51 protein-coding genes (1 of these 51 running past the window's edge) are annotated in these 56975 nt (G+C 65.6%); 32 read left to right on the top strand and 19 right to left on the bottom strand.

The genetic code is table 11. The annotated features are described in order from the left end of the window. From ABT24_RS00255 to ABT24_RS00220, 8 genes are all read left to right on the top strand, one after another. Positions 1-780, top strand: the 3' portion of a protein-coding gene (locus ABT24_RS00255; RefSeq protein ID WP_013104913.1) for a pilus assembly protein PilM. 300 nt of this gene lie to the left of the window's left edge; only the last 780 of its 1080 coding nucleotides appear in the window; the start codon falls outside the window, past its left edge; it ends in the stop codon at positions 778-780. A 19-nt stretch (positions 781-799) separates the two neighbouring features. Further along, positions 800-1432: a PilN domain-containing protein gene (locus ABT24_RS00250; RefSeq protein ID WP_013104914.1), complete on the top strand. Its 633-nt coding sequence runs from the start codon at positions 800-802 to the stop codon at positions 1430-1432. Between the two features lie 10 nt (positions 1433-1442). Continuing rightward, the gene (locus ABT24_RS00245) at positions 1443-2126 is read left to right on the top strand and encodes a type IV pilus inner membrane component PilO (protein ID WP_013104915.1); all 684 of its coding nucleotides are present in this window, start codon (positions 1443-1445) and stop codon (positions 2124-2126) included. Further along, a complete protein-coding gene (locus ABT24_RS00240) occupies positions 2123-2695 on the top strand; it encodes a pilus assembly protein PilP (RefSeq protein WP_276727839.1) in 573 nt (190 codons plus the stop codon). The genes ABT24_RS00245 and ABT24_RS00240 overlap by 4 nt, the downstream gene beginning before the upstream one ends. After that, positions 2692-4932, top strand: a complete 2241-nt coding sequence (locus ABT24_RS00235; RefSeq protein ID WP_276727842.1) for a type IV pilus secretin PilQ — start codon at positions 2692-2694, stop codon at positions 4930-4932. The genes ABT24_RS00240 and ABT24_RS00235 overlap by 4 nt, the downstream gene beginning before the upstream one ends. 71 nt (positions 4933-5003) lie before the next feature. Further along, a complete protein-coding gene (locus tag ABT24_RS00230) occupies positions 5004-5516 on the top strand; it encodes a shikimate kinase (RefSeq protein ID WP_156055297.1) in 513 nt (170 codons plus the stop codon). Between the two features lie 118 nt (positions 5517-5634). Then, positions 5635-6747, top strand: coding sequence for a 3-dehydroquinate synthase (aroB, locus tag ABT24_RS00225; protein WP_286737280.1), 1113 nt, complete (start codon positions 5635-5637; stop codon positions 6745-6747). Next, positions 6744-7883: a deoxyguanosinetriphosphate triphosphohydrolase gene (locus tag ABT24_RS00220; RefSeq protein WP_276727849.1), complete on the top strand. Its 1140-nt coding sequence runs from the start codon at positions 6744-6746 to the stop codon at positions 7881-7883. Before aroB ends, ABT24_RS00220 begins: the two co-directional genes overlap by 4 nt. Positions 7884-7955: 72 nt before the next feature. On the opposite strand, the gene ABT24_RS00215 is transcribed toward ABT24_RS00220, so the two are convergent. The 4 genes from ABT24_RS00215 to ABT24_RS00200 form a co-directional block, all read right to left on the bottom strand. Next, positions 7956-9302, bottom strand: a complete 1347-nt coding sequence (locus ABT24_RS00215) for a TolC family protein (protein ID WP_276727852.1) — start codon at positions 9300-9302, stop codon at positions 7956-7958. Continuing rightward, positions 9302-12433, bottom strand: a complete 3132-nt coding sequence (locus ABT24_RS00210; protein ID WP_276727855.1) for an efflux RND transporter permease subunit — start codon at positions 12431-12433, stop codon at positions 9302-9304. Before ABT24_RS00210 ends, ABT24_RS00215 begins: the two co-directional genes overlap by 1 nt. After that, the gene (locus tag ABT24_RS00205; RefSeq protein ID WP_276727859.1) at positions 12430-13482 is read right to left on the bottom strand and encodes an efflux RND transporter periplasmic adaptor subunit; all 1053 of its coding nucleotides are present in this window, start codon (positions 13480-13482) and stop codon (positions 12430-12432) included. Before ABT24_RS00205 ends, ABT24_RS00210 begins: the two co-directional genes overlap by 4 nt. 142 nt (positions 13483-13624) lie before the next feature. Continuing rightward, complete coding sequence (locus ABT24_RS00200; protein ID WP_013122419.1) at positions 13625-14116, bottom strand: hypothetical protein; 492 nt, start codon at positions 14114-14116, stop codon at positions 13625-13627. A 160-nt stretch (positions 14117-14276) separates the two neighbouring features. Here ABT24_RS00200 and recG point away from each other — a divergent pair, with 160 nt between their 5' ends. Beyond that, positions 14277-16436 (top strand): ATP-dependent DNA helicase RecG, encoded by a 2160-nt coding sequence (gene recG, locus ABT24_RS00195; RefSeq protein WP_276727862.1) that lies wholly within the window; start codon positions 14277-14279, stop codon positions 16434-16436. Between the two features lie 136 nt (positions 16437-16572). Continuing rightward, on the top strand, positions 16573-17520 hold the full coding sequence (locus tag ABT24_RS00190; protein WP_156054493.1) for a hydrogen peroxide-inducible genes activator: 948 nt from the start codon (positions 16573-16575) through the stop codon (positions 17518-17520). 12 nt (positions 17521-17532) lie between these two features. Here the strand turns inward: ABT24_RS00190 and ABT24_RS00185 are convergent, their stop codons facing one another. From ABT24_RS00185 to ABT24_RS00170, 4 genes are all read right to left on the bottom strand, one after another. Next, entirely contained in the window at positions 17533-18684 is a 1152-nt protein-coding gene (locus ABT24_RS00185) for a patatin-like phospholipase family protein (RefSeq protein ID WP_276727865.1), read from the bottom strand. A gap of 156 nt (positions 18685-18840) precedes the next feature. Then, a complete protein-coding gene (locus ABT24_RS00180) occupies positions 18841-19632 on the bottom strand; it encodes a 3-hydroxybutyrate dehydrogenase (protein WP_013122423.1) in 792 nt (263 codons plus the stop codon). Positions 19633-19781: 149 nt separating this feature from the next. After that, positions 19782-21152 (bottom strand): ATP-binding protein, encoded by a 1371-nt coding sequence (locus ABT24_RS00175; RefSeq protein ID WP_276727869.1) that lies wholly within the window; start codon positions 21150-21152, stop codon positions 19782-19784. Further along, positions 21149-21925 carry a response regulator gene (locus ABT24_RS00170; RefSeq protein ID WP_423837798.1) on the bottom strand — a complete coding sequence of 259 codons (777 nt, stop codon included), beginning with the start codon at positions 21923-21925 and terminating at the stop codon, positions 21149-21151. Before ABT24_RS00170 ends, ABT24_RS00175 begins: the two co-directional genes overlap by 4 nt. A 96-nt stretch (positions 21926-22021) precedes the next feature. On the opposite strand from ABT24_RS00170, the gene ABT24_RS00165 reads away from it, so the two are divergent. The 4 genes from ABT24_RS00165 to ABT24_RS00150 all read left to right on the top strand — a co-directional run bounded on the left by ABT24_RS00165 (position 22022) and on the right by ABT24_RS00150 (position 26187). Next, on the top strand, positions 22022-23251 hold the full coding sequence (locus tag ABT24_RS00165) for an MFS transporter (protein ID WP_276727871.1): 1230 nt from the start codon (positions 22022-22024) through the stop codon (positions 23249-23251). After that, on the top strand, positions 23248-24228 hold the full coding sequence (locus ABT24_RS00160) for a quinone oxidoreductase family protein (protein ID WP_276727875.1): 981 nt from the start codon (positions 23248-23250) through the stop codon (positions 24226-24228). Before ABT24_RS00165 ends, ABT24_RS00160 begins: the two co-directional genes overlap by 4 nt. Positions 24229-24310: 82 nt before the next feature. Continuing rightward, positions 24311-25627 (top strand): ATP-binding protein, encoded by a 1317-nt coding sequence (locus ABT24_RS00155; RefSeq protein ID WP_276727878.1) that lies wholly within the window; start codon positions 24311-24313, stop codon positions 25625-25627. Positions 25628-25638: 11 nt separating this feature from the next. Further along, a complete protein-coding gene (locus ABT24_RS00150; protein ID WP_276727881.1) occupies positions 25639-26187 on the top strand; it encodes a response regulator transcription factor in 549 nt (182 codons plus the stop codon). A 21-nt stretch (positions 26188-26208) separates the two neighbouring features. On the opposite strand, the gene egtD is transcribed toward ABT24_RS00150, so the two are convergent. From egtD to ABT24_RS00120, 6 genes are all read right to left on the bottom strand, one after another. Then, positions 26209-27186, bottom strand: coding sequence for an L-histidine N(alpha)-methyltransferase (gene egtD / locus ABT24_RS00145; RefSeq protein WP_276727883.1), 978 nt, complete (start codon positions 27184-27186; stop codon positions 26209-26211). A gap of 191 nt (positions 27187-27377) precedes the next feature. Then, positions 27378-28688, bottom strand: a complete 1311-nt coding sequence (gene egtB / locus ABT24_RS00140; protein WP_276727885.1) for an ergothioneine biosynthesis protein EgtB — start codon at positions 28686-28688, stop codon at positions 27378-27380. A gap of 97 nt (positions 28689-28785) precedes the next feature. Then, positions 28786-29637, bottom strand: coding sequence for a fumarylacetoacetate hydrolase family protein (locus tag ABT24_RS00135; RefSeq protein WP_276727887.1), 852 nt, complete (start codon positions 29635-29637; stop codon positions 28786-28788). A gap of 11 nt (positions 29638-29648) precedes the next feature. Then, a complete protein-coding gene (locus tag ABT24_RS00130; RefSeq protein ID WP_276728216.1) occupies positions 29649-30341 on the bottom strand; it encodes a glutathione S-transferase N-terminal domain-containing protein in 693 nt (230 codons plus the stop codon). Between the two features lie 80 nt (positions 30342-30421). Then, complete coding sequence (locus tag ABT24_RS00125; protein WP_276727890.1) at positions 30422-31639, bottom strand: acyl-CoA dehydrogenase family protein; 1218 nt, start codon at positions 31637-31639, stop codon at positions 30422-30424. An 18-nt stretch (positions 31640-31657) separates the two neighbouring features. Next, positions 31658-32320, bottom strand: coding sequence for an enoyl-CoA hydratase-related protein (locus ABT24_RS00120; RefSeq protein WP_276727893.1), 663 nt, complete (start codon positions 32318-32320; stop codon positions 31658-31660). Between the two features lie 291 nt (positions 32321-32611). Here ABT24_RS00120 and ABT24_RS00115 point away from each other — a divergent pair, with 291 nt between their 5' ends. Beyond that, positions 32612-34567, top strand: coding sequence for a hypothetical protein (locus ABT24_RS00115; RefSeq protein WP_276727896.1), 1956 nt, complete (start codon positions 32612-32614; stop codon positions 34565-34567). A 24-nt stretch (positions 34568-34591) separates the two neighbouring features. Here ABT24_RS00115 and ABT24_RS00110 read toward each other — a convergent pair whose 3' ends face one another. Beyond that, the gene (locus ABT24_RS00110) at positions 34592-36058 is read right to left on the bottom strand and encodes a DEAD/DEAH box helicase (RefSeq protein WP_276727899.1); all 1467 of its coding nucleotides are present in this window, start codon (positions 36056-36058) and stop codon (positions 34592-34594) included. 290 nt (positions 36059-36348) lie between these two features. Here ABT24_RS00110 and ABT24_RS00105 point away from each other — a divergent pair, with 290 nt between their 5' ends. The 15 genes from ABT24_RS00105 (at position 36349) to ABT24_RS00035 (ending at position 52863) form a co-directional block, all read left to right on the top strand. Then, complete coding sequence (locus tag ABT24_RS00105; RefSeq protein ID WP_276727901.1) at positions 36349-37326, top strand: DnaJ C-terminal domain-containing protein; 978 nt, start codon at positions 36349-36351, stop codon at positions 37324-37326. Further along, on the top strand, positions 37323-37643 hold the full coding sequence (locus tag ABT24_RS00100) for a chaperone modulator CbpM (protein WP_013104944.1): 321 nt from the start codon (positions 37323-37325) through the stop codon (positions 37641-37643). The genes ABT24_RS00105 and ABT24_RS00100 overlap by 4 nt, the downstream gene beginning before the upstream one ends. A 44-nt stretch (positions 37644-37687) precedes the next feature. Continuing rightward, the gene (locus ABT24_RS00095; RefSeq protein WP_286737279.1) at positions 37688-38380 is read left to right on the top strand and encodes a hypothetical protein; all 693 of its coding nucleotides are present in this window, start codon (positions 37688-37690) and stop codon (positions 38378-38380) included. 150 nt (positions 38381-38530) lie between these two features. Then, complete coding sequence (locus ABT24_RS00090) at positions 38531-43282, top strand: glutamate synthase-related protein (RefSeq protein ID WP_276727907.1); 4752 nt, start codon at positions 38531-38533, stop codon at positions 43280-43282. A 40-nt stretch (positions 43283-43322) separates the two neighbouring features. Next, positions 43323-44810, top strand: a complete 1488-nt coding sequence (locus ABT24_RS00085) for a glutamate synthase subunit beta (RefSeq protein WP_013104947.1) — start codon at positions 43323-43325, stop codon at positions 44808-44810. A 93-nt stretch (positions 44811-44903) separates the two neighbouring features. Further along, positions 44904-45536, top strand: coding sequence for a gamma-glutamylcyclotransferase (locus ABT24_RS00080; RefSeq protein WP_276727911.1), 633 nt, complete (start codon positions 44904-44906; stop codon positions 45534-45536). Between the two features lie 108 nt (positions 45537-45644). Next, positions 45645-45833 (top strand): hypothetical protein, encoded by a 189-nt coding sequence (locus ABT24_RS00075; RefSeq protein ID WP_276727915.1) that lies wholly within the window; start codon positions 45645-45647, stop codon positions 45831-45833. A 69-nt stretch (positions 45834-45902) separates the two neighbouring features. Further along, positions 45903-47789: a 30S ribosomal protein S12 methylthiotransferase accessory factor YcaO gene (gene ycaO / locus ABT24_RS00070; RefSeq protein WP_276727919.1), complete on the top strand. Its 1887-nt coding sequence runs from the start codon at positions 45903-45905 to the stop codon at positions 47787-47789. 35 nt (positions 47790-47824) lie between these two features. Next, a complete protein-coding gene (locus tag ABT24_RS00065; protein WP_276727922.1) occupies positions 47825-48451 on the top strand; it encodes a thioredoxin fold domain-containing protein in 627 nt (208 codons plus the stop codon). Between the two features lie 204 nt (positions 48452-48655). Beyond that, on the top strand, positions 48656-49138 hold the full coding sequence (locus tag ABT24_RS00060; protein ID WP_276727925.1) for a hypothetical protein: 483 nt from the start codon (positions 48656-48658) through the stop codon (positions 49136-49138). Continuing rightward, positions 49135-49554, top strand: coding sequence for a hypothetical protein (locus tag ABT24_RS00055; RefSeq protein WP_276727928.1), 420 nt, complete (start codon positions 49135-49137; stop codon positions 49552-49554). Before ABT24_RS00060 ends, ABT24_RS00055 begins: the two co-directional genes overlap by 4 nt. A gap of 9 nt (positions 49555-49563) precedes the next feature. Beyond that, the gene (locus ABT24_RS00050; protein ID WP_276727931.1) at positions 49564-50574 is read left to right on the top strand and encodes a YbjQ family protein; all 1011 of its coding nucleotides are present in this window, start codon (positions 49564-49566) and stop codon (positions 50572-50574) included. Positions 50575-50583: 9 nt separating this feature from the next. Beyond that, positions 50584-51447 (top strand): heavy metal-binding domain-containing protein, encoded by an 864-nt coding sequence (locus tag ABT24_RS00045; protein WP_013104955.1) that lies wholly within the window; start codon positions 50584-50586, stop codon positions 51445-51447. Positions 51448-51475: 28 nt separating this feature from the next. Next, positions 51476-52180, top strand: coding sequence for a PspA/IM30 family protein (locus tag ABT24_RS00040; protein WP_013122448.1), 705 nt, complete (start codon positions 51476-51478; stop codon positions 52178-52180). Positions 52181-52269: 89 nt separating this feature from the next. Then, positions 52270-52863 (top strand): thioredoxin fold domain-containing protein, encoded by a 594-nt coding sequence (locus ABT24_RS00035; RefSeq protein ID WP_276727935.1) that lies wholly within the window; start codon positions 52270-52272, stop codon positions 52861-52863. A gap of 14 nt (positions 52864-52877) precedes the next feature. Here ABT24_RS00035 and ABT24_RS00030 read toward each other — a convergent pair whose 3' ends face one another. Together ABT24_RS00030 and ABT24_RS00025 are read right to left on the bottom strand one after the other, a co-directional pair. Then, a complete protein-coding gene (locus ABT24_RS00030; protein WP_276727937.1) occupies positions 52878-53543 on the bottom strand; it encodes a thioredoxin fold domain-containing protein in 666 nt (221 codons plus the stop codon). Between the two features lie 107 nt (positions 53544-53650). Then, entirely contained in the window at positions 53651-54646 is a 996-nt protein-coding gene (locus tag ABT24_RS00025) for an SLAC1 anion channel family protein (RefSeq protein WP_276727940.1), read from the bottom strand. Between the two features lie 159 nt (positions 54647-54805). Here ABT24_RS00025 and pdxH point away from each other — a divergent pair, with 159 nt between their 5' ends. Further along, positions 54806-55444 (top strand): pyridoxamine 5'-phosphate oxidase, encoded by a 639-nt coding sequence (pdxH, locus tag ABT24_RS00020; RefSeq protein WP_013122456.1) that lies wholly within the window; start codon positions 54806-54808, stop codon positions 55442-55444. A 190-nt stretch (positions 55445-55634) separates the two neighbouring features. Here pdxH and ABT24_RS00015 read toward each other — a convergent pair whose 3' ends face one another. Further along, the gene (locus ABT24_RS00015; RefSeq protein ID WP_041608558.1) at positions 55635-55979 is read right to left on the bottom strand and encodes a hypothetical protein; all 345 of its coding nucleotides are present in this window, start codon (positions 55977-55979) and stop codon (positions 55635-55637) included. Between the two features lie 80 nt (positions 55980-56059). Between ABT24_RS00015 and ABT24_RS00010 the strand changes: the two genes are divergently transcribed. Then, a complete protein-coding gene (locus tag ABT24_RS00010) occupies positions 56060-56425 on the top strand; it encodes a diguanylate cyclase domain-containing protein (RefSeq protein ID WP_286737278.1) in 366 nt (121 codons plus the stop codon). Between the two features lie 33 nt (positions 56426-56458). On the opposite strand, the gene ABT24_RS00005 is transcribed toward ABT24_RS00010, so the two are convergent. Then, a partial coding sequence (locus tag ABT24_RS00005; RefSeq protein WP_286737277.1) for a helix-turn-helix transcriptional regulator occupies positions 56459-56975 on the bottom strand: 517 nt, incomplete at its 5' end.

Genomic DNA, 56975 nt, shown 5'->3' with positions numbered 1-56975 from the left:
GAGTTGCGCGAAGAAGAAATCGAAGTGCAGGTCGAAAGCGAAGCCAACCAGTACATTCCGTTCGCTATCGATGAGGTGGCGCTCGATTTCAGCGTCCTCGGCCCCAGCAGCACCTCTCCTGGCGACCAGGAGGTGCTCATCGCCGCCTCACGGCGCGAAAAGGTGGATGATCGCCGCGGTATTGCCGAGGCGGCCGGTCTCAAGCCCGTGGTGATGGATATCGAAGCCTTCGCCTCGCGTCTGGCCGCTCAACGTCTGATTGAGCGTCTGCCCCGCGCCGGGCTCGACTTGCTCGTGGCGCTGTTCGAGGTGGGGGCAAGTTCCACCAGCCTGCAGATTCTGCGCAACGGTGAAACCCTCTACGACCGCGATCAGGCCTTCGGTGGTGCGCAGCTCACCCAGATGATCGCCCGCACCTACGGTTTTTCGCTCGAGGAGGCCGAGGCCAAGAAACGCGCCGCCGACCTGCCGGACGACTACGCCACGCAGGTGCTGGCGCCCTATATGGACAGTCTCACGCAGGAAATCGCGCGGGCGCTGCAGTTCTTCTATCGCGCCACGCCGTTTGGCCGGGTCGACTACATCCTGCTGGCCGGCGGCTCGTCGGCCTTGCCCGGTCTGGCGGAAAAAATTACCGCAACGGCTTCGGTGGCCTGCATGGTCATCAACCCGTTCGAGGGCATGGCGGTTGCCGAATCCGTGCGCGAAAAGAAGCTGCGAAGTCAGGCGCCGTCCTATCTGACCTGCTGCGGCTTGGCGATGCGGCGTTTCCTGCAATGACGCAGCAACGGGATCTGTCATGAATATCGTGTTGATCAATCTGCTCCCCCACCGGGATGCCAAGCGCAAAAAACGGCGCGAGGCCTTCTATGCGGGAGTTTTTGCCTCCATTGTGCTGGGCGGGCTGGTGCTGGCGCTCGGCTACACCGTGCTGAGTGAAATGATCACCCAGCAACAAAGCCGCAACGACTTCCTGAAGGCGGAAAACGCCAAACTCGACAGCCAGATCAAGGACATCGCCTCGCTCAAGGCCGAGATCGAAGCGCTGCGGGCGCGCCAAGATGCGGTTGAGGGTCTGCAGGCCGACCGCAACCTGCCGGTGCACCTGTTCGACGATCTGACCAAAGACACGCCGACCGGGGTTCAGCTCTCGCAGATTCGCCAGGACGGGGCGACTGTGCTCATTCAGGGCGTCGCGCTCAGCCAGGAGCGCGTGGCCGATTTTCTGCGCAATCTGAGCCGCCCTGACGGCTGGCTCGAAAAGCCTGAACTGATCGAGATCCGCTCGCAGATTGCTCCCGCTGCGGCTGGCAATGCGGCGCGCGTCGTGGCGCAGTTCCAGTTGCGCGCCACCCTCAAGCGGCCCACGCCGGCGGGCGCCGCCTCGGGTGCCACTTCAGGTGCGGCGCCAATGGCCAAGAATCCTTCGTGAGGCGACACTGATGGCGACCTCCAAACTCTCAAAAATCGACCTGAACGGCGCGTTTCAGGACATTTCGGCACAGTTCCGCGGGCTCAACCCCAACGATCCGGGCGCCTGGCCGGCCTGGCCGCGCAACACCGTCTATGTCGCTGCCTTTTTGCTGACCCTGGGGTTGGGCTGGTATGCCTGGCTGTCGGGCACGCGTGACGAACTCACCTCGGCCCAGCAGCAGGAAGTCACCTTGCGTCAGGAATACAAGAACAAACTCGAACAGGCCGTCAGCCTCGATCTGCTCAAGGCGCAGAAAGCCCAGGTGCAGCAATACGTGGCCCTGCTGGAAAAACAATTGCCGAGCAAGGCCGAAATGGACGCCCTGCTCTCCGACATCAACCAGGCGGGCATTGGCCGCGGTTTGCAATTCCAGCTGTTCAAACCGGGTCAGGTGGATGTGAAACCCTATTACGCCGAACTGCCGATTTCGATCAAGCTCGACGGCGGCTATACCGATCTGGCGGGCTTCGCCACCGATATCGCCAAGCTCTCGCGCATCGTGACCCTCAACAACATCAGCCTGACGGCCAATACGGGCAAGACCGGCGCCCCGATGGTCATGGACGCCACGGCCAAGACCTTCCGCTATCTGGACGCCGATGAAATCGCCGCCCAGGCCAAGCAGGCGAAAAAACCGGGAGGGGCGAAATGAGTTTGCACCGCGTTAGCCCATATCAGCACTTTCAGCGCTTTCGTTTGCCGCTGATTTCTGCGGCTCTGTTGTCAGCGGCCCTCCTGTCGGGCTGCGGCCAGCAGCATGAAGACCTGCGCGAGTGGATGGCGCAACAGCGCGCCAGCATGCACCCGCGCATCAAGCCCATCGAGCCACCCAAGCCTTTCATTCCTGCCGTTTACGACCCGACGATCGGCACCGATCCGTTCTCCTCGACCAAACTCGAAGTGGGCGTGCGGCAGGAGGTGCAGCAGCTCAACCCGCTGCTGCAGGCCGAGCTGGCCCGTCCCAAGCAGCCGCTTGAGGCGTATTCACTCGACCAGATTCAAATGGTGGGCAGCGTGAAGATCAAAGGGCAGCAATACGCCCTGCTCAAGGCGGGCAACCTGTTGTACCGGGCGCATGTCGGCGAGTATGCCGGCCAGCACTTCGGAAAGATCATCAAAATCACTGATAGCCAAGTCGATTTGAGGGAACTGGTGCAAGACGCCACAGGCGATTGGGTCGAGCACCCGGCAACCCTTCAATTGCAGGAGAGCACACAATGAAGACGCCTTTCAAACGGCCGCTTTTTAACGGATTTCTGGGGGCTGCACTGTTGACCGTAGCGGTCGTATTGGGGCTTGGGGCCGTTCCGGCTTACGCCGCCAGCAACGCGATCCAGAACGTCACCGCCAGTCGGCAGGGCACGGAAACCGTGGTGCAGGTCAATCTGGCGCAGCCTCTGAGCGCCGCGCCCAATGGCTTCGTGATCGACCAGCCGGCTCGCATCGTGCTCGATTTTCCCGGCGTTGATTCGGCGCTCGATCGCCAGACCGTCAACTTCGAGCAGGGCAATCTGCGTTCGGTCAACGTGGTGCAGGCCCAGGGCCGCACCCGCATGGTGCTCAACCTGCGCCAGTCTGCCACCTATAAAACCCAGTTGGATGGCAATCGCCTGCTCGTGCTGCTCAATACCACGCACGAACAAGCAGCCGCGACTTCTGCCGCCACGGGGGCTCCGCAAGCCCAGACCGTGCACTTCGCCGACAACCTCAATACCCATCAAGTTGCGCTTCGGGCCATCAACTTCAAGCGCAGCACCGACGGCGCGGGCCGCGTGATCGTCAACCTGCCCAACAATCAGGTGGGCGTGGACATTCACCAACAGGGCCAGAATATCGTTGTCGATTTCCTCAAAACCTCGCTGCCCGCCGACCTGCGCCGTCGCCTCGACGTCACCGATTTCGCCACCCCTGTCACCTCCATCACCACCTTCCAGATGGGCGACAACGTGCGCATGGTCATTCAGCCCAATGGCGACTACGAGCAAAGCGCCTACCAGGCTGACGACCAGTTCGTCGTCGAATTGCGTCGCACCCAGCCCAACCCGAATGCCTTGGTGCAAGGCAACGGCCCCGGCTTCCACGGCCAAAAGCTCTCTCTCAATTTCCAGAACATCGACGTGCGCTCGCTGCTGCAAGTGTTCGCCGACTTCACGCACCTGAACGTGGTGGTCAGTGATTCCGTCACCGGCAACCTCACCCTGCGACTGAAAGACGTGCCTTGGGATCAGGCGCTGCAAGTCATCCTCCGCGCCAAGGGCTTGGGCGAACGCAAGGAAGGCAATGTGCTGTGGATCGCACCGCGAGACGAAATCCTCGCCCGTGAAAAGGCCGATCTCGAGGCGAAAAAATCGCTCAGCGCCCTTGAGCCGGTGAAGTCAGAGACCTTCCAGCTCAACTACCAGAAAGCCGCTACCGTGGTCGCCATGCTGACGGGCGCCGCTGGGGGCGCGCAGTCTGGCGCGACGGCAACGCCTTCTCCGGTTCTGTTGCCCGGCCTGTCCAGTTCCGCAGCGCCCACCTCGCGCATCCTCTCCCCGCGTGGCACAGTGCTGGCTGACCCCCGCACCAACCAGATTTTTGTCACCGACATTCCCTCCAAGCTCGAAGAAGTCGCCCAACTCATCGCCAAGATCGACAAGCCTGTGCGCCAGGTCATGATCGAAGCGCGGATTGTGGAAGCCAGCGATCAGTTTGGACGCAGCCTTGGGGTGAAGCTGGGTTTTCTGAACAACAATCTTCCGGGTACGGGAGGCAATACACCTGGAGTCTCTGTTTCGGGTGATTATCTCGGTGTCTCCCAGCAGACTGGTCAAAATAATGCAACCGGAGCAACGGTAACAGACTCTCAGTTTGTCAATCTTCCCGCGTTTGGTTTAGCTGGTAGTTTGTTGGCGGGCGCAACGCCAAGTTCGTTAGGCATCAGCCTTTTCAACGCAGCGGCCAACCGTTTCATCAACCTTGAGCTTTCGGCCATGGAAGCGGATGGCAAAGGCAAAATCATTTCTTCACCGCGCGTCATCACGGCCGATTTGAGTAAGGCCACCATTGAACAGGGGACTGAAATTCCTTATCAGCAGGCCACTTCCAGCGGCGCGACCGCAGTGACTTTCAAGAAGGCAGTTTTGAGCTTGGATGTCACTCCGCAAATCACGCCGGACGGGAATGTAATTATGAACGTGGAGATTCACAAAGACAGCCCGGGTGCCTCAACGGCGGGTGTGCCCTCCATCAATACCAATACCGTGGCTACCCAGGTCCAGGTGGAAAACGGCGGTACCGTGGTGCTGGGTGGTATATATACTTCGCAAGAGCAGAATCAAACGGATAAAGTGCCGCTGCTGGGGGATATTCCGGTTCTTGGTAATCTATTCAAGAATAATAGTAAAATGTATAACAAAAATGAATTGATGGTGTTTCTGACTCCAAAAATTGTTACCTCCGCGGATCTAACGCACTGATTTTTGCTGATAAAAAATTCTCTACCGTTATCAAAAGGTATTTTATTAAAAGTATTTATTTGATTGGCCTCATGGGCGCCGGAAAAACCACCGTCGGTCGCACGCTCGCGCAACGAGTCGGCCTTCGGTTCATCGACAGCGACCATGAGATCGAGCGCGAGCAGGGTTGCACGATTTCCACGCTGTTTTCTCGGCTGGGTGAGGCGGGGTTTCGCGACATCGAGGCGCGTGCCATTGACGCGCTGACGCAGCTTGAGGGCATCGTGCTCGCTACCGGGGGCGGTGCGGTGCTGAGGCCGGAAAACCGCAAGGCGCTGCACGAACGGGGTACGGTGGTCTATCTGCGCGCCAGCCCAGACGATCTTGCGCATCGCTTGCGCAACGACCGCAATCGGCCTTTGCTGCAACAAGGCGATGCGCGGGCCAAGCTGCATGAATTGTTTCGTGTGCGCGATCCTCTGTATCGGGAGACGGCGCATTTCGTGATGGACACGGGACGGCCTTCTCCGGCCCTGCTGACCAATATGGTGCAGATGCAGCTTGAACTCGCTGGGGTGTTGTCGGCGGCAGATCGACGAGATTGAGTGCACGGGCGCGAGGACGCTGGCCCGGCAGGGAGATTCCTTGGCGCTTGGCCGCACTTGGATGCGGCCTTGACGCGGCTTTCTACAATCGGGTCCTGCTTCAGAACAGGATGCTCACATGACCACGGTTCGCATCGCGCTCGACACCCGCGCGTATGACATTCGCATCGCCAGCGGCTTGCTCGGTGCGCCCGACACTTTCGCTGCGGTTGCCTCGCCCAAGGGCACGGCACTGATCGTGACCAACACCACGGTGGCCCCGCTTTATGCAGCGCGGCTGGAGCAAAGTCTGCAACCGCATTTCGCGCGGGTGCTGCGCTGCACTCTGCCCGATGGCGAGCAGTACAAGACCTGGGAGACGCTCGACCAGATCTTCACCGATCTGCTGCGCCACCAGTGCGACCGCAAGACTACGCTGTTCGCGCTGGGCGGCGGGGTGATTGGTGATATGACGGGCTTTGCCGCCGCCAGTTATATGCGGGGCGTGCCTTTCGTGCAGGTGCCCACCACGCTGCTGGCGCAGGTGGATTCTTCGGTAGGCGGGAAGACCGCGATCAACCATCCGCTGGGCAAGAACATGATCGGGGCCTTCTATCAACCCCGGCTGGTGGTGGCCGACCTGTCCACCTTGCACACCCTGCCGCCGCGCGAACTGTCGGCCGGTTTGGCGGAGGTCATCAAGCACGCGGCGATTGCCGATGTCGATTTCCTCGCCTGGCTCGAAGCGCATATCGACGCGCTCAGGGCGCAGGACGCCGCCGCCCTGGCCGAGGCCGTGGCGCGCTGCTGCCGCATCAAGGCGAAGGTGGTGGCGCAGGACGAAACCGAGACCGGGCTGCGCGCCATCCTCAACTTCGGCCACACCTTCGGTCACGCCATCGAGGCCGGTATGGGCTATGGCAACTGGCTGCACGGTGAAGCGGTGGGCGCGGGCATGGTGCTGGCGGCCGATCTGTCGGTGCGTCTGGGCCTGCTCGCCCCCGCAGAGGCCGAGCGGCTGGCGCGGCTGATCGCCCGCGCCGGTCTGCCCGTGCGCGCGCCCGACCTGGGCGCCGAGCGCTGGGCCGAGTGGATGCAGGTGGACAAGAAGACCGAGGGCGGCGAAGTGCGTTTTGTGCTGCTCAACGGGCTAGGGCGCCCGGTGCTGCGCGCTGCGCCCATGGCGGAAGCGCAGGCCAGCATAGCCGCGCATCTGCAGCCGTCGCAGCCGCAAGCCGTGCCCTCGGCATGACGCTTGCCGCCTACGCCTGTGTTGAGGCCACCTCTCGCGGGCGTGAACATGCCGAACCGCCGCCGCTGGATCGCACTGGCTACCAGCGCGACCGCGACCGCATCATCCACAGCTCGGCCTTTCGGCGGCTGGAATATAAAACCCAGGTGTTTCTCAACCACGAGGGCGATCTGTTTCGCACCCGCCTGACGCACAGCCTGGAAGTCGCGCAAATCGCTCGCGCTCTCGCCCGGGCACTGCGCTTGAACGAAGACCTCACCGAGGCGCTGGCCCTGGCGCACGATCTGGGACACACGCCTTTCGGCCATGCCGGGCAAGATGCGCTGGGCGCCTGCATGCGAAAACATGCCCCCCAGGGCGGCGGTTTCGAGCACAACCTGCAATCGCTGCGCGTGGTCACCACACTGGAAGAGCGCTACGCCGCCTTCAACGGCCTGAACCTCAGCTTCGAAACCCGCGAGGGTGTGCTCAAACATTGCTCACGCCGCAACGCCGAACATCTGGGCGAAATCGGCGCGCGCTTTCTGCAGGGCGGCCAACCCAGTCTGGAAGCGCAGATCACCAACCTGGCCGACGCCATCGCCTACAACAATCACGACATCGACGACGGCCTGCGCGCGGGCCTGATCGACCTGGAGGAGTTGCAGACGGTGCCGTTCTTCGCCGGGCACCTCGACGCCGTGCAACGCGCCTACCCGGCCGTGCAGGGGCGGCGGCGCGTGGCCGAAACCATCCGCCGCATGATCTCGGCGCTCATTGCCGACCTGGTGGCCGAAACGGCGCAGCGCATCCGTCAGTCAGGCGTCGATTCGCCCGACGCCGTGCGCGCCGCGCCGCCACTGGCGGCCTTCAGCCCGCCGGTGCAAGAGCAGTTGCAGCAGCTCCAGCAGCTTCTGCTGCATCGCCTCTACCGACACCCCGACGTGCTGCGCAACACTACCAAGGCGCAGCGATTGCTCACCGAATTATTTGAGGCCTATCACGCCGATACGCGCCTGCTGCCGCGCGCCTATCAGCGGGAGGACGCTGCCCGCCAGCCCCGCGCCATCGCCGACTATCTGGCCGGCATGACCGACCGCTACGCCATCCGCGAGCACCAGCGCCTGTTTTCCATGCGCGACTGGCCGGTGTATTGAACCCAGACGGCCCATCAGGGGGGCTCTGTCCTCGCGGGTTCGACGGCGGGCGGTTAGGGGCAAATGCATTGCCTACGGCGTCAGTTCGTAAAGCAATCCGGTTTGCAGCTTGAGTTGAGCGCTGGAGGTCGCCGCGTCGAAACGCGCTTGCAGAACCAGCTTGGTGGACTCCAGCGCGCTGCGACGGGCGAGCAGCCAGTCCGAAAGACCAGCTTCGCCCAACTGATAGGCGCGCAACATGCGGTTGCTGGCCTGGGTCTGCACCTGCGCGGCCTGTTCGGTGGCTTTGACCGCAGCCCCCTGCGCCTGTGCATCGGCGTAAAGCCGCTGGAAGTCCGCTTCGACCTGCGCCTGCAGATCGCGCAGACGCCACTGCGCGGCATCCGCTTCTGCCAGCGCGGCACGCTCTTGCGACACGCGCGCCGAGCCGCCAAACGGCATGGCGAACTGCAGGCCGACGATGCGCTCGCTACCCCCGCGGTCCGACCCGATGTAGGCGCCCACCGTAGGTTGCGGCGTGCGCGCGGCGTGGGCTTGCGCTGCCATCGCCTGCGCCTTTCGCAGCATGGCGCCCTGTTGGATCAGCAACGGGCTGGCTTGCACCGCCCGCGCGCTCAGTTGCTCGGCGTTCAGGGTAGGCAGTGCGAGCGCGCCGGGATCGTTCTGACCTTGCAGACTGCCGCCGCGCGACAGCGCCGGATAGCGCGCAAACAAGGCGGCGCGGCTGCTGGCCGCCATGCCTTGCGCGAGCAGTAGAGTCGATTGCGCCCGGGCCTGTTCGGCCTGCATCTGCTCCAGCTCCAGCACGCTGGCGTCCCCCAGAGACTGGCGACGCTGCAGCGCCTTGACCTGGGCATTGATCAAGTCGAGATCCTGCTGCGCCAGCACGGCCTCGGCCTGCGCGCGCTGGGCCGCGAACCAGGCGGTCAGCAAGGCGCCGAGAAACTGCTGGCGCGTCGCGACCAGTGCGGCCTGCGCCGAAGTCTGCAACGCTTCGGCCATGCGGCCATCGGCCTGCGCCTGCGACGGCAGACGCAACTGGCGGTTGATGAGCAACTGCCATTCGTTGTAGCGCCCGCTGTCGGGCAGTGACTCGATGCGGCGCTGCTGCACCTGCGCCTGACCGGTGAATTCGTTGGTTCCGGCGCGCAGCACGGCGCCGTTTTGTGCGGCAGCCTGTTGCAGGGCTTGCGCCTCTTGCAGCGCGGGTGTTTCGGTCAGGATCTGGTCAACTGCGGCGATTTGCGGCAGTGTCGGGCTCGGCAGTTCGCTCAAGGCGGGCAGGGCGGCTTGCAACGAAGGCGTATCCGCCGACTTGGCCCATGCCTTCTCGGCGCTCCAGGTGGGAGCCGCGGTCAGCGTAAGGGCAAGCGCGGCACTCAATGCACTCAAGGAAAAATGTTTGGATAGCGGTTTCATCAGACGTTCTCCGTCTTTTGGGTTGCGGCTTCGGTCTCGCGCGCAATGCGCGGCAGACCGAAGCGGGCAAACATCAGGGGCAGCAGCACCAGGGTCAGGGCGGTGGACGTGATCAATCCGCCGATGACCACGATGGCCAGCGGCTTCTGGATTTCCGAGCCCGGCCCGGTGGCCGAGAGCAGGGGGATGAGGCTGAACGCGGTGATGGTGGCGGTCATCATCACCGGCCGCAGTCGGCGCATGGCGCCATCGCGCACGGCCTGCGCCAACGGAAGCCCGCGCTGCAGCAGCTCGTTGAAATGGCTGACCAGCACCACGCCGTTGAGCACGGCAATGCCCAGCAACGCGATGAAGCCCACCGAGGCCGGCACCGACATGTATTGCCCGCTGGCCCACAACGCAATCACCCCGCCGACGAGAGCGAAGGGAATGTTGGCGAACACCAGCACCGACTGCCGCACCGAGCCGAAGGTGGTCATCAGCAGCACGAAAATCAGCGCCAGCGCCACTGGCACCACCAGCCCCAGGCGCGCTGCGGCGCGTTGCTGGTTCTCGAACTGGCCGCCCCACTCCAGCCGGAAGCCTTCTGGCAGCTTCACCTTGGTGGCCACGGCCTGCTTGGCGTCGGCCACATAGCTCACCAGATCGCGCCCGCTGACATTGGCCTGCACCGCGGCAAAACGGCTGCCGTCTTCATGCGCCACCAGCACCGGACCTTGCGTGGGGGTGAGGCGGGCGAGTTGCGACAGCGGGTAGGCGGTGCCGTCCGGCGCGGTGATCGATACCTGGGCAAACGCCTGCGGATTGCTGCGCAGATCGGCGCCCCCGCGTAGCAGCAGCGGGGTGCGGCGCACGCCTTCGAGCACCATGCCCTGCGGTTGGCCTTCGACCAGGGCGCGCAGGTCTTGCTGCAGGCTGTCCACATCGAACCCGGCGCGGCCCGCGGCAAGACGATCGACTTGCACGGTGAGGTATTGCACGCCTTCCGGTCGGGCGGCGAGCACTTCCTGCGCGCCGGGCACGGCTTTAAGGGTCTCGGCCACCTGTTGCGACAGATCGCCCAGCTGGGCGATGTCGGGGCCGAAGATTTTCACCACCAGATCGCCGCGGCTACCCGTGAGCATTTCGGACACGCGCATCTCGATCGGCTGGGTGAAGCCGAAGTCCACGCCGGGGAAGCGTTCCAGCACCTTGCGCATGGCCTCGATCACCTCGTCTTTGCTGCCGCGCCACTGCGACATGGGTTTGAGTACCAGGAAGGTGTCGGTCTCGTTCAGTCCCATGGGGTCGAGGCCCAGATCGTCCGAGCCGCTGCGGGCGACGATGGACTTGATCTCGGGCACCTCTTTGAGCAGCGCCTGCTGCACCCGCAGATCGAGCGCGGCGGTGGCGCCCAGGCTGACCGAGGGCAGCTTTTGCAGTTGCACGATCACATCGCCTTCATCGAGCGTGGGCATGAAAGTCTTGCCCACCCGGGTGTAGGCCCAGCCTGCGGCCACGAGCGACAGCAGCGCCACGGTCACGACGATGCGGGTGTGATTGAAGCTCCAGTCCAGCACGCGCCGATAACCCGCAGAGAGCTTGCGCACCAGCCAGGGGTCGGTGTGCGACGCGGTCTTGAGCAGCAGCGACGCCATCACGGGCACGATGGTCAGGGCGATGAGCAGCGACGCGCCCAGCGCGAACACGATGGTCAGCGCCACGGGGCGGAACAGCTTGCCCTCCAGCCCTTCGAGGGTGAGCAGCGGCAAAAAGACGATGGCGATGATGGCCACGCCCGACAGCACCGGACCCGCCACTTCCGACACCCCGCGCAGGATGCGTCCCAGACGGTCGGTGGTGGCGCCGCCCGGGCTGCGATCCGGCGCGTGCTCAGGGTCGTGGCTCATGTGGTTCACCAGGTTTTCCACCACCACCACGGCGGCATCGACCAGCATGCCCAGCGCAATGGCCAGACCGCCCAGACTCATGAGGTTGGCGCTCAGTCCAAACCAGCGCATGAGAATGAAGGTCGCCAGGGCCGATAGCGGCAGGGTGATGGCCACGACGAGCGCTGCGCGCCAGTTGCCGAGGAACAGCAGCAGCATGACGATCACCAGCACTACGGCCTCGCCCAGCGCTTCGAGCACGGTGCCCACGGCGCGCTCGACCAGCTGGCTGCGGTCGTAGAACACCTTGATGGTCATGCCTTGGGGCAGACGCGGCTCCAGCTCGGCCAGGCGTGCTTTCACCCCGTGGATCACCTGCTGCGCATTGGCGCCGCGCAGGCCGAGCACAATGCCCTCGACCGCCTCGCCCTTGCCGTTTGCGGTGACGATGCCGTAGCGCGTGCTGCTGTCCACGCTGACCTGTGCCACATCGCTGATGCGCACCGGCGTGCCGCGCACATTGGCGACGACGGTGTTGCGAATGTCGTCGGCATTGGCGAATGCGCCCTGCACCCGCACGATGCGGGTTTCTTCGCCTTCGTCCAGGCGGCCGGCGCCGTCATTGCTGTTGTTGACCTGCAGCGCGGTGCGCAACTGATTGAGCGACAGTCCCCAGGCCGCCAGCCGCGCCGGATCGGGCTGCACAGCGAAGGCGCGTACATCGCCGCCGAGCATGTTCACATCGGCCACGCCGGGCACGGTGCGCAGCACCGGGCGGATGAGCCATTGCAGCGCGCTGCGCTTCTCTTCCAGGCTGGCCGGTCCCTCGATGGTGAACATGTACAGGTCGGACAAAGGCGTGGTGATGGGGGCGAGCCCGCCCATCGCCGAAGCCGGCAGGTCGCCGCGCACATTCGCCAGAGCCTCTCCCACCTGTTGACGCGCCCAATACACATCGGTGCCCTCGACGAAATCCACCGTGATGTCGGCAATGCCGTACTTCGACACCGAACGCACGATGCGCTTGTTGGCAATGCCCAGCACCTCTTGCTCGATGGGCAGGACAACCCGCGTCTCCACCTCCTCCGGGGTCATGCCCGGCACTTTCATGATGACTTTCACCTGCGGCGAAGACACGTCGGGAAAGGCGTCGATGGGCAGCGCGCGCCAGGCAAAAATGCCGCCCGCCACCAGCGCCAGCATCGCGCCGAGGGTCAGCAGGCGTTGGCGCAAAGCGCCATGCGTGAGAAACATCAAATTCATGGCGCCACCTCGCCAGCGGCCGCCTTGATCGCCACGACGCCAGTGGCTGCCACCTTGTCGCCAGCCTTCAGCGGGCCGCTGACCATCACCGCGTCATTCAGACGACCGGCCACGGTGACCGGCACGATGCGAAAGCCCTGTTTCGTCACCGTGAGCACGACATCGCGGCCATTGATCTTCGTCACCGCGGCGGGCGGCACACGCCACACCCCGGCTTGCGCCGGCAGGTTCAAGCGCGCCTGCACCACGGCGCCCGCTTGCAGACCGCCGGATTGGGTGACGCGCACGCGAATCAGCACGCTCTGCCCCGCGTTCAGCGCGGTGGACTTGGCCTGCACCACCCCTCGCGCCTGCAGTGCGGGCACCTCCACTTCGGCGCCCACCTGAATGCCGCTCGCCTGCTGTGGGCTGGCTTCCATTTCCAGCCACAACTGGCCTTGCTGCGCAATGCGGAACAGCGGCGCGGCCATATCGACCCGCTGGCCTGGCAAGGCTGTGGTTTCGGTGATGACCCCGGCGATGGGGGCGCGCAAGATGGCCACGCCGTTGAGCGCAGCGCCGCCTGCGGCCAGCTTGAGCGCCAGATTGCGTTCGGCCAGCATGGCTTGCGCCTCGCGGCTTTGCGCGCGGGCCGCCTCGAGTCGGGCGCCGGGCACGATGCCCTCGTTCACCAGCGTGGTGTCGCGCTGCAACTGGCGCTGCGCCAGGTCGTATCGGCTTTGCGCCTCGCTGCGCTCGCGCTGCAACTGGGCGATTTGCGGGCTGCTGAGCTCGGCCAGCGGCTGGCCGCTTTTCACCGTATCGCCCGGGTTGACCAGCAGGCGGGTGATCATTCCGGCGGCAGGAGCAGAAACAACCGCCTGCTGCGACAGCGGCACGGCCACGCGGGCGGGCAGGTCGATCTGCGCGGCCGCGGCGGCCTGCACCGTGGCAAGCCGCACGCCGAGCGCGGTCTGCTGGTCGGCCGTCATGGCGATGACGCCGGGCGAGGCGGGTTGTGCGGCGGCAGGCAGGGAAACGAGCGCCAGGCTCAACAGGCTGGCGGACACGGCGCACGCCAACGGGCTGCGCGACAAAAAGAATTGGGGCATCTTGCATCCCGGCCATGCGCCGGGCTCCATCTGGGACTGAGTGGCATCTTGCGCGTGACAGGTTGCACCTGTGTTTCACGCGTGTTGCGGCAGAAAAAAATCAGACCAGAGTGGAGGGCGGAGCCTGACCGGGAGGCGGCAGGCCGTGGTGGACGCGCGGAAGCGCATCGTCAGAGAGTTGCGGCCAAGAAATGAGCGCGGTGACGGCCAAGGAGTGCTGTGACGCGAAAGCAAACGTCGGCAGCACGACTTCGGTGTCGATCAAAACGCTGGCCAGGCGGATCTGGGAAAGCCGGGATTGGGCGATGCCCGAGGCCAGTTCCACATCGCTGGGCTCGGGGGTCTGCAGCGCAAAGCCCGACTGCTGCGCCGTGTGCTGAGGGTGGCTGGCAAGGCAGGCCAAGCCGTCGGGACTTGATTGCAAACTGAATTGCGGACTGGCCTGCACTTCCGCCGCGGCCGTCAGCGCATGGATGTGCCAGCCGCTTTGCACCGGCTGGCCCAGATGCCCATGAATGAATGGCGCCAACCCAAGCAGCAGCACCAGCATGGAGAACCAGGCTGTGCGCAGAGTGGAGAGGGCTTTGGACATGGGCAAAATAAGTGAATTTGTAACAACTATAACCAGACCCACAAAAACCCGTGCGAATGGGGGGATTGAATGGGGGGATTATTGGGGGCTCGGCATCCAGCGGGTGCGCCATGCCGGGCTCAGGCGCAGACGACGATGCTGTCATTTTTAGAATGCCCCGATGACCGCCGCGCGCAAGTCCTCTGAGCAAGACCCCACTGCCGATCCGCCGCAGCGGGCAAGCGCGCCTCGCAAAGACCCGGCGGGCAAGGCCAAACCGGCACGGCCCACGCCGCTCGCCCGTCTGGGTCTGCACACCGACTGGGACCTTGCGCTGCATCTGCCGCTGCGCTATGAGGATGAAACGCGGCTCACGCCGCTGGATGCGCTGCGCGACGGTGAGCTTGTCGCCACGGATGCTGTGGTGACCCAGGCGCAGGTGCAGGGCCGCGCGCCGCGTCGGCAGTTGCTGGTGCGGCTGCAAGACCCGGAAGCGGGCGACGCCATCCTCACCCTGCGGCTGTTCCACTTCTACCCCAATCAGCTCAAAACCTTGCAGCCTGGGGTGCGGCTGCGGGTGCATGGGCAGGTGCGGCAGGGCTTGTTTGGCTGGGAGATGGTGCACCCGACTTGGAAGCTGGTGGACGCCAACGCGCCCCTGCCGAACACGCTCACGCCGGTCTATCCCACCACGGCCGGTGTGCCGCAAAGTTATTTGCGCAAGGCCGTGGCTGGGGCGCTCAAGCGGCTGGTCTGGCGCGACACCGTGCCGCAGGAGGAGCTGACGCGCCATCATCTGCCCGATCTGCCTTCGAGTCTGCGCACCCTGCATGCTCCGCCGGCCGCAGCCTTGCCCGCGCTGGAAGCGGGCGCGCATCCGGCGCAGCGACGGCTGAAGTTTGACGAATTGCTGGCGCAGCAACTGGCCCAGCAGCAGGCCCGAGCACAGCGACAACGGTGGAAGGCGCCGATGCTGCCCGCCGCGCCCGAGGTGCACAGCCTCCCGGCGCTGCTGCGGGCGGCCATCCCCTTCACCCTCACGGCAGCTCAGGAGCGCTGCGTGGCCGAAATCGCCGCCGATCTGGCGCAGACCGCGCCGATGCACCGGCTGCTGCAGGGCGACGTGGGCAGCGGCAAGACCGTCGTGGCCGCGCTGGCGGCGGCGCAGGCCGTGGCGTCCGGCTGGCAGTGCGCACTCATGGCGCCCACCGAAATTCTCGCGGCGCAACACGCGCGCAAGCTCGCCGATTGGCTGGAGCCGTTGGGCGTGGGCGTCGCCTGGCTATCTGGCAGTCAGACGAAAAAAGAGCGTGAGGCGGCGCTGCAGCGCGTGGCCAGCGGGCAGGCGCAGCTCGTGCTGGGCACGCACGCCGTCATTCAGGCGCAGGTGCGTTTTGCCCGGCTGGGGCTGGCGATCGTGGACGAGCAGCATCGCTTCGGCGTGGCGCAGCGCCTGGCCCTGCGCGACAGCCTGCGCGCGGGCACGCAGGGCAGCGGCCTGCAGCCGCATCTGCTGATGATGAGCGCCACGCCCATTCCGCGCACCCTGGCGATGGCGCTGTTCGGCGATCTGGACGTTTCCACCATCGATGTTCTGCCGCCGGGCAGAACGCCGGTGCGCACCAGCGTGGTCAGCGCGGATCGGCGCGACGAACTCGTCGCCCGGGTCGGCGCGTTGACCGCGCAGGGGCGGCAGGCCTATTGGGTTTGCCCGCTCGTTGAGGAAAGCGAGACGCTCGATTTGCAAAACGCCGTGGCCACCCACGCCGAACTCAGCGCCGCGCTGGCGACGAGGCCCGGTCAGGGGGCGGTGCAAGTCGGCCTGCTGCACGGGCGCATGAAGGCGCAGGAAAAGCGCGCCACCATGCGGGCGTTCAGCGCGGGCGAAATCGGCCTGCTCGTCGCCACCACCGTCATCGAGGTGGGCGTGGACGTGCCCAACGCCAGCCTGATGGTGATCGAACATGCCGAGCGCTTCGGGCTGTCGCAGTTGCACCAGCTGCGCGGGCGGGTGGGGCGGGGTGCGGCGCAGTCGGATTGCGTGCTGCTGTTCACCTCGCCGCTGTCGCCCACGGCGCGCGAGCGCTTGGGGGCGATGCGCGAACTCACCGACGGCTTCGCCCTGGCGCAGAAAGACCTGGAACTGCGCGGGCCGGGTGAACTGCTGGGCCTGCGGCAGTCGGGCGTGCCCGGCCTGCGCTACGCCGATCTGGCGCAAGACATCGATCTGCTCGAAGCCGCCCGCGACACCGCGCAACGTCTGCTGGTCGCCGCGCCCGAAGCCGCCCGGCAACACGCCGCGCGCTGGCTGGGCGAAGGGTTCGACTGGTTGAGCGCTTGAGGGTGCCCCCAGACCTGCCGCGTTCGCGTCAGGCCCCCCGAGGGGGATGAGAAAACTTGGGGCGGCCCGGCGTTTTCTCATGGCCCAATTGCATTGATTAACACAATCTGGCGGCGTTTCTGTTTTAATTCTTTCTATGACTCTGACAGAATTACGCTATATCGTCGCCGTCGCTCGCGAGCGGCATTTTGGCCGGGCTGCCGAGGCCTGTTTCGTCAGCCAGCCCACTCTGTCGGTCGCCATCAAAAAGCTCGAGGAAGAACTTGATGTGCGTTTGTTCGAGCGCGGCGGCAATGAGGTGAGCATCACGCCCATCGGCGCGGAAATCGTCGAGCAGGCGCAGCGCGTCATCGAGCAGGCGGCGGCGATCAAAGAGATCGCCAAACGCGGCAAAGATCCGCTGGCCGGGCCGCTGCGGCTGGGGGTGATCTACACCATTGCGCCCTATCTGCTGCCCGAGCTGGTGCGCAACGTCATCAAGCGCAGCCCGCAAATGCCGCTGATGCTGCAGGAAAACTTCACCACCCGCCTGCTGGAAATGTTGCGCACCGGCGAGTTGGATGCGGCTATTCTGGCCGAGCCGTTCCCCGATCAGGGGCTGGCGGTCACGCCGCTGTATGACGAGCCCTTCCTCGTGGCCGTGCCGCGCACCCATGCGATGGCGACCTGCAAGGAGCTGAGCGCCGAGGCGATCAAGGACGAGACCATGCTGCTGCTCGGCACCGGCCACTGCTTTCGCGACCATGTGCTCGAAGTCTGCCCGGAGTTCGCCCGGTTTTCGCCCAGCTCAGAAGGCATCCGCAAGAGTTTCGAGGGCTCGTCGCTGGAGACCATCAAGCAGATGGTGGCCTCGGGCATGGGCATCACCGTGGTGCCCAAGCTGTCGGTGCCGCGGCAGGACGTGCCGCATGCGGCCGATCCGAGCACCGATCACGTCTGTTATGTGCCGTTTTCCGATCCGCCGCCCACGCGCCGCGTGGTGCTGGTGTGGCGCAAGAGCTTCACCCGGCATGAAGCCATTGCCGCGCTGCGGCAGGCCGTCATGGCCTGCGATCTGCAGGGCGTCACTTTGCTGATGCCCTGAAGGAGCAACGACTCAGGCCTGCGTGTGCACGTCGTGGGTGACGAAGCCCTGCTCGGCGCTGGGCAGAGCAAACCAGTCCGGGTGGTCGAGGGTGCGGTGCATGTCGTCGAGGCCGCTTTGCCAGTGCGAGCGCATTTCGGCGCGGCCGAAGGCGTAGTCCTTGCCCTGACCGTCGAAGGCTTTGTCGCGGTAGATCAGGTGGATGACGTTGTAGCGTTTGTCCTGCGCCATTTCCTGCACTTGCTCGCACAACGCATCGCGTTTGTCGAGCGGAATGCGCTGCAGCAAATCGCGCAGAATGCGACGCTGCTGCTGCGCCCGCTGAAGGGTGGAGGTGATGATGCGCGTGCGGCTGGAAAACTGGATGTCTTTTTGCCGCTCGGCCACGTCGAGCAGGGTTTTGGGCACCTCGCCCGCCGCGCTCCACAGATCGACCTGGAACACCAGGGTGTGGTGGCTAGGGTGGCCGCCCAGCACCTGCGACAAGGGCGTGTTCGACACCAGCCCGCCGTCCCAGTAGAACTCGCCGTCGATCTCCACCGCCGGAAAACCCGGCGGCAGCGCGCCCGAGGCCATGATGTGCTCGGGGCCGAGCCGCATCTCGGCGCTGTCGAACACCACCTGGTTGCCGTTGCGCACATTCACCGCGCCCACGCTGATGCGGGTTTCGCCGCTGTTGAGCCGGTCGAAATCGACCAGCTTTTCCAGCGTGTCGCGCAGCGGCGCGGTGTCGTAAAAGCTGGCCTTCGCCGGGTTGTTGCCGCCTAGCGGCCAGCGTGGCAGAAAAAAGCCCCGCTGACCTTCGAGTATGGCGCGCAGCCCCTGCATGACCGCAAGCTGGGGTTGCAGGGGCTCGGGAATCCAGGCCAGCGCGGCGCCGTGTTCCCAGGGCAGGGTGGGCAGCAGCGGCTGCTGGGTGACAGTTTCCCAGAACGTGCGCAAGGCGGCAGCGCGTTGGCCCGGCGGGTTGCCCGCAATCAGCGCTGCGTTGATGGAGCCGATGGAAATACCGGCCACCCAGTGCGGATGCACGCCGCAGTCTTCCAGCGCCTCCACCACGCCGCATTGGTAAGCGCCCAGCGCCCCGCCGCCTTGAAGCACCAGGGCGATGCGGTCGTAATGCCGCACCTGCGCCAACACGGCATCCGCGCGGCAGGACGGCATGAGATCCCCCCCGAAACGCTCGCCTTGCTCACGTCTCCCCCCAGGGGGCGAAGAAACTCTTGGGGCGGCCCGGCGAGTTTCTTCTTCAGGCGAGGAGGCAGTCTTTGTGCGCTGCGTGAGACGGGTCGTCGTGGCGGTCGTCATGACTTGCGCCTTTTAGTTCATGCACCAGCCGTGGCTGGCGACGATGGACTGGCCGGTGAGTGCGGCCGTGGGGAAGGCGGCCAGGAACAGCGCCAGATTGGCGATGTCGGCGGTGGTGGTGAACTCGCCATCCACCGTGTCTTTCAGCATCACGTTCTTGATCACCTCGTCTTCGCTGATGTTCAACTCTTTGGCCTGCTCGGGAATCTGCTTTTCCACCAGCGGGGTACGCACAAAGCCCGGGCAGATGACGTGCGAGCGCACGCCCTTGGGCCCGCCTTCCTTGGCCAGCACCCGCGCCAGCCCCAGCAGGCCGTGCTTGGCGGTGACGTAGGCGCTCTTGAGCTTGCTGGCCTCGTGCGAATGCACCGAGCCCATGTAAATCACCACGCCGCCTTTCTTGGCATACATGCCCGGCAGCACCGCCTTGGTGGTGAGAAAGGCGCCGTCGAGGTGAATGGCGAGCAGCTTTTTCCAGTCGGCGAAGGCGAAGTCTTCGATGGGGTTGACGATCTGGATGCCGGCGTTGGACACCAGAATGTCCACCGGGCCGAAGGCCTTGGCCACCGCCGCGCAGCCGGCGTTCACTTGCGCTTCGTCGGTCACGTTCATCGCCACGCCCATGGCTTTGCCACCGGCCTTGTTGATGGCTTCGGCGGTGGCGTTGGCGGCGTCGAGGTTCAGGTCGGCGATGGCGACTTTGGCGCCCGCCTTGGCATAGGTTTCGGCAATCTCTTTGCCGATGCCGCTGGCGGCGCCGGTGATGATGGCGGTTTTGTCCTTGAGGCTGAGTTGCATGGTCATGGGGGTCTCCTGGTGGAAAGTAGCAAAGCAAGCGGGTCAGCGAGCTGATTGAAACGCAATTGCTGCAACGCGGCAAGCACGGCGGCGTCTTGTTTAAAGACTCGGTGATGGGCCTTAACCTGGACTGAAGCCCGCCAAGCGACGTTTTTTCAGCGCGGGAGCGTGTGCCCTGCGGACGCAAAAATTACCCGCACCCGCAGCCCGCCCAGTGGGGAGGTATCGAGTTCGATGCGGGCGTCGCAACGCTCGGCCACGCTGCGCACGATGGCTAAACCCAGGCCGCTGCCGCCGGGCGGGGCGTTTTCGCGGCGATAGAAACGGTCGAACACGCGATCGCGGTCTTCGGGCGGAATGCCGGGGCCGGAGTCGTCCACTTCGAGCACGGCCATGCGTCGGGGTGCGGCTGTGCCGTCGGTCGCTTGCGCGGCGGGTGGCGCGGGCTGCATTTCGCAGCGCACCCGCACGTCCACCCGGCCGCCTGTGGGGGTGTAGCGCAGGGCGTTGTCCACCAGGTTGCGCACCAGAATGCGCAGGCCGCTGGCCGGGGCGAGCACGGTGCAGTCTTCGGCGTCTTCCATCCCGGCGTCCACGCCGCGGGTCTGGGCGAGTTCGGCGGTATCGGACAGGGCCAGGCGCGCGGTGTCGAGCAGGCTCACAGCGGTGAGCGCCTCTTCGGCGCCCGACTCGTTGCGCGCCAGCAGCAGCAGTTGTTCGACCAGATGGCTGGCGCGGTCGATGCCGCTTTCCAGCCGGGCCAGCGCTACGCCGCGCTGGGCGTCGTCGTGCGCGCGGCCGAGCATTTGTACCTGCACCTTGAGCGCGGCCAGCGGCGAGCGCAATTCGTGCGCGGCGTCGGCGACGAACATGCGCTGGGTATCGAAGGCCTGGCGGGTGCGCGAGAACAGGCCGTTCATCGCGCGCACCACGGGCTGCATTTCGCTGATCACGGGGTGCGGGTCGAGCGGGTCGAAGCTGGTGGCGGCGCGGTTCTCCAGCTCGCGCGACAGATCGCTCAGCGGCCGCAGCGAGCGTCGCACCACCCACGCAACGGCCAGCAGCAGCAGCGGCGCGATGACGGCCATCGGCCAGATGGAACGCAGCGCGAAGCCCAGCGCCAGCGCCTGCCGCGTGGCGGTGCTCTGGCCGACCTGAATGGTGCGCCCTCCGGCCTGCATGGAATAGACGCGCCACTGCTCGCCGCCAACCTGCACATTGGTGTAGCCGAGCACGGCCTGGCTGGGCAGCTCGCTGCGTGGGCGCGAGACGTAAATGCGTTTGCCATCGGGCGCCCAGACCTGAACGACATAGTCCACATCGTTGCCCGCGCTGACATTGGGGCCGAAACCGGGCAGGCCCATATCGCCGCTGGCGAGGCTGAGCGCGAGTTGCTGCAGGTGATAGTCGAACACCGCGTCGGCCTCGTTCATGGCGTTGCGGAACACGGCCACGGCCTGCACGAGGGCCGCCAGGGTGACGGCCACTGAGAGCAGCAGCAGCAGGCGGGCGCGCAGGGATTTCAATCGCCGCCCCCATCGCCGCTGCCGTCGCCGCCATCTCCGCCATCGTCCACGCTATCGGCTTCTGGCGTGTGGCGGCCGTCACCGCCGCCATCACGGCTCGGGCTTGCAGGCGCGGGCTCCTTGGCGATCATGTAGCCCATACCGCGGATGTTGCGGATGAGGTCGGGCCCCAGCTTTTTGCGCAGGCTGTGAACGTACACCTCCACCGCGTTGCTCGAAATCTCGTCCTTCCAGCTATAGAGTTTTTCTTCGAGCTGGGCGCGCGACAGAATCATGCCGGGGCGGGCGATCAGCGCTTCGAGCACGGCCCACTCGCGCTGCGACAAGGCGACTGGCTCGCCGTCGAGCAGGGCTTCGTGCGTGGCCGGGTTCAGGCTGATGCGGCCGTAGCTGAACACCGGCTCGGCCCGCCCCGCCGCCCGGCGCAGCAGCGCGCGGATGCGGGCGGAGAGTTCGTCGAGGTCGTAGGGTTTGAGCACATAGTCGTCGGCCCCGGCGTCGAGCCCGGCGATGCGCGCCGAGACGGCGTCGCGCGCGGTGGCGATGAGCACCGGGGTGGTTTCGCGCCGGGTGCGCAGCGCCTTGAGCACGGCGATGCCGTCCATCTTGGGCAGGCCCAGATCGAGCAGCACCAGGTCGTACTGCTCGGTGCGCAGCGCCGAGTCGGCCACGGCGCCGTCGCGCACCCAGTCCACCGCGTAGCCCTCGCCGCGCAAGGCGTCGAGCACGCTTTCGCCGATCATCACATCATCTTCAACCAGGAGCAGGCGCATGGGGCTGGATTGCAAATGGATACAGACCGGACTTTAGCGGCAGGCGCTTAGACTGCGCTTAACGCCCGGCACAGGGCCACTCACCACAAATTCCGCATGCAACTCCCTTCTGATCCAACAAGCAGCCGCTTGCCCCGCACCGTGTGGATGCTGGGTTTGGTCAGCCTGTTCATGGACATGTCGTCCGAACTCATCCACGCCCTGCTGCCGGTTTACATGACCACGGTGCTGGGGCTGAGCGTGCTTAGTGTCGGGGTGGTCGAGGGCATCGCCGAGGCCACGGCGTCGATGCTCAAGGTGGTGTCTGGGGTGTGGTCGGACAAGATCGGTTCGCGCAAATGGCTGGCGGTGGCGGGCTATGGCCTGTCGGCGCTGACCAAGCCGCTGTTTCCGCTGGCTTCGGGCGCGGGCGAGGTGATCGCGGCGCGCTTCATCGACCGCATCGGCAAGGGCATCCGCGGCGCGCCGCGCGACGCGCTGGTGGCCGACGCCACGCCGCCCGCGCTGCGCAATGCCGCCTACGGCCTGCGGCAAAGTCTGGATACCGTGGGCGCGGTGCTCGGGCCGCTGGCGGCCATCGGCCTGCTGGCGGTGTATGCCGACAACCTGCGGCTGGTGCTGTGGTTCGGGGTGATTCCGGCAGTCATCGCGGTGGCGATTCTGGCTTTGGGCGTGCGTGAACCGCGCCGGGTTCAAGCTGGCGTGGCGACGGCCAAGGCGGGTAAGAAGGGCATGGACTGGCGCGCAGCGCGCGAGCTGCCACCGGCGTTCTGGCAGGTCGTCAGCCTGGCCGCGCTGTTCACCCTGGCGCGGCTGACCGAGGCATTTCTGGTGCTGCGCGGCGACCAGATCGGCGTGTCGGTGGTGTGGATCGCGCTGGTCACGCTGGTGCTGTCGCTGGCCTACGCGCTTTCGGCTTACCCGGTGGGTCTGCTGGCGGCGCGCTGGGGGCGCAAGCGGCTGTTCGGCCTGGGGCTGGCGGTGCTGGCGGCTGCCATGTTGTTGCTCGGCGGCGTGCTGCCGCTGGGAATGCCCGGGTTCTGGCTGGGGGTTGCGCTGTGGGGGCTGCACATGGGGCTCACGCAGGGATTACTCTCCGCAGCCGTGGCCGAAGCCGCGCCGCCGCAACTGCGCGGCACCGCGTTCGGTCTGTATCACCTGACCATCGGGCTGATGCAATTGCTCGCGGCCATCGGCGCCGGCTGGCTGTGGCAGACCATCGGCTCGGCGGCCCTGTTCACCTTGGCCGCGGCATTGGCCTTGCTGTGCCTGCCCGCACTGTGGCTGTGGCTGCACGAACAACCCACGACAAAGGAAGAGACATGACGACGACCCATGCGATCCGGTTCGATCAACACGGCGGCCCCGAAGTGCTGCAATGGCGCGAGCAAGAACTGGCCGATCCCGGCCCGGGGCAGGTGTTGCTGCGCCAGGAAGCCATCGGGCTGAATTTCATCGACGTGTATCACCGCACCGGCCTGTATCCGCAGCCGCTGCCGGGCAGTCTGGGTGGCGAGGCCGCCGGGGTGATCGAGGCGGTGGGGCCGGGGGTGGAGGGCTTTGCGGTGGGCGACCGCGTGGGCTACTGCACCGGCGCGCCCGGCGCGTATGCGCAGCGCCGGGTGGTGCCGGTGGCGCCGCTGATCAAACTGCCCGACGACATCGCTTTTGAGGTGGCTGCGGCCAGTCTGCTCAAAGGCCTGACGGCGTATTACCTGTTGCATCGCACCCGCGCGCTCAAGGCCGGGGATGTGGCGCTGTTTCACGCCGCCGCCGGCGGGGTGGGGCTGATTGCCGGGCAGATGGCACGGGCGCTGGGCGCTACGCTCATCGGCACAGCGGGCTCGGCGGCGAAATGCGCGCTGGCGCTGGAAAACGGTTACGCCCACGCCATCGACTATGTGCAGGACGATTTCGTCGCCCGGGTCAAAGACCTCACCGCCGGTCGCGGCGTGCCGGTGGTCTATGACTCGATTGGCCGCGACACCTGGGAGCGTTCGCTCGCCTGCCTGCAGCCCTTCGGCCTGATGGTGAGCTTCGGCAATGCTTCGGGAGCCGTGCCGCCGATCAAGCTCACCGACCTGGCGGCAGCCGGTTCGCTCTATGTCACCCGCCCCACGCTGGGCACGCACATGGCCGATCCGGTGGTGAAGCAGCAAATGGCCGATGCGCTGTTCGCCCTGATTCGCAGCGGACAGGTGAAGATTCACATCAACCAGCGCTACCCGCTGGCCGAGGCGGCGCAGGCGCATCGCGATCTCGAAGCCCGCAAGACCATCGGCTCGACGGTGCTGCTGCCGTAACAGGCTCGGGTTCTCCCTGCGGCAGTGCGTCGCAGGGAGAACCGCGTACTGGCGTGCCGCAAGGGCTTCCTAAAATGGCTGCATGCCGCTGTCCTCCCGTATTCCGCGTTTGCCCCTTGCCGATCAGGGAGCGCAAGCTTCTTTGTCGGCTTCGCCACATCTGCCGGCTGTCACCCTGACCCGGCTGCTCGCGGCGCGCGTGGCCATGCTGCTGGCCGAGTTGGCGGTGCTGCCCTGGGCGCATCACTTCCTCGACATCACCTGGCCGGTCTACAAAGTGCTGGGCCTGATCGGCCTTCAGGCGGCCCTCGGCGTCTTGCTGTGGTGGCAGATTCGCAGCCGCCGCGGCTTGGGCGCCTTCGGCGGTTTCGTCCACCTGCTGGCCGATGCCCTCATTCTTGCCCTGCTGGTGTATTGGAGCGGCGGCGAGGTCAACCCCATCATCTCCCTGCTGCTGATACCACTCGTCCTGAGTGCGGTGGCTCTGCCCTGGTTCTATGTCTGGGCCATGACGGCGGTGGTCATCACGCTTTACTCGTTGGTGTCATTCTTCCCCACCCCGCTGACCGAGGCCTGCGGGGTCGCGACCGGCATGCTCGGCGAGCATCTGACGGGCATGTGGGGCAACTTTCTCATCACGGCGCTGCTGGTGGCGGCGGTGGTGGCGCGTCTGGCTTCAGCCTTGCGCGAGCGCGAAATCGAACTGGCCCGCAGCCGTGAAGTCGGTCTGCGCGACCAGCATCTGTTCGCGCTGGGCATGCAGGCTGCCGCCGCCGCGCATGAACTCGCCACGCCCGTGTCCACCCTGGCGATGACGGTGGACGATCTGCAGGCCGACTACGCGGGCGACGATGAACTCGGGCCCCAACTGCAGCGCATGCAGGCGCAGGTGGCGCAGATCCGTACCGTGCTTGGTCACATCACCGCGGCAGCCGGCGCCGCGCGCAGCCGCAGCGACCAGACCGAAACGCTGGCGCACTGGCTGGAGCAAACGCTGGAGCACTGGCACCTCATGCGACCGCAGTCGCAGGCGGGGCTCGCACTGCGCAGCGCAGGCTCGCCCCCGGTGCTGCGGGTGGATGCGGGTCTGAACGCCGCGCTGGTGAGTCTGCTCAACAACGCCGCCGACGCCAGCCCCGACGCGGTGGAAGTCGAGGCCGACTGGGACGCGACCAGTCTGCGCGTGCATGTGCTCGACCGCGGCCCCGGTCTGTCGGATGATCGGCTGGCGCGGGCAGGCTACGATTTCGTCAGTACCAAGGGCGAGACGCGCGGCCTCGGGCTGGCCTTGGCCCGCGCCGGGATCGAGCGCCTCGGTGGCACGCTCACCGTGGCACGACGGGCGGGCGGCGGGCTGAGCGCCACGCTGCAATGGCCGCGCCTCGATCCAACTTACTGAATGGCAAACCGATGAATCTGTTGCTGGTCGAAGATGACGCCGCGCTGGCTGCCGCCACGCGCAATTCCATGGAACGGCGCGGCATTTCCGTGTGGCATGCCGATTCTGCGCCCGCCGCGCGCGCGCTCATCGGTACGGCGGCGTTCGACGCGGCGGTGCTCGATCTGCGCCTGCCCGGCGATAGCGGTCTGACGCTGATTGCGCCGCTGCGCGAAGCCTATCCCGACCTGCGCATCCTGCTGCTGACCGGCTACGCCAGCATCGCCACCGCGGTCGATGCCATCAAGCTCGGCGCGACCAACTATCTGCCCAAGCCAGCGACGGTGAGCGACATCCTCGCCGCGCTGGAACAAGACGAACCCGAGGCCGACCGGGCCGTGGCCGCCCAGCCGCTGCCGGTCGATCGGCTGGAATGGGAGCACATCCAGAAAGTGCTGGCCGAGCACGACGGCAATATCTCCGCCACCGCCCGCGCGCTGCAGATGCACCGCCGCACCCTGCAGCGCAAGCTGCTCAAGCATCCGGTGCGCGAAGCGCCGACCGACACAGAGCCGCGCTGACGCGGTGGGCGGCCAACCGCCTCACCGCTGCAGCCAGTGCAGCGCAACATCGGTATCGGCGGCGAGCCAGTGTTTCTGCGGCGTCCACCCCGCCGAGTGCGCCAGGCGCTGAAACATCGCCACAGGATATTTGTAGGAATTTTCGGTGTGCAGAGTCTCGCCTTCTGCAAAGGTGAAGCTCTGCCCGAGCAGGCGCACGGTCTGCGGCCTGGGGCTGAGCAGATGCATCTCGATGCGGCTGTGCGCGGGGTCGAAACGGGCCACATGCCGGAACGCCTGCGCATTGAAATCGGCGCCGAGTTCGCGGTTGATGCGGGTGAGCAGATTGCGGTTGAACGCCGCCGTTACGCCGCGGGCGTCGTCATAAGCGGGAATGAGTTTGGCCTTGTCCTGCGTGCCGTCCACGCCGACGAGCAAATGCGCGCCGGGGCCGAGAAATTGCGCCGCGCCATGCAGAAAGCGCACCGCCTGCTCCGGGGTGAAGTTGCCGATGGTCGAGCCGGGAAAAAAGCCGATGCGGGGCTGCTGCCGCACGTCGGCCTCCAGCGCGGCGGGCCAGTGCAGCGGGGCGGTGAAATCGGCTTCCAGCGCGTGCATATCCAGCTGGGGAAAACGCAGTTGCAGTCCGCGCACCGACTGGCGCAGAAAGTCGCCGCTGATGTCGATGGCGGTGTAGCTCGCGGGGGCGTTCAGGGCGCCCAGCAGCAAGGGGGTTTTACGGCTGGAGCCACTGCCGAATTCGATCACGGCCGCGCCAGCGGGTAGTTGGGCAAACTCGTCGTGCAGGTTGCGCAGCAGCGCGGTTTCGCTGCGGGTGAGGTAGTACTCGTTCAGCTCGGTGATCTGCTCGAACAGCTCCGAGCCGCGGTGGTCGTAGAACCAGGTGGAAGGAATGCGTTTGGGATGCGCGCTCAGGCCTTCGAGCACTTGCGTGGCGAACTCGGGGTTGAGGTCGGGCAAGTCGGGCGGGTGCAGGACGGTGGCGGTCTGCGAGGTCATCGGCGATCCTTTCTGTACCAGAGGGTGTGAATGAATCCGGCGTGGCCGAGCAGCGCGTCCAAACGCCTCCGGTCAAGGCGCAAAGCACAGCCGTGCCCGTCGGCACGGCGCTCAATTACGACACCGAGTGCAACGCCGAGCGGGGGTGTTTGGGCGCGAGGAGCGGGCATGGCGGATTCGTTCACACCCTCTCAGGCCCGCGCCAGCCGCAGACCGGTGAATTGCCAGCGCTGGTGGGGGTAAAAAAAGTTGCGATAGGTCGGGCGGATATGGCCTGGCGGCGTGGCACAAGAGCCGCCGCGCAGCACCATCTGACCGCTCATGAATTTGCCGTTGTATTCGCCCACGGCGCCGGGCGCCGGGTGAAAGCCGGGGTAGGGCAGGTAGGCGCTGGCCGTCCATTCCCACACGCCGCCCCAGAGGGTCTGCAGGCCGTCGGTGGCCGCTTCATCAGCGGGCAGGGGAAGTCGCCACGGGTGATCGGCGAATTGCGCGGGCGTCGCGGCCGACAGCGGCTGGCGGCGCGCGGCGGCCTCCCACTCGAACTCGGTCGGCAAACGCGCACCGGCCCAGCGGGCGTAGGCATCGGCTTCGTAAAAACTGAGGTGAGTCACGGGCGCCTGCGGCAGCAGGGGCTGCAGGCCATGCAGGGTCATGGCCTGGGTGTGAAAGCCATCGCCATGCGTCTGCCAGTAGGCGGGTGCGCGAATGTTCTGCTCCTGCACCCAGCGCCAGCCGTCGGCCAGCCAGAGAGCGGGTGTGGCGTAGCCGTCGTCGGCGATGAAGTCGAGCCAGTCGGCGTTGCACACCGGGCGGTGCGCCAGGGCGTAGTCGTCCAGCCAGACGCGGTGGCGCGGGCTTTCGTTGTCGAAGGCGAAGCGTTCGTCGGCATGGCCGATGTCGGTCAGACCGCCGGTAAAACTCACCCAGCGCACCGGCGCCGGGTTCTGCACGCCGGGCATGGGGCCGGGAGCGGCTCGATACGTGGGGTGCAGCGGGTTTTGCGCAAGCAGATGCAGCAGATCGGTGAGCAGCAGTTCCTGATGCTGCTGCTCGTGGTGCAGCCCAAGTTCGAGCAAAGAGGCTGGAGCGGCCTCGCGCGTCAGGCGTTGCAGCGCCGCATCGACATGGGCGCGGAAGGCCAGAATCTGTTCGAGCGGCGGCCGCGTGAGCAGGCCGCGCTGCGGGCGCGGGTGGCGTGGGCCGACGGTGTCGTAATACGAGTTGAAGAGATAACGGAAGGCCGGATCGAACACGCGGTAACCCGGCAGATGCGGCGCGAGGATGAACTCCTCGAAAAACCAGGTGGTGTGCGCCAGATGCCATTTGGCCGGACTGGCGTCGGGCATGGACTGCACGGTGCAGTCGGCATCGCTCAGCCCCTGCACCAGCGCCACGCTGCGCGCGCGGGTGTGCAGCACCGCTTGCAATAGATGGCCATGCGGGTGTTCATGCGAATGGTCATGCGCGTGCAGCGGCAAGGCCAGATCGAGTGTCGGCATGGCAACGCCCTCCAGGGTGAAGCTCAAGAATAGCCGCAGGGGATGAACTTCGCCGCGCAGGTTTCTGCGCAGGTCACCACGCGGGCTGCGGTGCCGGTCACAGCGGACGCTGTGGAGCGGGGCGGATCTCCTGCCGCTGCGTGCCGAGCTGTGGGCTGCCGAGCGTGACCACATCGCCGGGCTGCAGATAGCGCGGGGGCTTGCGGCCCATGCCCACGCCGGGCGGCGTGCCGGTGGCGATGAGGTCGCCGGGCAGCAGGGTCATGTAGCGGCTGAGATAGGCGACGAGGTAGGCCACGCCGAAAATCATGTCGCGCGTGTTGCCGGTCTGCATGCGCTCACCGTTCACGTCGAGCCAGAGGTCGATGTTCTGCGGGTCGGCGATCTCGTCGCGGCTGACTAGCCAGGGGCCGATCGGGCCGAAGGTGTCGCAGCCTTTGCCCAGATTCCACTGGCTGCCCTGTTCGAGCTGATAGGCGCGCTCGGACACGTCGTTGACCAGGCAATACCCGGCCACGTGTTTGAGCGCATCGGCCTCGCGCACAAAGCGCGTCTTGCGCCCGATGACCACGCCAAGTTCGACTTCCCAATCGAGCTTGTGCGCGCCGGGCGGACGCAGCACCGCATCGTTTGGGCCACTGATGCAGGTCGTCCACTTGTTGAACACAATGGGCGAGGTCGGGATGGCCATGCGCGCCTCGTTGGCATGGTCGCGGTAGTTCAGACCGATGGCGATGAACTTGCTGATGCCGACGAAGGGCACGCCCAGCCGGGGCTTGCCGCTCACTAGCGGCAGGCTTTCAGCGTCGATGCCGCGCAGCGCCCGAGGTTGGCCGAAGACGTCGGCGTCGATCTCGTCGACGATGCCGCAGAGGCTGCGCAGGCGGCCCTGCACGTCGATCAGGCCGGGTTGTTCTTGGCCGTTGCGGCCGTAGCGGACGAACTTCATGACGAGCTCCTTCAGCGGCGCTGGTATTGGGTGCTGCCGAACAAGTGTTCGCGCGCGGTGGCGTCCATCTCGGCCGGGCGCACGTCGGTCAGCACTTGCACCCCGCGCTGCACGGCAGGCCGCGCGGCGATGGTGTCGAACCAGCGCTTGGCATGCGCAAACTCGGCCCAGTCTATGCCCTGATTGGCGGCGCTGCGACACCACGGAAAGGTGGCGATGTCGGCGATGGTGTAGTCGTCACCGGCCAGATACGGCTGCGACGCCAGCCGCCGGTCGAGCACGCCGTAGAGCCGGTGCGCCTCGTTGGTGTAGCGGGCGATGGCGTAGTCGATTTTCTCGGGGGCGTACTGGCGGAAGTGGTGCGCCTGGCCGAGCATGGGGCCGATGCTGCCCATCTGCCACATCAACCATTCGAGCGTGGCGATGCGCGCCCGCGGCCCTGTGCCCAGAAAGCGGCCGGTCTTCTCGGCCAGATAGAGGAGGATGGCGCCCGACTCGAACACGCTGATGGGTTGGCCATCCGGGCCGTCGCTGTCGATCAGGGCGGGAATCTTGTTGTTCGGGCTGATGGCGAGAAAGTCGGGCGCGAACTGTTCGCCGCGTCCGATGTTCACGCCATGCACCCGGTAGGGCAGGCCGAGTTCTTCGAGCAGGATGTGGATTTTGTGGCCATTGGGGGTGGCCCAGGAGTAGAGGTCGATCATGGCGGGAGGCGCCGTCTGTGCGGCGAGGTGAACGGTGCGCCTCATTGTGCGACGTTTGCCGCCTTGCTGCAGGCGCTCGTTCAGCGCAGCAGTTCGCCCTGGGCGATCTGGGCGTGGAGCACCTCGATGGGCGGGGTGAGTTGTTGCATCAGCCGCAATTGCGCAGACAGACCGGCCAGGGGCAGGCTGTCGTCGAGCGCGTCGGCCTCGTGCGCGAGGATGCTCCATTGCACCGCATCCACCGCCAGCGGCAGGGCCAGGCTTTGCAGCATGGCAAGTTCCTGCGGGGGCAGGTGGCTGTCGTTCTGGTCCATCTGCCAGGCGCTGCGCCGCGCCAGCATGCGGGTGGTGTCCAGCCCGGTGCGGGTGCGGGCGATGCGCTGCTGCCAGACCGGGTGATGCACGGCGAGCTGTTCGCCGATGCGCCGGGTTTGCAGCCGGGCGATCAGCAGATCGAGGGCGCGCTCCGCCGCGCCCAGACACCACAGCGCATCGTGCAGGCCGACGATGCGCTGGCGGGCTTGCAAAATCTCCAGGCCCTGTCCCGGCTGGCCCAGCACATGATGGATGGGCACGCGCGCATCTTCGAAAGACACTTCGGCCAAGGCCTTCTGCGCCGTACCCCAGCCCTGCAAGTGCCGACCGAGCTGCACGCCATCGGTCTTGAGCGGCACGAGCAGCACGCTGAACTGGCGATGCAGGGCCGCCTGCGCATCGGTGCGGCACAGCACCAGCAGGCTGGCGGTGCGCGGGGCCAGCAGGCCTTGCACCCAGGTTTTTTGACCGCTCAGACGCCAGGAATTGCCGTCTTGCGTGGCGTGGCACTGCAGCGAGTCCGGGCTGTGCAGCTCGGCGTCGGGCTCGGCGGCGGCCCAGGCGCTGCGGGTCTCGGCGCGCAGCAGCGGGTCGAGCCAGGCATCTTTCAGCGCTTCGCTGCCGTAGCTGTCGAGCAACTGCATGTTTCCCGCGTCGGGCTGGGCGCTGTTGAACACCTCGGCAGCCCAGGGGATGTGGCCCATGGCTTCGACCATCGGCGCGTATTCCCAATGGCTCAACCCCTGGCTGGCGCGGGGGGAGATGGGCAGAAACAGATTCCACAGCCCCGCCAGTTGGGCCTTCTGGCGGAGGGGGGCGAGTAGCGGGCCGACGGCGTCCTGCGGCCCGGTCGCGCTTAGGCGCAGGGCGGCGTTGATGGCGCCTTCCTGCGGCAGCACCACGGTGTGCATAAAGCGGTGCAGCCGGGTTTGCAGGGTGCTGACGCGCGGCGAAGGCGCGGTTTCGACCGATCTGGGCGGCATGGGAGCGTTCACACCCTCTCAGTCGCGCGGCGGCAGGAGCTGGCAGGCCAGATGAACATGCAGGGCGCTGGCGTAGCCCTGCGCATTGGGCAGGACTTTGCGCGGTCTGCCCGAAGCGCCGGGAATGGCTTCGACCAGTTGCAGTGCGGTCTGCAGCGCATCGGTAGGTCGGCACAGGCGGTTGACTACGCCGAGCTGATGCAGCCGGGCCGCGCCGAGCCCCAGTCCGGGCAGCGCGGCCTCGTTGCACGCGGGCCGCGGCAGCAATTGGGCGGCCAGCCATTGCGCGCCGCCCACGTCGCTCTCGGGCAGCAGGGGGTCGATCAGCTGGAACTGGGCGTTGTCGGCCGCGACGAGCAGATCGCAGGCCAGCGCCAGCGCGGCTCCGGCGCCACGCGCCTGGCCTTCGACCGCTGCGACCACCAGCGGTTCGCAATCGCGCAGGGCGAGGATGCAATCGTGCAAGGCGTCAAGCGCGCTGGTATCGCTCAGGCCGCTGCAGAAGTGATGTTCGCTTCCGGTGAGCACTACGGCGCGGATCTCGCCATCACGTTGCGCCGTGGTGAGCGCCTCCAGCGCGGCCGAGCAGAGCGCGGCGCTCAGGGCGTTGCGGCTTTCGGGGTGGTGCAGGCGCAGCACGAGGCTGTCGCCCTGACGTTCGGCTCGGAGTTCGGCGCTCATGCAGAGAGGGTGGGGCCAGAGGTGCAAGCATCATATTCAGCTCGCCATGCGCGGCCGGGGACTGTGGGGTGTTTCCCACAGAAAATCAGGCGATTGTTAATTTTTTCACACCCTTTTCATCCGGATTTTGTTGGCGCCAATTGGAATGAAAGCTGCGTGATACATTGCTTTCAAATTATTCGACACATTTTGATGTCGGCCCTTATTTGCGCTGCAATGCCCTCAGTTTTCCGCCGTTTCGCCTCTTTTCTAACGACTTGCAATGGCCTGCTCTTGTGCTTGCGGCCCTGGATGGTTGCGGTCGGGCTCGCGGCGCAGTTCGTGACTCCAGCGCAGGCGCTGATGATCGGCGCCCCGCAAACGCGCGCCGAACTCGGCCGCACCCTGCAGATGACGATTCCGGTGCATCTCGATGCGCAGGAGTCCTTGCCGCTGTCGTGCGTGCAGGCCCAGGCGCAATCGGGCGAGTTTGGCGGCGGGGTGGGGGCGCTGGCGATCACTTCCAAGCCGTCGGCTGACGGTCTGACTTTGTTACTGCGCAGCCAGCAAGCGCTGCGCGAGCCGATTCTGATCGTGCGTCTGCACCTGGCCTGCCAGTACCAACGCACTCAGGTCTATACCTTGCTGGTCGATCCGCCGACGCCCGAATTGCCGATGGTCGCGGGCAGTGCGGTTGGCAATCGTTCTGCGGGGCAGACGCCGTCCAGCGAGGTCGCGGCGCCAGCGCAAACGCTGGGGTCACGTCAGTCGCCGTCTGAGGCGCCAGTCGTGAAAAGGGCCGCGCCGAAAGCTGAACGCCCGAGGGCGCCCGTGTCAGCGCGGCAAGAGTTTGCGCGCCACGAAGGGCATGAACCCGCTAAAGCGAAGGTGCGCAGGACCGAGGTCATCAAGGCGCCGCTCGCGCCGGTTCATGCAGGCAACCGGCTCGAACTCGATGATTTCAACGCGGCCGACTTCGCTGCTGTGCCGCAACTGCGCCTGGCGACCGCGCTTCCCGCGACCGTGCCCGCCCTCAGCGCCGAGCAGCGCAGCCAGCTCAATCAACTGCGCCAGCTCATCATGGACGCGACCGCTGCCCCGGGCGAGGCCCAGCCGACCCTGCAGCAGATCAACGCTCTGCAGGACCGGGCGAATGTGCTGCAGCGGCAGTTCGAGCAAGCCTCACAGCAGTTGCAGCAGTCGCAAGCCGAATTGGGGCAGATGCGCTCGCAGCGCTATTCCGCCAGCTTGGTGTACGCCCTGGTCGCGGCGCTGATCGCGCTCGCGTTGCTGAGTTTCTGGCTGTGGCGGCGCGGTGCCGATCCGGGCCTGTCGCGCAGCCCCTTCGAGTCAGCCCCTGTGAGCCACCGGGTTGCGGCGGAACCCGAGCGGGCCGCCTCTGCTCAGGCGCCCACCGTGGCCATGACCTCGATGTCGGTGCAGGCCAGCACCATCGCGCCGGCCGTGCTGCCTTTTGGTCTGGCCCCGCTGGTGGACGGCCGACCTTTGCAGCCCGAAATCGACGCGCCCTCTCTCCAATCCGCCAAAGCGGGTCAATGGGGAGACTCGGGAGACTCCGGAATCGACTGGGATTCGCGCTTCATGCAGCCCATGAGCCAGGACAAGCAGGTGCATGTCGATGAGATGATGGACGCCGGGCATCTGGCCGAATACTTCATCGAAACCGGCGACGAAGACCGCGCCATGGCCCTGCTCGAAGAATCGCTCGACGACAGTGCCAGCGACAGCTTCGCGCTGCCCTATCTGCTGCTGTTCGATCTGTACCGCAAGCATGGGCGCAAGGCCGAATTCGAGTCGCTCTACAGCCGCTTTCAGCGTCGTTTCAACGTGGCCGTGCCGCCTTGGGAGGCGGATGCCGATGCCTTGCGGAAATCGCAGGGCCGCGATCTGATGGATTACGACCGTGCGATGAAACTCATCACCATGACCTGGGGCGAACCGCAGATCGTGAACATGCTCGAGCGCATGTTGCTCGACGACCCGCACCAACACCGCATGGGTTTCGAGCTGGCGGCCTACCGCGATCTGCTGATGCTGTACGCAGTCGCGCGTGACCGCTTTCCTGAAGGCATGCCCGCCGCCGAGGTGGAGCATGTGGAACTGGCGACTCTCTCAGAACCGCCACATCTCGATCTGGACTTCGAGTTACCGCTGGAGCCGCAGACTTCAAAGGCTGAGCCTGCCGAAACCGACTCGTCGCAATTCAAGCTCCTTCCCCGCGAGGGCGGCGAGCAGAAAGAGGCTTGACCTTCTTCGCTTAGCCGAATCGGCTTATTTCGGATCGCTTCCGCCCAGCAGGGCGGCGATTTTGCGTCGCGGGCGGATGTTCGAAGACGTCGAGCGCACGCCGCTTGCGGATGAGGCCGATGCGGCCTCCCAAACCGGCTGGGCATTCGGGTCGGCTTCGTAGGGTTTGTCGAACCACGGATCCTGCCGCGAGGATCGGGAGACGCGTGCAGTCACCGGCGCCGAGGCGCCGGTGTCGCCTGGCAGTGTACGAGGCGCACGCGCGAAGCGATGTTCCCGCGTCTCGTCCGCATCGCGGCGCGGCCGAGGCGCGCGCTCAAGCGATACGGTCTGCTTTTCAAACTGACGTTTGATCAGCTTCTCAATATCGGCCAGAGAGCGCGCGTCGCGCGCCGTTGCCAGGGTAATGGCCAGGCCGGAGGCGCCGGCGCGACCCGTGCGGCCGATGCGGTGCACATAGTCTTCGGCGCTGAAGGGCACGTCGTAATTCACCACACCGGGTAGTTCGGCAATGTCGAGTCCGCGCGCGGCCACGTCGGTGGCGACCAGCGCCTGGATCTCGCCGCGCTTGAAGGCCTCCAGCGTGGTGAGGCGTTCGGCCTGCGATTTATCGCCGTGCATGGCCGCGGCCTTGATGCCGTCGCGCTCCAGCAAGCGGGTCAGGCGGCCGGCGCCGAGGCGGCTGTTGACGAACACGATGACCTGCGGCAGCGGGTTGTCGCGCAGCAGTTGCACCAGGGTGGAGCGCTTGTCGTCTTCTTCCACCTGATAGACGCGCTGCTCCACATTGGTCGCGGTCGCGTTGGGGCGGGCCACTTCGACCAGCAGCGGGTTTTGCAAATAGCTCTGCGCCAGTCGCTTGATCTCTGTGGAGAACGTGGCCGAGAACAGCAGGGTGGTGCGCTGTTTGGGCAAAAAGCCGAGGATGCGCTGCAGGTCGGGCAGGAAGCCGATGTCGAGCATGCGGTCGGCCTCGTCGAGCACCACGAATTGCACCTGGCTCAGGTTGACGGTCTTGGCTTCGAGGTGGTCGAGCAGGCGCCCGGGCGTGGCTACCAACAGATCGACCCCGGTGCGCAGCTCGGCCTTCTGCGGTGCCATATCCATGCCGCCGAACACGCAGGCGCAACGCAGCGGCGTGTGCTTGGCATAGGCCTTGAGATTGGTGTAAACCTGATCGGCCAGCTCGCGCGTGGGTGCCAGCATCAGCGCGCGCACCGGGTGGCGCGCCGGCGACACGCTGGTCGACGCCAGCGGCAGGAGCTGCTGCAGAATGGGCAGGGAGAACGCGGCGGTCTTGCCGGTGCCGGTCTGCGCGGCGCCCATGATGTCGCGCCCATCCAGCAACAGCGGAATGGCCTTGGCCTGGATGGGTGTGAGTTTTTCATAGCCCATATCGCTGACGGCGCGCAGAATGCGCGCGTCCAGCGCCAGGTCGGAAAAGCGTTCAGGCTGAGGAGTGTCTTCGGTCGGGGTTGTCGTGGTGTTCATCCGTGCGGTGTGTGATGGCGGCGATGGAAAATTGAGCAGCCGGACATCAGTTGAAACCGGCTCGGGCGTTGACGGCGTCAACGGGCGGGCACCCTGACCCGCGCAGAGTTCCGCCTGGGGATTTGCAGGACAAAGCCTGCCGCAGCGGATTCACTCTCTTCCATTCTAGGCGAGCAAGACGGTCGTGGTTGCGAGGCGCCGATGCGGTGGAAAATAGCGCTCAGCGTTTTGCAAATTCAGATTCCGTCCCCACTTCATCACAAGATTCATTTTCCGCACAGGAACGCACGATGGACTACAAGGATTACTACAAGGTCATGGGCGTGGAGCGCAGCGCGACTCAAGACGAAATCAAGCGCGCCTACCGCAAGCTCGCCCGCAAATACCACCCGGACGTGAACAAGGAAGCCGGTTCCGAGGCCAAGTTCAAGGAATTGGGCGAGGCCTACGAAGTGCTCAAAGACCCGGAAAAGCGCGCGGCCTACGATCAGCTCGGCAGCAACTGGCGCGCCGGTCAAGACTTTCAGCCGCCGCCAGACTGGGGCGCGGGCTTCGAGCAGCGCGGCGGCATGCCGGGCAACGAGGCCGATTTCAGCGACTTTTTCGAGGCCCTGTTCGCGCGCAGCGCAGGCGGCGCGCGGCGCGCGGGGGCGGGCCAGGGCGGGCCGGGAGCCCAAGGTATGCACCTGCGCGGGCAAGATCACCATGCGCAAATCCTCATCGATCTGGAAGACGCCTACCGGGGCGCGACCCGAACGCTCACCCTTCGCATGCCCGAAGTCGATGCGCAGGGCCATGTGGTGACGCGCGAGCGCACTCTGCGGGTGCAGATTCCCAAAGGGGTGCGCGCCGGTCAGCACATCCGTCTGGCGGGGCAGGGCGCGCCGGGTCTGGGTGAGGGTGGCGCGGGCGATCTTTATCTGGAAATCGGCTTCAACCCCCACGGGCTTTACCGCGTGGAAGGGCGCGATGTGTTCATCGATCTGCCGCTGGCGCCGTGGGAAGCGGCGCTGGGCGCCGAAGTCAATGTGCCCACGCCCGACGGCAAGGTCGCGCTCAAAATTCCCCCGGCCACCGGCAGCGGGCGTCGCTTGCGGCTCAAGGGCCGCGGCATCCCCGGGGCTACGCCGGGCGATCTGTATGTGGTCGCGCAAGTGGCGCTGCCCCCGGCGGATACCGAGGCCGCCCGCTCGGCTTACCGTCGTCTGCAGGAAGATTTCTCCTCGTTCAACCCGCGCGCCGCGCTGTACCAAGGAGCTCAATCATGAACGCCCCCTCGAACGCGAATGCCGCGCCCTTGGTCGGCGTGGTGCTGGAAGAACAGATCGACATCACGGTCGACCAGGTCTGTGCCCTTTGCCGGGTGGAGCGTACGCAGATCGTGCATCTGGTCGAAGAGGGCGTGATCGATCCGATGCAGCCCGCAAGCGCCGTGGCGCAATGGCGCTTCAGTGGCGAGGCGCTGGCACGGGCTCGCCGCGCGGTGCGGCTGCAGCGCGAGCTGGAACTCAATCCCGCCGCCGCTGCCCTGGTGCTCGATTTGCTCGACGAAATCGCTGCCTTGCGCGAGGCGCTGCGCCGCTGATGGCGCGGCAAGCTCGCTTTTGCCGCCCCGGACGGGCGCATCTTGTGCGATTGCAGGCCGCGCCCGGCGCTTCGCCTCTGGTGACGTCGGCCCAGCGCGATCAGTTTGTGTTGTGGATGGCGCAGGGGCTGAGTCTGGCTTCGGTGCGGCTGCATGGCTATGCCGTGTTGCCCGAAGCGGTGCTGTTGCTGCTCACGCCGCAGAGCGCTGCCGACCTTTCGCGCTATGTCCAGGGTCTGGCGCGGCGCGCGAGTCGCGCGCGGGCCACAGCTCCGGCGGAGTCGGCTGGGGCGTCGCCGCCCATTCAGCGCGCACCGGCCTGGGCCGGACGGTTTCAGAGCGCGTTGGTGCAACCCGGCGATTGGGAGCTGACCGCGATGGTGTGGATCGACCGCGCGGCAGACCGCGCCGACTTGGCCGGTGCCGCCGCCTGGCCCTGGAGCAGTCTGGCGGCGCATTGCGGCGAAGTGCCATCAGGTGGTGCACGACCTCCGCTGCTTTCGGCGCCAGACGCTTACTGGCAACTGGGCAACACGCCTTTTGCCCGCGAGGCGGCCTACCGCGAGCGCTTGGCGCACGGCGTCGCTCCGCCGCAATGCCAGTCGCTGGAGGCCGCGTTGCGCAGCGGCCTCGCTGCGGGCGATGCGGCGTTCCTGACGGAGTTGGAGTCTGAGAGTGGGCGACGGCTGGCTCCTGCCCGTCGGGGGCGCCCGCGCATGAAAGTTGCTCGTGATTAGCCCGCCTCAGTGAGAATAATCTGTCCCTTTTTATTTTTGTCGATTTCAAGTTCTCCTATTTAATAGGGACAGAATAGTGAATTTTTGTTGCATCGCGTGCTGCGATGCAGTAAATTCGCAGACTCTTGTTGACTCACTGCGGAGCCTGCCATGTCCACGCCCCTAAATTCCGCCCCTGGCGCCGAAATCGCCGCCCTGTCCCGCGACGGGCTTTATTGCCCGCAAAACGAGCACGACGCCTGCGGCGTGGGTTTCGTGGCGCACATCAAGGGGGTGAAGTCGCACGACATCGTGCAAAACGGTCTGCTCATTCTCAAGAACCTCGACCATCGCGGCGCGGTGGGGGCCGACAAGCTCATGGGCGACGGCGCGGGCATCCTGATCCAGCTTCCAGACGCTTTTTTCCGCGAAGAAATGGCGGCGCAGGGTGTGGAACTGCCGCCGCCGGGCGAATACGGCGTGGGCATGATCTTCCTGCCGCGCGAGCAGGCTTCGCGTCTGGCCTGCGAGCAGGAAATCGAGCGCGCCATCCGTGCCGAAGGCCAGGTACTGCTCGGCTGGCGTGATGTGGCCGTCGATGCCGAAATGCCGATGTCGCCCACGGTGCGGGCCAAGGAGCCGGTGATCCGCCAGGTGTTCATCGGCCGCGGCCCGGATGTGATGGTGACCGACGCGTTGGAGCGCAAGCTGTTCGTCATCCGCAAGACCGCCAGCCACGCCATCCAGAAGCTCGATCTGCGTCACGGCAAAGAGTATTTTGTGCCGTCGATGTCGGCGCGCACCATTGTGTACAAGGGCCTGCTGCTGGCCGATCAGGTGGGCGAGTATTACAAAGACCTCAAAGACCCGCGCGTGGTGTCGGCGCTGGCGCTAGTGCACCAGCGGTTTTCCACCAACACCTTCCCCGAGTGGCCGCTGGCGCACCCCTACCGGCTGGTGGCGCACAACGGCGAGATCAACACCGTCAAGGGCAACTACAACTGGATGCGCGCGCGCGAGGGCGCCGTGTCCTCGCCGGTGCTCGGCGCCGATCTGCAAAAGCTCTGGCCGCTGATCTACCCCGGCCAGAGCGATACCGCTAGCTTCGACAACTGTCTGGAACTGCTGCTGATGGCGGGCTATCCGCTGTCGCACGCCATGATGATGATGATTCCCGAGGCCTGGGAGCAGCACACGCTCATGGACCCGCGCCGCCGCGCCTTCTACGAGTATCACGCCGCGATGATGGAGCCGTGGGACGGCCCCGCCGCGATCGCCTTTACCGATGGACGCCAGATCGGCGCCACGCTCGATCGCAACGGCCTGCGCCCGGCGCGTTATATCGTGACCGACGACGATCTGGTCATTATGGCGTCCGAGTCGGGCGTGCTGCCCATTTCCGAGAGCCATATCGTCAAGAAGTGGCGTCTGCAGCCGGGCAAGATGTTCCTCATCGACATGGAGGCCGGCCGCATCATCGACGACAAGGAAATCAAGAGCCAGCTCGCCAGTGCGCGTCCCTACGGTCAGTGGATCGAAAACCTGCGCATCCGCATTGACGACCTCGATCATCTGGGCCACGCCGAGCCCTCGCCCATCCCCCTGCTCGACCGCCAGCAGGCCTTCGGCTACACCCAGGAAGATCTAAAGTTCCTGATGGCGCCGATGGCCGAAAAGGGCGACGAGGCCGTGGGTTCGATGGGCAACGACGCCGCGCTGGCGGTGCTGTCCAACCGCGCCAAGCCGCTTTACAACTACTTCAAGCAGCTATTCGCGCAGGTGACCAATCCGCCGATCGACTCGATCCGCGAGAACATGGTGATGTCGCTGGTGTCTTTCATCGGCCCGCGGCCCAATCTGCTCGACATCAATCAGGTCAATCCGCCCATGCGCCTTGAAGTCAGCCAGCCCGTGCTCGACTACGACGACATGGCGCGGCTGCGCTCCATTGCCCAGCACACCGGCGGCAAGTTCCGCAGTTTCGAGCTCGACATCTGCTATCCGGTGGCTTGGGGGCATGAAGGCATCGAGGCGCGCATTGCGTCCATTTGCGCCGAAGCGGTGGATGCGCTAAAGAGCGGTCACAACATTCTCATCATCACCGACCGCCACATGAGCGCGCAGCAGGTGGCCATTCCCGCGCTGCTTGCCTTGAGCGCGGTGCATCAGCACCTCACCGCCCACGGCCTGCGCACCCAGACCGGGCTGGTGGTGGAAACCGGTAGCGCGCGCGAAACGCATCATTTCGCCGTGCTCGCGGGCTATGGCGCCGAAGCGGTGCACCCGTATCTGGCGCTCGACACCATTGCGGCAATGGCCAAAGACCTGCCGGGCGATCTCAGCGCCGAGAAGGCCATCACCAACTACGTCAAGGCCATCGGCAAGGGCCTGCAGAAGGTGATGTCCAAAATGGGCATTTCCACCTATATGAGCTACTGCGGCGCGCAAATTTTCGAGGCCGTGGGCCTGTCGCGCGCGCTGGTGGACAAATACTTCACCGGCACTTCCACGCAGGTGGAGGGCATCGGCGTGTTCGAGGTGGGCGAAGAAGCGCTGCGCATGCACCGCGAAGCCTTCGGCGATTCGCCCGTGCTCGCCAATATGCTCGATGCTGGCGGCGACTACGCCTGGCGCACCCGCGGCGAAGAACATATGTGGACGCCCGACGCCATCGCCAAGCTGCAGCATTCCACCCGCGCCGGCAACTACAACACCTACAAGGAATACGCGCAGATCATCAACGACCAGTCGCGTCGCATGCTCACCCTGCGCGGCCTGTTCGAGTTCAAGATCGACCCCAGCAAGGCCATTGCCATCGATGAGGTGGAACCGGCCGCTGAGATCGTCAAGCGCTTTGCCACCGGCGCCATGTCGCTGGGCTCCATTTCCACGGAAGCGCACTCGACCCTGGCGGTGGCGATGAACCGCATCGGCGGCAAGAGCAATACCGGCGAGGGCGGCGAAGACCCGCTGCGCTACCGGCCTGAAATGCGCACGGGTTCAAGCGGCATCCAGGACGGCGACACCCTCGGCAGCGTGCTCGGTGCCGAGCGCGTCGTCAGCGACATTCCGCTGAAAAAAGGCGATTCGCTGCGTTCCAAGATCAAGCAGGTCGCCTCGGGGCGCTTTGGCGTCACCGCCGAATACCTGGCCAGCGCCGACCAGATCCAGATCAAGATGGCGCAGGGCGCCAAGCCCGGCGAGGGCGGGCAGTTGCCCGGCGGCAAGGTGTCCGAGTACATCGGCATGCTGCGCTACTCGGTGCCGGGCGTGGGCCTTATTTCGCCGCCGCCGCACCACGACATCTATTCCATCGAAGACCTGGCCCAGCTCATCCACGATCTGAAAAACGCCAATTCCCGCGCGTCCATCAGCGTCAAGCTGGTGGCTGAAAGCGGCGTGGGCACGGTGGCCGCCGGGGTGGCCAAGGCCAAGGCCGATCATGTGGTCATCGCCGGGCATGACGGCGGCACGGGCGCCTCGCCGCTGTCCTCCATCAAGCATGCCGGGTCTTCGTGGGAAATCGGCCTGGCCGAAACCCAGCAAACCCTGGTGCTCAACCGCTTGCGCAGCCGCATCCGCGTGCAGGTGGACGGCCAGATCAAGACCGGCCGCGACGTGGTCATCGGCGCGCTGCTGGGCGCCGATGAATTCGGCTTCGCCACCGCGCCGCTGGTGGTCGAGGGCTGCATCATGATGCGCAAATGCCACCTCAACACCTGCCCGGTGGGCGTGGCCACGCAAGACCCGGCGTTGCGCAAAAAGTTTTCCGGCAAGCCCGAGCATGTGGTGAATTTCTTTTTCTTCATCGCCGAGGAAGTGCGCGCCATCATGGCCCAGCTCGGCGTGCGCAAGTTCGACGATCTGGTCGGACGTACCGAGCTGCTCGACGCGCGCAAGGGGGTCGAGCACTGGAAGGCGCGCGGGCTCGATTTCAGCCGCGTGTTCCATCAGCCCGATGTGCCTGCCGACGTGCCGCGCCGTCAGACCGAGGAGCAGGATCATGGCCTCGCCAGGGCGCTCGATCATGTGCTGATTGAACGCGCCCGTCCCGCGCTCGAACGCGGCGAGAAAGTGCAGTTCATCCAGAACGCGCGCAACGTCAACCGCACCGTGGGCGCCATGCTTTCCGGCGAAGTCGCGCGGCGCTATGGCCATGACGGCCTGCCCGACGACACCATCCACATCCAGATGGAAGGCACGGGCGGCCAGAGCTTCGGCGCTTTCCTCGCCCGCGGCATCACGCTCTACCTCATCGGTGAAGCCAACGACTACACCGGCAAGGGGCTGTCGGGCGGCCGCGTGGTGGTGCGCCCCAGCCTCGATTTCCGTGGCGACGCGCCGAGCAACATCATCGTCGGCAACACCGTGCTCTACGGCGCGATCGAAGGCGAAGCCTTCTTCCGCGGGGTGGCGGGCGAGCGCTTCGCGGTGCGCAATTCCGGTGCGACCACCGTGGTCGAAGGCACGGGCGACCACGGCTGCGAATACATGACCGGCGGCACGGTGCTGGTGCTGGGCGAAACCGGCCGCAACTTCGCTGCCGGCATGAGCGGCGGCATGGCTTACGTCTACGACGTGGACGGCCAGTTCGCCAAGCGCTGCAATACCTCCATGGTGGCGCTCGACAAGGTGCTTCCGGCTGCCGAGCAGAAAGCGCAGCAGGCCGACGCGCTATGGCACCGCGGCCAGACCGACGAAGCCCAGCTGCGCAAGCTGCTGCAAGACCATCTGCGCTGGACCGGCTCGCAGCGCGCGCGTGAATTGCTCGACACCTGGGAAGAGGCGCGCGGCCGCTTTGTCAAAGTATTCCCGCACGAGTACAAGCGGGCGCTGGGTGAAATGGCTGCCAAGCGCGAGGCGCAGGCCGCCACGGATAAAGCCAAAGCGCCCGTCGGCCACGCCAGCGTGCCCGCCAAATAACTGAAGTGCATCGTTCAAGCACCACGAACAAGGATCGACCATGGGAAAAATCACCGGATTCATGGAATTCGAGCGGCAGGAAGAACAGTACGAAGCCCCCGCCGTGCGGCTCAAGCACTGGAAGGAATTCGTCCACGAACTGCCGGAAGACAAGGCCAAGACGCAGGCTGGGCGCTGCATGGACTGCGGCATTCCGTTCTGCAACAACGGTTGCCCGGTCAACAACATCATCCCCGACTTCAACGACCTCGTATGGCAGGGCGATTGGAAGCGCGCGCTCGACGTGCTGCATTCGACCAACAACTTCCCCGAGTTCACCGGGCGCATCTGTCCCGCGCCTTGCGAGGCGGCCTGCACCCTGGGCATCAATGAAGCGCCGGTGGGCATCAAGTCCATCGAGCACGCCATCATCGACCGGGGCTGGAACGAAGGCTGGGTGACGCCGCAGCTGCCAGCGCACAAGACCGGCAAGACCGTGGCCGTGGTCGGCTCCGGCCCGGCTGGGCTGGCGGCGGCACAGCAACTCGCCCGTGCGGGACACGCTGTCACCGTGTTCGAGAAGAACGACCGCGCCGGCGGTCTGCTGCGCTACGGCATTCCCGATTTCAAAATGGAAAAGAGCCATATCGACCGTCGCATCGCGCAGATGCAGGCCGAGGGCGTGACCTTCCGCACCGGCGTGCTGGTGGCCGAACTGCCCAAGGACGGCCCCGGCGCCACTGTGGCCAACTGGGCCAAGGAGACCCTCACTCCCGCTCAGTTGCAGGCCGACTTCGACGCGGTGCTGCTGACCGGCGGCGCCGAGTTTCCCCGCGATCTGCCGGTGCCGGGGCGCGAACTCGATGGCATTCACTTCGCCATGGAGTTTCTGCCGCTGCAGAACAAGGTCAACGCCGGAGACAAGCTGAAAAACCAGATCACAGCCACGGGCAAGCATGTGGTGGTGATCGGCGGCGGCGATACCGGCTCGGACTGCGTGGGCACCAGCAACCGCCACGGCGCGGCCAGCGTTACCCAGTTCGAGGTCATGCCGCAGCCGCCTGAGGCAGAGAACAAGCCGCTGGTCTGGCCGTACTGGCCGATCAAACTGCGCACCTCCAGCAGCCACGAAGAAGGCTGCTCGCGCGACTGGGCGGTGGCGACCAAGGAGTTCATCCCCGGAACCGGCAAGGACAAGAACAAAGTCAAGCAGCTCAAGGCCTGCCGCGTCGAATGGAAAGACGGCCGCATGCAGGAAGTGCCCGGCAGCGAGTTCACCCTGCCTGCCGATCTGGTGCTGCTGGCTATGGGCTTCGTGCATCCGGTGGGCAGTGTGCTCGACGCCTTCGGCATCGACAAGGACGCACGCGGCAATGCCAAGGCGGGCACCGAAGACGAAACCGGCTACGCCACCAATGTGCCCAAGGTGTTCGCCGCGGGCGATATGCGCCGTGGTCAGAGCCTGGTGGTGTGGGCGATCCGCGAAGGCCGCCAGGCCGCGCGCGAGATCGACCGGTTTTTGATGGGCAGCACCGTGTTGCCACGTTGATGCAGCGTCCGACCACGACAGATCGACCGTTTGCTGATCTGCTTTCTGATTCATATAGGGTCGGTGCAGCAGGGTTTCTCGGACAATGCCGGGATGATGCGCGAAGCCGATGACGATCACGGCCTGCCCCAGTTTCCGGGGCGGGATCCGCAAGACATGCTGGAGTCCACGCTGGCTAGCCGCCCTGATGGCGACCTCTGGGTGTTCGGCTACGGCTCGCTGATCTGGAACCCGGAAGTCGTGCATGACGAAGTGCGTCCGGCGCGGGTGTGGGGCTGGCGGCGCACGCTGCGCATGTGGTCGCGCATCAACCGGGGCACGGAAGAAGCGCCCGGCCTGGTGTTCGCGCTGATGTCCGGCGGTTCCTGCAGCGGCATTGCCCTGCGCGTGCCCCAAAGTCGGGCCGAGCGCGAACTGCGCCAGTTGTGGAAGCGCGAAATGCCTCGCGCCGTCTATGACCCGCGCTGGATTGCCTGCCGCACTCCGCAGGGCGTGGTGCAGGCGCTGGCCTTCACCCTGCGGCCCAGCAGCCCGAGCTATACCGGTGAACTAGACGACGCGCAGTTGCTCGACATTCTGCGCACCTGCCGTGGCCGCTACGGCACCACTTTCGATTACGTCGCGCGCACTGCGCAGGCGCTGCGCGACATCGGCATTCATGATGCCGAGTTGGAGCGCATCATGGAACTGGCCGCGCAGCACCGTCTCGACGCGAAGAGTGCTTGATGCGGCGAGTCCGGGCCGCGACCTTCGATAGCATGTGACATTCCCGCTTCGCGCCCCAAAGTCTTCAGTGGCTGCAAGGCCTCTTTCACCATTCACCAGGACACCCCATTGGTCAAGCCAAATTACTCCTACGAAAAGCGTCAGAAAGAACTCGCCAAAGAGCGCAAAAAGCAGGAAAAACTGCAGCGCAAGGCCAATAAACCCGACAGTGCCGATGCGCCGGGCGAAGATCACGGTAGCGCTGCGCCGCCGAACTCCGTCCCCTCCGGCAACGCCAAGCCAAACACCGAGAGCTGACCACGGCGCACAGCGGGGCGGCCCGGGCGCAGGCTCTATGCTGAGCGCCCTTTTCCACCGGCCCCGCCCATGACCTCCCCCGAACATTTCATTCCCGGCAAGGACGCTTCGCTCGAACAGTCCATCGCCACGCTGCGCAGCAAGCTGAGCGCGCTGGGCTTTCACCTCGAAGAGCGCTCCTGGCTCAACCCGGTGGAAGGCGTATGGTCGGTGCATGTGCGCGATCACGACTGCGCGCTGCTGTTCTCCAACGGCAAGGGCACCTCCGAGCTGGCGGCGCGGGCCAGCGCGCTGGGCGAGTTTGTCGAGCGCCTGTCCACCCATTATTTCTGGACGCATTTCTACCTGGGCGAATCCATCGCCCATCGCGCCCATGTGCATGCGTCGGGTGAGCGCTGGTTCCCGCTGAACGGCGACGCCTGGCCCGAGGGGCTGCTCAACCCCGAGCTGCGCGCCTTCTACAACCCGCACGAAGCGGTGCCTGCCGCGCAGCTCGTTGATCTCAACTCCGGCAACGTGGCGCGCGGCATTTGCGCGCTGCCCTACCAGCGTCTGTCCGACGGCGCGACCGCCTACTTTCCGGTCAACCTCATCGGCAATCTGTATGTGAGCAACGGCATGTCGGCCGGTAACACGCTGATGGAAGTGCGCACCCAGGCGTTGTCGGAAATTTTCGAGCGTCATGTGAAGTTCCGCATCATCCGCGAAGCGCTATGTCTGCCGGACGTGCCCGAGGACGTGATCGCGCGCTACCCGCACATTGCCGCCGGCATCCGCGGCCTGCGCGAGGCGGGCTTCGGCATCGTGGTGAAAGACGCATCGCTCGGCGGGCGCTACCCGGTGATGAACGTCACCCTGCTGCACCCCGGCGATCAGGGCTGCTTCGCCAGCTTTGGCGCGCACCCGCATTTCGAAATCGCGCTGGAACGCGCCCTCACCGAATTGCTGCAGGGCCGCGCGCTCGACGCGCTGGCCGGATTTCCCGCGCCCGGCTTCGACCGTGACGAGATCGCCGATCCGCAAAACCTGGAAATCCACTTCGTCGATTCCAGCGGCGTGCTGTCGTGGGAGTTCCTGCGCAACACCCCCGATTTCGCTTTTGCCGACTGGAACTTCGGCGCGGCCACCGAACAGGATTACCACGGGTCAGTGGCCGCGCTGCACGCCGAGGGCCATCAGATCTATGTCGCCGACTTCACCCAGCTCGGCGTTTACGCCTGCCGCATCCTGGTGCCCGGGGTGAGCGAAATCTATCCGGTGGACGAACTCGAATACGAGAACAACAGTGTGGGCATTGCGCTGCGCGCCGACATCGCCCGCCTGCCGGAATTGTCCGGGGACGAATGCGTTGCGCTCTACGACCAAATCGTCGAACTGGAACTGGCCGACGAGCGCCCGGTGAGCGTGCTCATTGGTCTCGCCCCCGACCCCGACACCGCCTGGGCCGGGCTCAAGATCGGCGAACTCAAGCTGCTGCTGGCACTGGCCAGCGGCGATGACGACGCCATTCTCGAAGGCTGCGCCTGGCTCGCCCAGTATGGCCAGCGCAGCCCGGAACGGCTCAAGGTGTTTCGCTGCATCGCCGATCTGCTCAAGCTGCAGGACGCCTCAGAGGGTGTGAATGAATCCGGCGTGGCCGAGCAGCGTGCCCAAAGGGTTTCAATCAAGGCGCAAAGCACAGCCGTGCCCGTCGGCACGGCGCGCGCTTACAACACCGAACGCAACGCCGAGTGGGACGATTTGGGTGCGACGAGCGGGCATGGCGGATTCGTTCACACCCTCTCACTCTACGCCCCTGCGCTGCGCCTGCTCTTCGGCAGCCATACGCTCGACCTTGCCCTTGCGCTGCTCAATCAGGAACAACGCTTCTGGGGCCTGACCACCCTTGGCCCCAACTTTGAAGCCAGCGTCAACCACAGCGCCTTGCTGGCCGCGTATCGCAAAGTGAGTGGCTGATCAGGATGACTTCCTGAGTTGCGAAAGGTGATGCCATGGTCCGATCACGTTTTTGTTCTCGACTTCTTTGCCTCGGCGGTGCCGCCTTTTGTCTGGGCGCTCTACCCGTTCAGGCCCAGCAGCAGGCGGCTTCGCCCGCGGTGCAGACCGGGGTTGCGCCCGACATCCGGGCCGCGGCGCAGGTGCTCGCGCAGTTGCACAAGACCACGCGCATTCGTGAAGGGCAGGGCCCGCGCGTGCTCACCGTGTTTTTCGACCCCAATTGCCCCTATTGCCGACAGCTTTACAGCGCGCTGCGCCCCTACGTTGGCAAAGACGGTTTGCAGGTCGATTGGGTGCCCGTGGCCATTCTTGCGCCGAGCAGCGCGGCCAAGGCGGCCGCCATCCTGCAGGCCAAAGACCGGCTGCAGGCGTTTCGCGCGACCGAAGAACATGGGCTCGACCCCAACCGCCCTGCACCGGCGCTTCCGGGTGAGGGGCAAATCACGGCAGCCACCGGCCGCATCCTCGCGGCCAATGTCGGCGTGCTCAAACAAGCCGGGGTGTATGAAAGCGTGCCGCTGGCGGTCTATCGCGACCGCAGCGGACTAGCGCAACTCGCGATGGGCGCCCCGCGCGATCAGGCTGCCCTGCGGGCGTGGCTGCAGTCGATCGGGCCCTGAGGTTGCTCGTCCCCCTCGTGGGGTCTGACGCGAACGCGGCAGGTCTGGGGGCGCTCTCAAGCGCCATTCCTGGCTTCGCTTTGGCGAGTCTTAAGGCGCCGCACTTTTCTGGACGCTGCCGATCCAACAGCCATCGCCCATGATTGAGCGTGAAGCGAAACCCGCGTCGCCAGCAGGGCGAACGCGGCTTGGCGGGAGCCGGACATGGAATCTGTGCGAAGTGAGAATGGCCAGGGGCCGCCGAGCAGCGCCGGGGCACACGCGGCAACGGTGGAGCTCGAACCGACGCAAACGCTGCCGCGCGACGTCTGGCTCGACAGCGGCGACCGGGCCTACCGCGTCGAGGGCGAGACCTACATCACCAGCCGGGTGAAAAATCTCATCATTCTCGGCGGGCGAAATATTTATCCGCGCCAAGTCGAACTCGCCGTGGGCGAACTGGCCGGGGTGCACAAAGACTGTGTGGTGATGTTCGGCGCGCCCGACCAGGGGGTGCTGGCCCTGCTGCACACCGTGCGCAAGACCTCCAGCGGCAAGCTGCGCCGCGACCCCGGCCGGCTCGGCTTTCACCTCGGCCCGTTCGAGGCGGCGGTGCGGGCCGACATGCCGGTGGTTCCGGTGATGTTGCGCGGCACCCGCGCGCCGCGGCTGGCCTCGATGTTCCCTCACCACGCTCCCCACCCATGAACGACACCCTGAATCCCACCGATCCCGGCGCGGACGACGCCAACCAGATCGATCTGCAAGCCGCCTGGATCCGCCGCTCCAGCGCCGACATCCAGGCCTTTGTCGAGGGTCTGGCTGCGCGCCTCGAAGGCGATCTGCCGGGCCAGGTGGATGTGGTGCGCAAGCGCGACGGTCTGTTCGCCAAGACCAGCCATGTGCAAAGCATCACCGTGCGCACCGAGGAGTTTCATTACCTGCTTGAACGCCATCCTTCCGGGGTGCACACCCAGCGCGCCCGGGTGGTGGGCGGGGTCATCCTCAAGCGCGACGAACTGAGTCTGGCCGGGTGGATGGAGAGCCTGCTGGCAGCGCTGTTTTCGCAGTCCGGCGAACTGCAGCGCGCCAGCGAGTCGCTGCATGATTTTCTGATGCACTAGGAGCACGGCATGTCACTCTGGAACACTTTGAAGCAGCGCGCCGAGAGCGTCGCGCAGGACGCGCGCCATGCGGTGGACGGGCTCACCGCGTCCGCCCACACCCTGGCCGCACCGCGTGCGCTCAGCGCCGATGAACTGGCGCGGCAGCAGGCTTGGGCCGAGGCGCTGCCCGGCAATGACCTGCCTGAATTCGTCAAGGCGCGCCTGGCCGCCACGGCGCGGCGCGAGCTGCCCTGGGTGAGTACCGCCACCCCGGCGGAAATGCTGGCGCAGCGCATTCACGGCATCGAGCCGCTCGGCATGGTCAACGGCAATTGCTGGTACCACTTCGACTACTCCTGGTCGGACGGGCACTACGACGGCTGGCATCACGCCCTCGACCGCCTGCGGCTGGAGGCGGCGCTGCTGGGCGCCAACGCAGTGGTCGACGTGACCTTGCAGGCGCATGCCGGGCAGGGGCCGAACGATGTGGATTTCGCGCTCACCGGCACCGCGGTGCGCATTCGCGGTTTGCCGCCCTCCACCGACCCGGCGGTGGCCACGGTGTCGGCGCTGCACTTCGTGCGTCTGCTCGATGATGGGGCGGTGCCCGTGGGTATTGCCATCGGCGCGCACTTCGACTGGTACCTGCCGCGTGTCTCGGCCTACGGCGCGGGGCTCGGGATGATGAGCGGCGCGCCCTTCGGCGCTTCGGCGCAGACGGCGTATCAGGCCGGTGCGCTGTGGAGCAATGTTGAACTGAGCGAGCTCTCGGCCTTTCAGCAGCATGTGCGCCTGAGCGCCATCGAACACCTGCGCAGCGACGGCCAAAGGCTGAACGCCTCGGTGCTGGCGCATACCGAATACAGCGAACTCACGCGCGAAGAGGGCGATGGCGGCGAGCCGCCGCGTTTTCAGTGCCGCTATATCGCCATCGGCACCGCCGTGGCCTACGAGCCCAACCGTCCGCTGCGCTCCCGCGTCTGCCCCACATTCAGCTTGGCGGACCGTCAGCTTGAAGCCCCTCGCTCCCAACCCTAGGAAACCATCATGAACGATAGAACCGCATTGCCTCAAACCGAAACTCCCGCAGCTTCCGCCGCCGAGCAACTCGCGCCCCACGCGGTGGAGCGGCTCAAGGGCCTGCGCGCCCAGGGTAGCCATGAGGGCATCTTCACCTCCGACCTGTCGGTGAATGAATTCGTCATGGTGCGCCAGGCCGGGTTCGAGCCGCTGGGCCTGGTGGTCGGCTCCTGCGTCTATCACCTCGGCATTCAGTACGGCCAGTGGTCCACCAGCATGGAAATGGACGTGCTGTCGCAAGCCATGTATCAGGCGCGCGAACTCGCCATGAGCCGCATGGAGCAAGAGGCCATTCTGCTGCGCGCCGACGGCGTGGTCGGCCTGCGGCTGGAGGTCAAGCGCATGGAATGGGACAAGGACATTCTGGAGTTCATGGCCATCGGCACCGCCATTGCCCACCGCACCGGCGACCCCGGTTTCAAAGGCGTGGGCGGCAAGCCCTTCACTTCCGACCTGTCGGGGCAGGACTTCTGGATGCTGCTCAAGTCGGGCTACCGGCCGATGGAAATGGTCATGGGCTCGTGCGTCTATCACGTCGCCCACCAGGGTGCGCTGCGCTCGCTCGGCAATCTGGGCAACAACGTGGAGCTGGCGCAGTTCACCCAGGCCATGTACGACGCCCGAGAACTGGCGATGGAGCGCATGCAGCACGAAGCTGCCGCCGCGCAGGCCGACGGCATCACCGGCGTGCAGTTGCACGAAGGCTCGCACAACTGGCAGCCGCATGTCATCGAGTTCTTCGCCGTGGGCACCGCGGTGAAGGCGATGGAGCAGGCCGACGCGCTGGTGGATGCGCTCAACCCGCAACTCGTCATTCCAGTGAACGACTGAACCATCTTTGACCTGAAGGAGAACTCTCATGACCCTGTTCAAACACGCCGCCGAAATTCTCGAAGCCCGCGTCAACACCTTTCTCAACCACGCCGACGACCCGGCGCAGACGCTGGATTTGTCTTACGAAAAAATGATCACCACGCTGCAGGACACCAAGCGGCACCTGGCCGATGTGATCACCGAACGCATCTCGCTGGAAAACCAGATGACCGCTGCCAAGCACGATGCCGATAAGGCCGAAGCCGACGCTCGTATGGCGCTGCAGGCGCAGCGCGAAGACCTGGCGCGCGCCGCTCTGGGCGAAAAGCAGGCCGCGCAGCAAAAGATCGATTCGCTGCAACAGGCGCACGACAGCGTGGCCGCGCAGGCCGAGAAGCTCACCGCCTACGAGAGCAAGCTGCAGGATCGCATCGAACAGTTCCGCACGCAGAAAGAGGTGATGAAAACCCAGATGGCGGCCGCTAGCGCCGAGGTCGGCGTGTCCGAGTCGCTCACCGGTCTGGGCGCGGGACTGGCCGATGCCGGTGACGCCATGCGCCGCGCGCAGGACAAGACCTCACAGATGCAGGCCAAGGCCGAAGCCCTGGAAGGCATGACCGAGGCCGGCATCCTCAGCGATCCGCTGGACCAGCGCGACAGCACCGAGAAAGCGCTCGATAAGCTGCGCACCTCCACTGGGGTGGACGCCGATCTGGCCCGGCTCAAAGCGGAGATGGCGTCGGCCAAGTAAGCGTTGGAGCTCGGCCTCAGGTCTTCTGCGCGCGCTGTGTTTGCGGCATACTGCGCCGACAAACACCCCACAAGACGAGGAGACTCCGCATGATTTTCAATCGCCGCGCTGCGTTGCGCACCGCCTTTGCCGCCGTCGTCGCGGCCAGCGTCATGGGTCTGGCGCCTTTTGCCAGCGCCCAGCAGACCCAGAACCCCGACGCCGTCAAAGTGCTCAGCGAGATGGGCAAGGCCACGATCATCACCGAAGGCCATGGGCCGCGAGTGATCTACATCTTTTTCGACGCCAACTGCCCCTACTGCCACGAGCTCTACACCAACCTGCGCCCGAAAGTGGGCAAGGACGGACTGGAGATTCGCTGGGTGCCCGTGGCCGTGCTCACCCCCACCAGCGTGACCAAAGGCGCCGCCATTCTTCAGGCGCCAGACCGTCTCAAAGCGTTTCACGAAAACGAGAACACCTACGGCAAAGGGCCGACAGGGCAGGGCGGCGGCATCGCCCCGGCCAGCAAGGTACTGCCCGCCACAAGCGCCATGCTCAACGCCAACAACGCCTTGCTCGAAGCCACCAAATCGCCGGGCGTGCCCACCCTGCTCTACCGCGACAAACAGGGCGACGCCATGCTCGTCGTCGGCCCGCCTGATGCGCAGCAGCTCAAGGACATCCTCGCGAGCGTGAAGTAGCTCAGGACCGCGCGTCAACTAGCGCTGCGCAACACGGTTGCGATGGCATCTTCCGGCAGCAGGCCGACGATCAGGTGGGCACGGCCGTTGGCGGTGCGATAGAGCATCACCGGAAAGGTGTGCAAATTGGCCTGACGCATGAGCGCGGCGTTGGTCTGAAGCTGGTGCAGCACCCGGGCGCTGGGGTGGGCCAGGGGGCGGATGCCGCCTGCCGGGCTGTCGCCGAAGTTCCAGTCGTCCTCATTTTTGTGGAAGGCCGTGAGTGGATCGGGCGCGGCGAGAATGGCCGCGGCCTTGCCCGGGCTGCTGGCTTCGAGTTGTCCCACCGGAATCCACCGCAACTGCAATCCGCCTTTGCCGACTTCGGCCCGTGTGGCCAGGTAGAGCTTGTGCGAAAACGGGCAATTCGGATCGAAAAAGATGTAAACGATGCGCGGCCCGGCACCCTCCGGTATCCAATACGCCGAGCCGATCGCCTTGAGCAGCTTGGCCGCCCGGGCCGCCTCGGGGTCGGCCGACCATTCCGCGCTGGAATTCGCCGCCTCTGCCGCGGGGAACTTCCAAAACAGCGGCAGGGTCGCGGCAGGCCACACTAGAGCCAGCCGCAACAGACGCCGCCTTGACGTCGAGGACGGCCGTGCGCAAGGCGCATGAGGAACGACGGCGTTCTGTTCAGACACGGCGGCCTCCTTGGGGCGGCGGCTTCAAAGTCACGGCTTCACATTAAGCAGCGTCACGCCGCCTGTAAAGCACAGTTACCCTGAGTCGCGCCCCAGCAAGTCCACCCTCATTCCGGGATGAACACCTTGCCGTCCCCGATGGCCTTGAGGGTGAGCACCACGAGCAGGGCGATGAGCGCGGAGGTCAGCGCCAGCAGCGCCCCGCCCAAGCCTATGAGAAAGCCGCTGCCAATCTTGCTGCCCATGGTCAGTGAAGCGATGGTGATGGCGGCCAGCGGGAAGGAATAGGCCCACCACGACATGAAGAACGGCACCTTGCGGAACTGCGGAATTTGATAGAACAGCAGCAGGGTGGTGAACAGCGCCACATAGAACAGCACGCGGGCGAAGTTGTCGATCACGCCGCCGTCCAGCGCCAGATACGACAGGAAGCCGACCGCCGGAGGTGCGATGAGGATGAACAGCGTGGGCAGCAGCTTGGCGGGCACCGGCGGGTGGAAGAAAAAGCGGTTCATCATCACTGTGAGCAACACGATCCAGAACACCAGCCCGACGCTGAAAAAGAACCAAGAGATTTCGGGCGAGCCGTGCGTCATGCCGGCAATGGGCACCAGTATGTTGCCCACCACCGGAATGAACCAGGCCGGGGTGGAGTGCTGGATTTGGTAGTGCGTATGGTGAATCCACGACGACATGATGACCACGGTGAACACCAGATGCAGCGTAATGCCGCCCCACCACATGGCCTGCGACCAGACGGGCTGCACATGCAAAAAGGCGATGGACAGCAGCAGCGCGCTGATGGAGATGGCCGGGAAGAAGCTGATGCGCACCGGGTGGTTGAACTCGGCCCTGAGTTCGCCGGGGTAGCGCAGGGCCTTAGCGCCATAGCCCAGCAGCAGCAAGACAAACAGCGCCAGCGCGACATAGCTCAGGCCGATGCCCACGCCGTGCGGCATGGCGAGCACCTGCGCCGATTTGTGCCAGGCGATGGCCAGGCCGGTCGTGCCCATGACGGTGGCGAACAGGGTGATGGGGAAGTGGGCCAGCCAACTGCTGGCGTGCGCCGGTTCGGCGGATTGCGGTGCGGAAGTCGTGGACATGGTGTGGGTAATAGTTGAGAAAAATGGTACGGAATTGTGGGCGCGCGGTCGCTGATTGATATTGATCGAACGCAATATTGAAAAATTTTGATACATGATTGTGACTTCAGTCACATCTTCCGCAAGGAGCCTGCCGGGCTCCATTTCTATACTCCCTGCATGAAATCACTTTCCGATTTGCGCAAAGACTACAGCCGGGCCGAACTGGACGAGGCTCACGCCGAGGCCGATCCGCTCAAACAGTTCGAGCACTGGCTGCAGCAGGCCATGGACGCACAGGTGCCCGAGCCCAACGCCATGACCCTGGCCACCGTGGGCGAAAACGGCCGCCCCTCCACCCGCGTGGTGCTGATCAAACACGTCGATGCGCGCGGCATTGTCTGGTACACCAACTATCACAGCCGCAAGGGCCGTGAGCTGGCGGCGCACGCCTTCGCCGCGCTGCAGTTCCACTGGGTGGAGCTCGAGCGGGTGGTGCGCATCGAAGGGCGGGTGGAGCAGGTCAGCGCGGAAGAATCGGATGCCTACTTCGCCAGCCGGCCGCTGACCTCGCGCATCGGCGCCTGGGCCTCGCCGCAGAGCGAGCCCATCGACGGGCGCGCCGTCCTGCTCAAACGCGCCGCGGAATTCGGTCTGCGCTACGGCATCAGTCCGCCGCGTCCGCCGCACTGGGGCGGCTATCGTCTGATTCCCGATGCCTGGGAGTTCTGGCAGGGGCGGCCCTCCCGTCTGCACGACCGACTGGCGTATGCGCTACAGGCCGATGGCCGTTGGAAGCGCCAACGCTTGGCGCCTTGAGAACCCAGATTTTCCATTAGGCGTGGCTACGCCCCTACACGGGCGCTGGCGGGCGGTTTGGGGTGTCTTCACCCCCGCGCTTCGCGCCCATAGCGACGGCTATGGGCTTGTCACGCAGGGCAGAATCCATCCCCAATCCGCCGCGCCATCATCCCGTGTCCCAATGGAATATCTGGGTTGAACAATTGCGTCAGTCGTCGAGCAGTTCCAGCGTGGCCGCGCTGTCGGTGCGGCGGATGGCGACGCGCAGTTCCACATACTCGGGCAGCTCGCTCATCGGCGTCGGGTCGGCTTCGCAGGCACAGCCCGGAATGATGCTGAAGTAGCTCAGCCCCGCCTTCACCCGTAGATCGTCGTCGCCTTCACTGCGCTGCAGCACCATCAGGCTGACGTCGTCGGTCAGGGCGTGGCTGCCGCGGCGTATGCCTTGCTGCAACGGGCCGATCAGCGCCCCGGTCTGTTGCAACTCGGCCAGCAATACAGCGCCGAAATTGGGCTGGGTCCAGGCGCTATGCGCGGCGGGTAGGGTGAGCATCATGGTGGACTGTGTGCTGAGGGTGAAATTCTGCGGCATTATTGACGCTGTTGATCCATCCATACAACAGGGAGACCCACATGCCTTCGCCTCAATTCATTCATCGCCGTCATTTGTTGCGGGCTTTGGCGGCCGCCCCGTTGATGGCTGCTTGGCCCGCCGCCCGGGCGCAAAGCGCCCGGCAGGCCGAGGAGGTCGCCGGCAAGCTGGTCGCCGCGGTCCGCTCGCGCAGCGGCGCTGGCGCCAAGTCCGTCCGCTTCACGATCAGCGTGGGCGTCGCCGAATGGTCGCCGGACCAGTCCCTGGTCGGCGGAGAGTTGATGGCCGAGGTCGATGGGGCGCTCTACAAGGCCAAGGCGAAGGGGCGGGACGGCTACGCCATCGCGGGCCTGGACAACCTGCCGGACAGCGCGGCCGCTACCGGAAAGATAAGGCTCGTCTCGTAGGCATCGGATTGCGTTCGCGCGGAAGCCGCATGATCAGGCCTGCCGTCTTCCATTGTCCTTTGGCAGGCGGATCGGCGGAACGAGGCGCCTGACGAGCGAGACGAGGTCCGCCTGGCGCGACACTCCCATCTTGGCAAAGATGTGCTCGCGATGGTGCCTGGCCGTTGCCTCGCTGACGCGCAGGGCGGCGGCGGCCTCGCTCAGCGTTGCGCCCGCCATCAATTGCTCGAGCTGGCGTGTCTCTGTCGGCGTTAGCCCAAACAAGCGGGTGACCGTTCCCAGATCGGTCGGCGGAGCGGCCGTGTCGCGCGTGATGAAGACGGCGGCGGTGGCCTGTGACACCAGCCGCGTCCTGCGATGCCCGCTTGCGAGCGGCAGGATATGAGCAACGGCCACCTGGTGGTCAGTATCCTCCAGGGGCACGCCCATCGCTGCCGCGGGAACCCGCGTTTCATCGGCCTGTGCGATGGCGATGGCGCTGAGCAATTCTTCGGATATCTGGGAGGTTGTGGCAGCCAGATACCCGCCGGACGAAAGGATCGGCGATCTG

It is taken from the genome of Thiomonas sp. SCN 64-16 (genome assembly GCF_001725585.1).
GTDB lineage: Bacteria > Pseudomonadota > Gammaproteobacteria > Burkholderiales > Burkholderiaceae_C > Thiomonas > Thiomonas arsenitoxydans.
The sequence above is the reverse complement of the archived record's forward strand: the minus strand, read 5'-3'. Positions and strand labels throughout refer to the sequence as shown.

What these genes read in the sequence shown, in the direction of transcription:
- ABT24_RS00150 (WP_276727881.1), top strand. Translation starts at nt 25,639, where the DNA reads ATGAATCTGTTGCTGGTCGAAGATGACGCCGCGCTGGCTGCCGCCACG.
- ABT24_RS00120 (WP_276727893.1), bottom strand. Translation starts at nt 32,320, where the DNA reads ATGAGCGCCGAACTCCGAGCCGAACGTCAGGGCGACAGCCTCGTGCTG.
- ABT24_RS00210 (WP_276727855.1), bottom strand. Translation starts at nt 12,433, where the DNA reads ATGAATTTGATGTTTCTCACGCATGGCGCTTTGCGCCAACGCCTGCTG.
- ABT24_RS00040 (WP_013122448.1), top strand. Translation starts at nt 51,476, where the DNA reads ATGACCCTGTTCAAACACGCCGCCGAAATTCTCGAAGCCCGCGTCAAC.
- ABT24_RS00080 (WP_276727911.1), top strand. Translation starts at nt 44,904, where the DNA reads ATGATGCGCGAAGCCGATGACGATCACGGCCTGCCCCAGTTTCCGGGG.
- ABT24_RS00025 (WP_276727940.1), bottom strand. Translation starts at nt 54,646, where the DNA reads ATGTCCACGACTTCCGCACCGCAATCCGCCGAACCGGCGCACGCCAGC.
- ABT24_RS00035 (WP_276727935.1), top strand. Translation starts at nt 52,270, where the DNA reads ATGATTTTCAATCGCCGCGCTGCGTTGCGCACCGCCTTTGCCGCCGTC.
- ABT24_RS00135 (WP_276727887.1), bottom strand. Translation starts at nt 29,637, where the DNA reads ATGAAGTTCGTCCGCTACGGCCGCAACGGCCAAGAACAACCCGGCCTG.
- ABT24_RS00110 (WP_276727899.1), bottom strand. Translation starts at nt 36,058, where the DNA reads ATGAACACCACGACAACCCCGACCGAAGACACTCCTCAGCCTGAACGC.
- ABT24_RS00230 (WP_156055297.1), top strand. Translation starts at nt 5,004, where the DNA reads ATGGGCGCCGGAAAAACCACCGTCGGTCGCACGCTCGCGCAACGAGTC.
- ABT24_RS00185 (WP_276727865.1), bottom strand. Translation starts at nt 18,684, where the DNA reads ATGCCGTCCTGCCGCGCGGATGCCGTGTTGGCGCAGGTGCGGCATTAC.
- ABT24_RS00240 (WP_276727839.1), top strand. Translation starts at nt 2,123, where the DNA reads ATGAGTTTGCACCGCGTTAGCCCATATCAGCACTTTCAGCGCTTTCGT.
- ABT24_RS00015 (WP_041608558.1), bottom strand. Translation starts at nt 55,979, where the DNA reads ATGCTCACCCTACCCGCCGCGCATAGCGCCTGGACCCAGCCCAATTTC.
- ABT24_RS00215 (WP_276727852.1), bottom strand. Translation starts at nt 9,302, where the DNA reads ATGAAACCGCTATCCAAACATTTTTCCTTGAGTGCATTGAGTGCCGCG.
- ABT24_RS00125 (WP_276727890.1), bottom strand. Translation starts at nt 31,639, where the DNA reads ATGCCGCCCAGATCGGTCGAAACCGCGCCTTCGCCGCGCGTCAGCACC.
- ABT24_RS00060 (WP_276727925.1), top strand. Translation starts at nt 48,656, where the DNA reads ATGGAATCTGTGCGAAGTGAGAATGGCCAGGGGCCGCCGAGCAGCGCC.
- ABT24_RS00050 (WP_276727931.1), top strand. Translation starts at nt 49,564, where the DNA reads ATGTCACTCTGGAACACTTTGAAGCAGCGCGCCGAGAGCGTCGCGCAG.
- recG (WP_276727862.1), top strand. Translation starts at nt 14,277, where the DNA reads ATGACCGCCGCGCGCAAGTCCTCTGAGCAAGACCCCACTGCCGATCCG.
- ABT24_RS00130 (WP_276728216.1), bottom strand. Translation starts at nt 30,341, where the DNA reads ATGATCGACCTCTACTCCTGGGCCACCCCCAATGGCCACAAAATCCAC.
- ABT24_RS00055 (WP_276727928.1), top strand. Translation starts at nt 49,135, where the DNA reads ATGAACGACACCCTGAATCCCACCGATCCCGGCGCGGACGACGCCAAC.
- ABT24_RS00085 (WP_013104947.1), top strand. Translation starts at nt 43,323, where the DNA reads ATGGGAAAAATCACCGGATTCATGGAATTCGAGCGGCAGGAAGAACAG.
- ABT24_RS00010 (WP_286737278.1), top strand. Translation starts at nt 56,060, where the DNA reads ATGCCTTCGCCTCAATTCATTCATCGCCGTCATTTGTTGCGGGCTTTG.
- ABT24_RS00065 (WP_276727922.1), top strand. Translation starts at nt 47,825, where the DNA reads ATGGTCCGATCACGTTTTTGTTCTCGACTTCTTTGCCTCGGCGGTGCC.
- ABT24_RS00220 (WP_276727849.1), top strand. Translation starts at nt 6,744, where the DNA reads ATGACGCTTGCCGCCTACGCCTGTGTTGAGGCCACCTCTCGCGGGCGT.
- ABT24_RS00190 (WP_156054493.1), top strand. Translation starts at nt 16,573, where the DNA reads ATGACTCTGACAGAATTACGCTATATCGTCGCCGTCGCTCGCGAGCGG.
- ABT24_RS00155 (WP_276727878.1), top strand. Translation starts at nt 24,311, where the DNA reads ATGCCGCTGTCCTCCCGTATTCCGCGTTTGCCCCTTGCCGATCAGGGA.
- ABT24_RS00235 (WP_276727842.1), top strand. Translation starts at nt 2,692, where the DNA reads ATGAAGACGCCTTTCAAACGGCCGCTTTTTAACGGATTTCTGGGGGCT.
- egtB (WP_276727885.1), bottom strand. Translation starts at nt 28,688, where the DNA reads ATGCCGACACTCGATCTGGCCTTGCCGCTGCACGCGCATGACCATTCG.
- ABT24_RS00170 (WP_423837798.1), bottom strand. Translation starts at nt 21,925, where the DNA reads ATGCGCCTGCTCCTGGTTGAAGATGATGTGATGATCGGCGAAAGCGTG.
- ABT24_RS00100 (WP_013104944.1), top strand. Translation starts at nt 37,323, where the DNA reads ATGAACGCCCCCTCGAACGCGAATGCCGCGCCCTTGGTCGGCGTGGTG.
- ABT24_RS00200 (WP_013122419.1), bottom strand. Translation starts at nt 14,116, where the DNA reads ATGTCCAAAGCCCTCTCCACTCTGCGCACAGCCTGGTTCTCCATGCTG.
- ABT24_RS00245 (WP_013104915.1), top strand. Translation starts at nt 1,443, where the DNA reads ATGGCGACCTCCAAACTCTCAAAAATCGACCTGAACGGCGCGTTTCAG.
- egtD (WP_276727883.1), bottom strand. Translation starts at nt 27,186, where the DNA reads ATGACCTCGCAGACCGCCACCGTCCTGCACCCGCCCGACTTGCCCGAC.
- ABT24_RS00045 (WP_013104955.1), top strand. Translation starts at nt 50,584, where the DNA reads ATGAACGATAGAACCGCATTGCCTCAAACCGAAACTCCCGCAGCTTCC.
- ABT24_RS00180 (WP_013122423.1), bottom strand. Translation starts at nt 19,632, where the DNA reads ATGACCATGCAACTCAGCCTCAAGGACAAAACCGCCATCATCACCGGC.
- ABT24_RS00250 (WP_013104914.1), top strand. Translation starts at nt 800, where the DNA reads ATGAATATCGTGTTGATCAATCTGCTCCCCCACCGGGATGCCAAGCGC.
- ABT24_RS00115 (WP_276727896.1), top strand. Translation starts at nt 32,612, where the DNA reads ATGGTTGCGGTCGGGCTCGCGGCGCAGTTCGTGACTCCAGCGCAGGCG.
- ABT24_RS00160 (WP_276727875.1), top strand. Translation starts at nt 23,248, where the DNA reads ATGACGACGACCCATGCGATCCGGTTCGATCAACACGGCGGCCCCGAA.
- pdxH (WP_013122456.1), top strand. Translation starts at nt 54,806, where the DNA reads ATGAAATCACTTTCCGATTTGCGCAAAGACTACAGCCGGGCCGAACTG.
- aroB (WP_286737280.1), top strand. Translation starts at nt 5,635, where the DNA reads ATGACCACGGTTCGCATCGCGCTCGACACCCGCGCGTATGACATTCGC.
- ABT24_RS00105 (WP_276727901.1), top strand. Translation starts at nt 36,349, where the DNA reads ATGGACTACAAGGATTACTACAAGGTCATGGGCGTGGAGCGCAGCGCG.
- ABT24_RS00090 (WP_276727907.1), top strand. Translation starts at nt 38,531, where the DNA reads ATGTCCACGCCCCTAAATTCCGCCCCTGGCGCCGAAATCGCCGCCCTG.
- ycaO (WP_276727919.1), top strand. Translation starts at nt 45,903, where the DNA reads ATGACCTCCCCCGAACATTTCATTCCCGGCAAGGACGCTTCGCTCGAA.
- ABT24_RS00165 (WP_276727871.1), top strand. Translation starts at nt 22,022, where the DNA reads ATGCAACTCCCTTCTGATCCAACAAGCAGCCGCTTGCCCCGCACCGTG.